55 protein-coding genes (1 of these 55 running past the window's edge) are annotated in these 56,453 nt (G+C 55.0%); 20 read left to right on the forward strand and 35 right to left on the reverse strand.

From position 1 onward, the window contains the following. Positions 1-21: 21 nt before the first annotated feature. On the reverse strand, positions 22-1,395 hold the full coding sequence (mpl, locus tag E0L16_RS16470) for a UDP-N-acetylmuramate:L-alanyl-gamma-D-glutamyl-meso-diaminopimelate ligase (RefSeq protein ID WP_102750474.1): 1,374 nt from the start codon (positions 1,393-1,395) through the stop codon (positions 22-24). 179 nt (positions 1,396-1,574) lie between these two features. Between mpl and fbp the strand changes: the two genes are divergently transcribed. Further along, the gene (gene fbp, locus E0L16_RS16475) at positions 1,575-2,573 is read left to right on the forward strand and encodes a class 1 fructose-bisphosphatase (RefSeq protein WP_063450890.1); all 999 of its coding nucleotides are present in this window, start codon (positions 1,575-1,577) and stop codon (positions 2,571-2,573) included. A 39-nt stretch (positions 2,574-2,612) separates the two neighbouring features. On the opposite strand, the gene E0L16_RS16480 is transcribed toward fbp, so the two are convergent. The 5 genes from E0L16_RS16480 to ytfQ all read right to left on the reverse strand — a co-directional run bounded on the left by E0L16_RS16480 (position 2,613) and on the right by ytfQ (position 8,860). Continuing rightward, the gene (locus E0L16_RS16480) at positions 2,613-4,181 is read right to left on the reverse strand and encodes a methyl-accepting chemotaxis protein (protein WP_131637427.1); all 1,569 of its coding nucleotides are present in this window, start codon (positions 4,179-4,181) and stop codon (positions 2,613-2,615) included. Between the two features lie 93 nt (positions 4,182-4,274). Then, on the reverse strand, positions 4,275-5,276 hold the full coding sequence (gene yjfF, locus E0L16_RS16485) for a galactofuranose ABC transporter, permease protein YjfF (protein WP_131637429.1): 1,002 nt from the start codon (positions 5,274-5,276) through the stop codon (positions 4,275-4,277). Beyond that, a complete protein-coding gene (gene ytfT / locus E0L16_RS16490) occupies positions 5,263-6,288 on the reverse strand; it encodes a galactofuranose ABC transporter, ATP-binding protein YtfT (RefSeq protein WP_165498418.1) in 1,026 nt (341 codons plus the stop codon). The genes yjfF and ytfT overlap by 14 nt, the downstream gene beginning before the upstream one ends. 10 nt (positions 6,289-6,298) lie before the next feature. Further along, the gene (gene ytfR, locus E0L16_RS16495) at positions 6,299-7,801 is read right to left on the reverse strand and encodes a galactofuranose ABC transporter, ATP-binding protein YtfR (RefSeq protein ID WP_131637431.1); all 1,503 of its coding nucleotides are present in this window, start codon (positions 7,799-7,801) and stop codon (positions 6,299-6,301) included. 102 nt (positions 7,802-7,903) lie between these two features. Continuing rightward, positions 7,904-8,860, reverse strand: coding sequence for a galactofuranose ABC transporter substrate-binding protein YtfQ (ytfQ, locus tag E0L16_RS16500; protein WP_112792401.1), 957 nt, complete (start codon positions 8,858-8,860; stop codon positions 7,904-7,906). A gap of 309 nt (positions 8,861-9,169) precedes the next feature. On the opposite strand from ytfQ, the gene ppa reads away from it, so the two are divergent. After that, a complete protein-coding gene (gene ppa, locus E0L16_RS16505) occupies positions 9,170-9,700 on the forward strand; it encodes an inorganic diphosphatase (RefSeq protein WP_006810347.1) in 531 nt (176 codons plus the stop codon). A 185-nt stretch (positions 9,701-9,885) separates the two neighbouring features. Here the strand turns inward: ppa and E0L16_RS16510 are convergent, their stop codons facing one another. Genes E0L16_RS16510 through tamA form a run of 3 tightly spaced genes read right to left on the reverse strand, consistent with a single transcriptional unit; the run spans position 9,886 to position 15,739 of the window. Then, positions 9,886-10,230: a gamma-glutamylcyclotransferase family protein gene (locus E0L16_RS16510; protein WP_063867186.1), complete on the reverse strand. Its 345-nt coding sequence runs from the start codon at positions 10,228-10,230 to the stop codon at positions 9,886-9,888. Between the two features lie 2 nt (positions 10,231-10,232). Next, entirely contained in the window at positions 10,233-14,009 is a 3,777-nt protein-coding gene (gene tamB / locus E0L16_RS16515) for an autotransporter assembly complex protein TamB (protein ID WP_131637433.1), read from the reverse strand. Next, positions 14,006-15,739, reverse strand: a complete 1,734-nt coding sequence (tamA, locus tag E0L16_RS16520; protein WP_064910242.1) for an autotransporter assembly complex protein TamA — start codon at positions 15,737-15,739, stop codon at positions 14,006-14,008. Before tamA ends, tamB begins: the two co-directional genes overlap by 4 nt. Positions 15,740-15,963: 224 nt before the next feature. Here tamA and msrA point away from each other — a divergent pair, with 224 nt between their 5' ends. Then, on the forward strand, positions 15,964-16,605 hold the full coding sequence (gene msrA, locus E0L16_RS16525; RefSeq protein WP_063867179.1) for a peptide-methionine (S)-S-oxide reductase MsrA: 642 nt from the start codon (positions 15,964-15,966) through the stop codon (positions 16,603-16,605). Positions 16,606-16,830: 225 nt separating this feature from the next. Continuing rightward, positions 16,831-18,168: a polyamine export protein PaeA gene (gene paeA / locus E0L16_RS16530; protein WP_006810357.1), complete on the forward strand. Its 1,338-nt coding sequence runs from the start codon at positions 16,831-16,833 to the stop codon at positions 18,166-18,168. 59 nt (positions 18,169-18,227) lie between these two features. Here paeA and E0L16_RS16535 read toward each other — a convergent pair whose 3' ends face one another. The 4 genes from E0L16_RS16535 to E0L16_RS16550 all read right to left on the reverse strand — a co-directional run bounded on the left by E0L16_RS16535 (position 18,228) and on the right by E0L16_RS16550 (position 19,992). After that, positions 18,228-18,635, reverse strand: coding sequence for a hypothetical protein (locus E0L16_RS16535; RefSeq protein WP_131637435.1), 408 nt, complete (start codon positions 18,633-18,635; stop codon positions 18,228-18,230). After that, entirely contained in the window at positions 18,613-19,029 is a 417-nt protein-coding gene (locus E0L16_RS16540) for a polymorphic toxin type 44 domain-containing protein (protein WP_131637438.1), read from the reverse strand. Before E0L16_RS16540 ends, E0L16_RS16535 begins: the two co-directional genes overlap by 23 nt. Continuing rightward, positions 19,026-19,517, reverse strand: a complete 492-nt coding sequence (locus E0L16_RS16545) for an Hcp family type VI secretion system effector (RefSeq protein WP_131637506.1) — start codon at positions 19,515-19,517, stop codon at positions 19,026-19,028. Before E0L16_RS16545 ends, E0L16_RS16540 begins: the two co-directional genes overlap by 4 nt. Before the next feature lie 268 nt (positions 19,518-19,785). Beyond that, positions 19,786-19,992 (reverse strand): DUF1107 domain-containing protein, encoded by a 207-nt coding sequence (locus E0L16_RS16550; RefSeq protein ID WP_003856054.1) that lies wholly within the window; start codon positions 19,990-19,992, stop codon positions 19,786-19,788. A 324-nt stretch (positions 19,993-20,316) separates the two neighbouring features. On the opposite strand from E0L16_RS16550, the gene E0L16_RS16555 reads away from it, so the two are divergent. Further along, entirely contained in the window at positions 20,317-20,874 is a 558-nt protein-coding gene (locus E0L16_RS16555) for a YtfJ family protein (protein ID WP_131637440.1), read from the forward strand. Here E0L16_RS16555 and cysQ read toward each other — a convergent pair. Continuing rightward, positions 20,868-21,608 (reverse strand): 3'(2'),5'-bisphosphate nucleotidase CysQ, encoded by a 741-nt coding sequence (cysQ, locus tag E0L16_RS16560; protein ID WP_015572488.1) that lies wholly within the window; start codon positions 21,606-21,608, stop codon positions 20,868-20,870. The genes E0L16_RS16555 and cysQ overlap by 7 nt on opposite strands. Positions 21,609-21,798: 190 nt before the next feature. Between cysQ and E0L16_RS16565 the strand changes: the two genes are divergently transcribed. Beyond that, positions 21,799-23,742 carry a bifunctional 2',3'-cyclic-nucleotide 2'-phosphodiesterase/3'-nucleotidase gene (locus E0L16_RS16565; protein ID WP_131637442.1) on the forward strand — a complete coding sequence of 648 codons (1,944 nt, stop codon included), beginning with the start codon at positions 21,799-21,801 and terminating at the stop codon, positions 23,740-23,742. Positions 23,743-23,808: 66 nt separating this feature from the next. Here E0L16_RS16565 and E0L16_RS16570 read toward each other — a convergent pair whose 3' ends face one another. Continuing rightward, on the reverse strand, positions 23,809-24,195 hold the full coding sequence (locus E0L16_RS16570; protein WP_063867172.1) for a winged helix-turn-helix transcriptional regulator: 387 nt from the start codon (positions 24,193-24,195) through the stop codon (positions 23,809-23,811). An 84-nt stretch (positions 24,196-24,279) separates the two neighbouring features. On the opposite strand from E0L16_RS16570, the gene E0L16_RS16575 reads away from it, so the two are divergent. Continuing rightward, complete coding sequence (locus E0L16_RS16575) at positions 24,280-25,128, forward strand: SDR family oxidoreductase (RefSeq protein WP_131637444.1); 849 nt, start codon at positions 24,280-24,282, stop codon at positions 25,126-25,128. Positions 25,129-25,209: 81 nt separating this feature from the next. Continuing rightward, positions 25,210-26,061 carry an AraC family transcriptional regulator gene (locus tag E0L16_RS16580; RefSeq protein ID WP_131637446.1) on the forward strand — a complete coding sequence of 284 codons (852 nt, stop codon included), beginning with the start codon at positions 25,210-25,212 and terminating at the stop codon, positions 26,059-26,061. A gap of 21 nt (positions 26,062-26,082) precedes the next feature. Here E0L16_RS16580 and E0L16_RS16585 read toward each other — a convergent pair whose 3' ends face one another. Together E0L16_RS16585 and E0L16_RS22065 are read right to left on the reverse strand one after the other, a co-directional pair. Beyond that, positions 26,083-26,442 (reverse strand): DUF4156 domain-containing protein, encoded by a 360-nt coding sequence (locus E0L16_RS16585; RefSeq protein ID WP_023305310.1) that lies wholly within the window; start codon positions 26,440-26,442, stop codon positions 26,083-26,085. Between the two features lie 416 nt (positions 26,443-26,858). Next, a complete protein-coding gene (locus E0L16_RS22065) occupies positions 26,859-27,035 on the reverse strand; it encodes a hypothetical protein (RefSeq protein WP_165498419.1) in 177 nt (58 codons plus the stop codon). A gap of 434 nt (positions 27,036-27,469) precedes the next feature. Between E0L16_RS22065 and E0L16_RS16590 the strand changes: the two genes are divergently transcribed. Together E0L16_RS16590 and E0L16_RS16595 are read left to right on the forward strand one after the other, a co-directional pair. Continuing rightward, on the forward strand, positions 27,470-28,075 hold the full coding sequence (locus tag E0L16_RS16590) for a response regulator transcription factor (protein ID WP_023305307.1): 606 nt from the start codon (positions 27,470-27,472) through the stop codon (positions 28,073-28,075). Next, complete coding sequence (locus E0L16_RS16595) at positions 28,072-31,569, forward strand: ATP-binding protein (RefSeq protein WP_131637448.1); 3,498 nt, start codon at positions 28,072-28,074, stop codon at positions 31,567-31,569. The genes E0L16_RS16590 and E0L16_RS16595 overlap by 4 nt, the downstream gene beginning before the upstream one ends. 9 nt (positions 31,570-31,578) lie before the next feature. Here E0L16_RS16595 and E0L16_RS16600 read toward each other — a convergent pair whose 3' ends face one another. Beyond that, complete coding sequence (locus tag E0L16_RS16600) at positions 31,579-32,187, reverse strand: hypothetical protein (RefSeq protein ID WP_131637450.1); 609 nt, start codon at positions 32,185-32,187, stop codon at positions 31,579-31,581. A 309-nt stretch (positions 32,188-32,496) separates the two neighbouring features. On the opposite strand from E0L16_RS16600, the gene E0L16_RS16605 reads away from it, so the two are divergent. Further along, positions 32,497-33,462 (forward strand): DMT family transporter, encoded by a 966-nt coding sequence (locus E0L16_RS16605; protein ID WP_131637452.1) that lies wholly within the window; start codon positions 32,497-32,499, stop codon positions 33,460-33,462. A gap of 80 nt (positions 33,463-33,542) precedes the next feature. Here the strand turns inward: E0L16_RS16605 and E0L16_RS16610 are convergent, their stop codons facing one another. Then, on the reverse strand, positions 33,543-35,192 hold the full coding sequence (locus E0L16_RS16610; RefSeq protein WP_131637454.1) for a methyl-accepting chemotaxis protein: 1,650 nt from the start codon (positions 35,190-35,192) through the stop codon (positions 33,543-33,545). A gap of 243 nt (positions 35,193-35,435) precedes the next feature. Between E0L16_RS16610 and ytfE the strand changes: the two genes are divergently transcribed. Then, positions 35,436-36,098, forward strand: a complete 663-nt coding sequence (gene ytfE / locus E0L16_RS16615; protein ID WP_063867163.1) for an iron-sulfur cluster repair protein YtfE — start codon at positions 35,436-35,438, stop codon at positions 36,096-36,098. Between the two features lie 85 nt (positions 36,099-36,183). Here the strand turns inward: ytfE and cycA are convergent, their stop codons facing one another. Both cycA and bamJ read right to left on the reverse strand, forming a co-directional pair. Then, positions 36,184-37,593 carry a D-serine/D-alanine/glycine transporter gene (gene cycA, locus E0L16_RS16620; protein WP_063450909.1) on the reverse strand — a complete coding sequence of 470 codons (1,410 nt, stop codon included), beginning with the start codon at positions 37,591-37,593 and terminating at the stop codon, positions 36,184-36,186. Between the two features lie 314 nt (positions 37,594-37,907). Next, positions 37,908-38,528, reverse strand: coding sequence for a BamJ family beta-barrel-assembly machinery protein (bamJ, locus tag E0L16_RS16630; protein ID WP_063450910.1), 621 nt, complete (start codon positions 38,526-38,528; stop codon positions 37,908-37,910). Between the two features lie 231 nt (positions 38,529-38,759). Here bamJ and E0L16_RS16635 point away from each other — a divergent pair, with 231 nt between their 5' ends. Then, the gene (locus E0L16_RS16635; RefSeq protein WP_131637458.1) at positions 38,760-39,398 is read left to right on the forward strand and encodes an OapA family protein; all 639 of its coding nucleotides are present in this window, start codon (positions 38,760-38,762) and stop codon (positions 39,396-39,398) included. Between the two features lie 47 nt (positions 39,399-39,445). On the opposite strand, the gene E0L16_RS16640 is transcribed toward E0L16_RS16635, so the two are convergent. The 5 genes from E0L16_RS16640 to rpsF form a co-directional block, all read right to left on the reverse strand. Further along, the gene (locus E0L16_RS16640; RefSeq protein WP_063450912.1) at positions 39,446-40,375 is read right to left on the reverse strand and encodes a DMT family transporter; all 930 of its coding nucleotides are present in this window, start codon (positions 40,373-40,375) and stop codon (positions 39,446-39,448) included. A 152-nt stretch (positions 40,376-40,527) separates the two neighbouring features. Further along, complete coding sequence (gene rplI, locus E0L16_RS16645; protein WP_006810372.1) at positions 40,528-40,977, reverse strand: 50S ribosomal protein L9; 450 nt, start codon at positions 40,975-40,977, stop codon at positions 40,528-40,530. Between the two features lie 41 nt (positions 40,978-41,018). After that, complete coding sequence (rpsR, locus tag E0L16_RS16650) at positions 41,019-41,246, reverse strand: 30S ribosomal protein S18 (RefSeq protein WP_000135199.1); 228 nt, start codon at positions 41,244-41,246, stop codon at positions 41,019-41,021. A 4-nt stretch (positions 41,247-41,250) separates the two neighbouring features. Beyond that, positions 41,251-41,565: a primosomal replication protein N gene (priB, locus tag E0L16_RS16655; protein ID WP_022646836.1), complete on the reverse strand. Its 315-nt coding sequence runs from the start codon at positions 41,563-41,565 to the stop codon at positions 41,251-41,253. A 6-nt stretch (positions 41,566-41,571) separates the two neighbouring features. Further along, positions 41,572-41,967 carry a 30S ribosomal protein S6 gene (gene rpsF / locus E0L16_RS16660; RefSeq protein WP_003856034.1) on the reverse strand — a complete coding sequence of 132 codons (396 nt, stop codon included), beginning with the start codon at positions 41,965-41,967 and terminating at the stop codon, positions 41,572-41,574. Positions 41,968-42,308: 341 nt separating this feature from the next. On the opposite strand from rpsF, the gene yjfY reads away from it, so the two are divergent. Then, positions 42,309-42,584 (forward strand): DUF1471 family protein YjfY, encoded by a 276-nt coding sequence (gene yjfY / locus E0L16_RS16665; RefSeq protein ID WP_107534514.1) that lies wholly within the window; start codon positions 42,309-42,311, stop codon positions 42,582-42,584. Positions 42,585-42,720: 136 nt separating this feature from the next. Here the strand turns inward: yjfY and E0L16_RS16670 are convergent, their stop codons facing one another. Genes E0L16_RS16670 through ulaA form a run of 6 tightly spaced genes read right to left on the reverse strand, consistent with a single transcriptional unit; the run spans position 42,721 to position 47,129 of the window. Beyond that, entirely contained in the window at positions 42,721-43,407 is a 687-nt protein-coding gene (locus E0L16_RS16670; RefSeq protein ID WP_131637460.1) for an L-ribulose-5-phosphate 4-epimerase, read from the reverse strand. Continuing rightward, positions 43,400-44,260 (reverse strand): L-ribulose-5-phosphate 3-epimerase, encoded by an 861-nt coding sequence (locus E0L16_RS16675; RefSeq protein WP_063867157.1) that lies wholly within the window; start codon positions 44,258-44,260, stop codon positions 43,400-43,402. The genes E0L16_RS16670 and E0L16_RS16675 overlap by 8 nt, the downstream gene beginning before the upstream one ends. A 9-nt stretch (positions 44,261-44,269) precedes the next feature. Continuing rightward, positions 44,270-44,920, reverse strand: a complete 651-nt coding sequence (ulaD, locus tag E0L16_RS16680; RefSeq protein ID WP_131637462.1) for a 3-keto-L-gulonate-6-phosphate decarboxylase UlaD — start codon at positions 44,918-44,920, stop codon at positions 44,270-44,272. A 13-nt stretch (positions 44,921-44,933) separates the two neighbouring features. Continuing rightward, positions 44,934-45,401 carry a PTS ascorbate transporter subunit IIA gene (gene ulaC, locus E0L16_RS16685; RefSeq protein WP_131637464.1) on the reverse strand — a complete coding sequence of 156 codons (468 nt, stop codon included), beginning with the start codon at positions 45,399-45,401 and terminating at the stop codon, positions 44,934-44,936. A gap of 9 nt (positions 45,402-45,410) precedes the next feature. Beyond that, positions 45,411-45,716, reverse strand: coding sequence for a PTS ascorbate transporter subunit IIB (gene ulaB, locus E0L16_RS16690; protein WP_025758276.1), 306 nt, complete (start codon positions 45,714-45,716; stop codon positions 45,411-45,413). Between the two features lie 12 nt (positions 45,717-45,728). Beyond that, on the reverse strand, positions 45,729-47,129 hold the full coding sequence (gene ulaA, locus E0L16_RS16695) for a PTS ascorbate transporter subunit IIC (RefSeq protein ID WP_022646831.1): 1,401 nt from the start codon (positions 47,127-47,129) through the stop codon (positions 45,729-45,731). Between the two features lie 359 nt (positions 47,130-47,488). Here ulaA and ulaG point away from each other — a divergent pair, with 359 nt between their 5' ends. Both ulaG and ulaR read left to right on the forward strand, forming a co-directional pair. Next, the gene (gene ulaG, locus E0L16_RS16700; RefSeq protein ID WP_063450919.1) at positions 47,489-48,553 is read left to right on the forward strand and encodes an L-ascorbate 6-phosphate lactonase; all 1,065 of its coding nucleotides are present in this window, start codon (positions 47,489-47,491) and stop codon (positions 48,551-48,553) included. Between the two features lie 110 nt (positions 48,554-48,663). Further along, on the forward strand, positions 48,664-49,419 hold the full coding sequence (gene ulaR / locus E0L16_RS16705; protein ID WP_063867148.1) for an HTH-type transcriptional regulator UlaR: 756 nt from the start codon (positions 48,664-48,666) through the stop codon (positions 49,417-49,419). Here the strand turns inward: ulaR and yjfP are convergent. Next, entirely contained in the window at positions 49,416-50,138 is a 723-nt protein-coding gene (gene yjfP / locus E0L16_RS16710; RefSeq protein ID WP_131637466.1) for an esterase, read from the reverse strand. The genes ulaR and yjfP overlap by 4 nt on opposite strands. Positions 50,139-50,275: 137 nt before the next feature. Between yjfP and bsmA the strand changes: the two genes are divergently transcribed. From bsmA to E0L16_RS16725, 3 genes are all read left to right on the forward strand, one after another. After that, positions 50,276-50,605, forward strand: coding sequence for a biofilm peroxide resistance protein BsmA (gene bsmA / locus E0L16_RS16715; protein WP_131637468.1), 330 nt, complete (start codon positions 50,276-50,278; stop codon positions 50,603-50,605). Positions 50,606-50,753: 148 nt separating this feature from the next. Next, positions 50,754-51,029, forward strand: a complete 276-nt coding sequence (yjfN, locus tag E0L16_RS16720) for a DUF1471 family protease activator YjfN (protein WP_063450923.1) — start codon at positions 50,754-50,756, stop codon at positions 51,027-51,029. 170 nt (positions 51,030-51,199) lie between these two features. Next, positions 51,200-53,131 carry a methyl-accepting chemotaxis protein gene (locus E0L16_RS16725; protein ID WP_131637470.1) on the forward strand — a complete coding sequence of 644 codons (1,932 nt, stop codon included), beginning with the start codon at positions 51,200-51,202 and terminating at the stop codon, positions 53,129-53,131. Here the strand turns inward: E0L16_RS16725 and E0L16_RS16730 are convergent. Next, a complete protein-coding gene (locus E0L16_RS16730) occupies positions 53,128-54,750 on the reverse strand; it encodes an isovaleryl-CoA dehydrogenase (RefSeq protein ID WP_131637472.1) in 1,623 nt (540 codons plus the stop codon). The two genes, E0L16_RS16725 and E0L16_RS16730, sit on opposite strands and share 4 nt — an antisense overlap. A 195-nt stretch (positions 54,751-54,945) precedes the next feature. On the opposite strand from E0L16_RS16730, the gene E0L16_RS16735 reads away from it, so the two are divergent. Continuing rightward, positions 54,946-56,220 (forward strand): MFS transporter, encoded by a 1,275-nt coding sequence (locus tag E0L16_RS16735; protein WP_131637474.1) that lies wholly within the window; start codon positions 54,946-54,948, stop codon positions 56,218-56,220. Between the two features lie 91 nt (positions 56,221-56,311). Here the strand turns inward: E0L16_RS16735 and rlmB are convergent, their stop codons facing one another. Continuing rightward, a protein-coding gene (gene rlmB, locus E0L16_RS16740) for a 23S rRNA (guanosine(2251)-2'-O)-methyltransferase RlmB (RefSeq protein WP_003856001.1) crosses the window boundary here: on the reverse strand, positions 56,312-56,453 show its 3' portion. The gene runs 590 nt beyond the window's last position; the window shows 142 of its 732 coding nt (coding positions 591-732); the start codon falls outside the window, past its right edge — the gene reads right to left on this strand; it ends in the stop codon at positions 56,312-56,314.

Below are 56,453 nucleotides of genomic sequence, written 5' to 3' on the forward strand. Positions count from 1 at the left end.
CTAGCGCCACCGGGCTTTTTTTTACGCTGCGGCTGCGGCTTTCTTCGCCAGACCGTCCAGCAGCTTCTGATGGATCCCACCAAACCCGCCGTTGCTCATCACCAGAATGTGGTCGCCAGGCTGTGCGGCTTTCACCACCATATCCGCTAAGACATCCACGTCCGCACTCCAGTGCGCCGGCTGAATGCAGGCATCGGCCACTTCGGCCACCTGCCACGGAATATGCTGCGGTTGCAGCAGGAAGACCTCATCGGCACGCCCTAAGGACGGCGCGAGATCGTCTTTGCAGATCCCCATTTTCATGGTGTTTGAACGCGGTTCCAGTACGGCCAGAATGCGCGCGGTGCCGCCGACTTTGCCACGCAATGCGGCAAGCGTCGCCAGAATGGCGGTTGGGTGGTGCGCGAAATCGTCGTACACCGTCACGCCGTGGGCTTCACCACGCAGTTCCAGACGACGACGGGCGTTGATAAACGTGCCCAGCGCACTGGCGGCATCCGCAGGCAGAACCCCCACATGACGCGCCGCCGCTATCGCCATCAGGCCGTTGTGCATGTTGTGTTCGCCCACCAGGCCCCACTTCACTTCACCGACTTTCTCACCGTCGAGCAGCACTTCCCACTCGGAGGCATCGGCGTTCAGTTTTTTCGCCTGCCAGTGGCCCTGCTCGCCCACCAGCTCCTGCTCGCTCCAGCAGCCCATCGCCAGGGTCTGCTTCAGGTTGATGTCGTTCTCCGGCAGGATGATACGGCCCTGGCCCGGCACGATGCGCACCAGGTGGTGGAACTGTTTCTGGATCGCCTTCAGGTCGTCAAAGATATCCGCGTGATCGAACTCAAGGTTGTTGAGGATCAGCGTGCGCGGGCAGTAGTGCACGAATTTGGATCGCTTGTCGAAGAATGCGCAGTCGTATTCATCCGCTTCAATCACAAAGAACGGGCTGTCGCCCAGACGCGCGGAAACGTCGAAATTCCCCGGCACGCCGCCGATGACGAAGCCCGGCTTGTAACCGCAGGCTTCGAGGATCCAGGTCGCCATGCCGGCGGTGGTGGTTTTGCCGTGCGTCCCGGCAACGGCGACCACCCAGCGGTCGCGCAGGACAAAATCATGCAGCCACTGCGGGCCAGACATGTACGGGATATTGCGTTCCAGCACTGCTTCAACGCATGGATTCCCACGGGTCATGGCGTTGCCAACGATCACCAGATCCGGCTGCGGCTCCAGCTGGCTGGCGTCGTATCCCTGAATCAGAGAAATTCCCTGCTTCTCCAGCAGCGTGCTCATCGGCGGATACACATTGGCGTCCGAACCTGTCACTTCATGGCCCAGCGAGCGCGCCAGCATTGCCAGTCCGCCCATGAAAGTGCCACAAATCCCCAATATATGAATGCGCATACGTCACTATCCTTCTTCAATGTGGCGCACATTTTACCCACATGTCAGCGGCTGTGAAACGCATTTCAGGTAAATCCGTATTTTGCTGGCGCGATTCACCTCTGCGCTAATATTTGAATGTTTGTTAAGATTGTTGGACATCAACCGCTTTACTCAACATAAGATGCAGGGAAAGTGTTATGAAAACGTTAGGTGAATTTATTGTCGAAAAGCAGCACGAGTTCTCTCATGCTACGGGTGAGCTCACTGCTTTGCTGTCGGCAATAAAGCTGGGCGCTAAGATCATCCACCGCGATATCAACAAGGCCGGTCTGGTCGATATCCTGGGTGCCAGCGGTGCCGAGAACGTTCAGGGTGAGGTTCAGCAAAAACTCGACCTGTTCGCCAATGAAAAACTGAAAGCAGCACTGCGCGCGCGCGACATCGTTGCGGGTATCGCCTCTGAAGAAGAAGATGAGATCGTCGTCTTCGAAGGGTGCGAACACGCGAAATACGTTGTTCTGATGGATCCGCTCGACGGCTCCTCCAACATCGACGTTAACGTTTCTGTTGGTACCATTTTCTCCATCTACCGTCGCGTTACGCCGGTTGGCACACCGGTGACGGAAGAAGACTTCCTGCAACCGGGCAGCAATCAGGTTGCCGCCGGCTACGTGGTGTATGGCTCGTCCACCATGCTGGTGTACACCACCGGCTGCGGCGTGCACGCCTTTACCTACGATCCGTCACTGGGCGTGTTCTGCCTGTGCCAGGAGCGTATGCGCTTCCCGGAGAAGGGCAATACCTACTCCATCAACGAAGGCAACTACATCAAATTCCCGAACGGCGTGAAGAAGTACATCAAGTTCTGCCAGGAAGAGGATAAAGCCACGCAGCGCCCGTACACCTCGCGCTATATCGGCTCGCTGGTGGCGGATTTCCACCGCAACCTGCTGAAGGGCGGGATTTACCTTTATCCAAGCACGGCAAGCCATCCTGACGGGAAGCTGCGTCTGCTGTACGAGTGCAACCCGATGGCGTTCCTGGCCGAGCAGGCGGGCGGCAAGGCGAGCGACGGTAAAGAGCGTATTCTGGATATCGTGCCGGAAAGCCTGCACCAGCGCCGTTCGTTCTTCGTCGGCAATAACCATATGGTGGAAGACGTTGAACGCATGATCCGCGAATTCCCGGACGCGTAAGGCGTAAAAAGGGGAGCCTGACAGGCTCCCCTTTTTTTATCATGCCGTTTGCGCCGTCAGCCTGAAGGAGGCCATCGCCTCCATCAGCTCGCGCGACTGCGCCTCCAGGGAACGTGTTGCCGCAGAGGATTGTTGAACCAGCGCCGCGTTTTGTTGCGCCGTTTCATCCATCTGATTAACGGCGATATTCACCTGCTCAATGCCGCGGCTCTGCTCCTGGGAGGCCGTCGCAATTTCTCGCATCAGTTTGGTCATACGCAGCACTTCGGTGGCGATCTCGTCCATCGTCTCACCGGCCTGTTGCGCCAGCTCGCTGCCCTCGTTCACGTGGGTTTGCGAATCGCTGATAAGCGAGCGGATCTCTTTCGCGGCATCGGCACTGCGGCTGGCGAGATTGCGCACCTCACCCGCCACGACCGCAAAACCCCGTCCCTGCTCGCCCGCACGCGCCGCTTCTACGGACGCGTTCAGCGCCAGAATATTGGTCTGGAAGGCGATCCCGTCGATAACGCTCAGGATATCGGCGATGCGCGCCGCGCTGCCGGAGATATCGCGCATCTTCTCGATGACGTAGCACACCATTTCGCTGCCGCGATCGGCGGTGTCGGAGACCGACTGCGCCAGCTGGTGCGCCTGCCCGGCGTTTTCGGCGTTACGTTTCACCGTGGCGGTGATCTCTTCCATACTGGCGGCCGTCTGCTCCAGCGACGTGGCGGTAGATTCCGTGCGCTGGGCAAGGTTCAGGTTCCCGGCCGTCAGCTCGCGGCTGCCGGTATCAATCTGCGAGCTGGCGTCGCGCACGCGCAGGACGGAGCCCATCAGCGACTGACGCATCTCTTCGATGGCCGCGTTGAGGCGATTAAATTCCTGGCTCGCAGGCGCGTTCAGGGCGTAGGTTAAATCCCCTGCCGCCACGTGTTCCAGCTGGGCAATTGAGGCTGAAAGCGGCTTGAGCAGCATATGGCGCAGCACCAGCCAGGCCAGCACGATAATGCCTGCCGTCAGCAGCGCCGCGACGATAATCAGGATCAGCACGCGGGTTTTACTCGCCTGCACGGCGCTCACTTCCGCTTTGCCGCGCGCCTCGCTCCACGCCTGGAACGCCTGCATATCGTTATCAAACTGCTTCGCCACCGGCACCAGCTTGCTTTCCAGCAGATCGTAATAGCCGTCCGCGCTTTGCTCGTTCAGGGCGTTCAGCATCGGGGTGATGCCCTGCTGGTTGTACATCGCCAGGCTCGCGGCGACCTTATCCAGCAGCTTTTGTCCCTGTTCATCCGCCACGCCACCGCCGATCACGCCCTTCAGCGTTTTCTGTGCCAGCGTCACTTCCTGGTTAATGGTTTTGACCGCCTTGGCCGCATCGTCCAGCAGCCCGACCTCCATCATGCGGACGGCCTGACCCGCTTCGTTACGCGCGCGCAGGATCAGCGTATAGCCGGCATTCAGCTGCACCATCTGTTCACCCTGAAGGTGATTGATGCGCTGGAGAGAAGCGGAGCTTTGTGTAAGGGCATAAATGCCGATGCCGCTGACAATCAGCAGCAGAAGGGTCATAACGGCCAGTAAAGAGAGCAAGCCGGTACGAATCGATAGCGTTTTAAGCATGATGTTATTTCCGGTAGCGAGATATTTCTGGGCATAAAAAAAGAGTATCGGCCGCTACCGGAAAATGTTTAGACTTTAAGCAATTTCAGCACGTTATCGCCCTGTTACAGAGGTATTGACACGGGTAACAGGCGAGCTTTGGCGGTTCTCCCACAGCACCGTCAGGCCGCGCTGGAGCGCGATAAAAATAAACAGCAGAATGCCGATGGCGATTTTAGTCCACCAGGAGCTAAGCGTGCCGTCGAAGTTGATGTAGGTCTGAATCAGCCCCTGGATCGCCACGCCAAATAGCGTGCCGAGCACCGTCCCCACGCCGCCGCTGAGCAGCGTGCCGCCGATGACCACCGAGGCAATGGCGTCCAGCTCAACCCCCACCCCCGCCAGCGCATAACCTGCCTGGGTGTACACCGAAAACACAATCCCCGCGAGCGTGGCAAGGCCGGTCGAAAGCATGTAGATGCGGATAGTGGTGCTGCGCGTGGAAATCCCCATCAGGTTCGCGGACGTGGCGCTGCCGCCAATGGCATACACCTGATTACCAAACCGGGTACGGTGGGCGAGGAAGATCCCGATCACCACCACGCCCAGCATCAGCAGCCCCATCGCGCTCAGGCGCCCTCCGCCGGGAATTTTCCACGCCAGGCTGGAGAGCGTGTCGTAGATCGGATGGTTAATCGGAATCGACTCCTCCGACACCAGATAGCTCACGCCGCGCAGGAAGAACATCCCGGCAAGGGTGATGATAAACGCCGGGATTTTCAGCGCGTCGATTAAAAGCCCCATAAAGGCGCCGAACGCGCAGCCCATGGCCAGCACCAGCGGGAACGCCAGCAGCGGCGAAATGCCCCAGTAGCCAATGGCCTTGGCAAGGAACACGCCGGTAAAGGCGATCACCGACCCAACGGAGAGGTCGATCCCGCCGGAGAGGACCACAAAGGTCATGCCGACGGCAATAATCCCGAGAAACGCGTTATCGGTCAGAATGTTGCAAATCACCCGCGTGGAGGCGAACCCCGGGAACTGGGTCAGGCAGTAGAGGTAGCCCAGCACGAACACGCCCAGCGTGATCGTTAACGGCAAATTACGTTTTATCATGACCGCGGATCCCCTTAATGAGAGTGATAAAGCGCGGCGACTGCACGATAAGTACGATAAGCACCACGACCGCTTTGACGACCTGATTGAGCTCCGGCTGGAAGCCGGAGAGCAAAATACCGGTATTCATACCCTGAATAATCAGCGCCCCCACCACCGAGAGCAGCAGGTTAAACCGTCCGCCCATCAGCGATCCGCCGCCGATCACCACCGCGAGGATCGCGTCCAGCTCCAGCCAGAGCCCGGCGTTGTTGGCATCCGCCCCACGAATATCGGCGGCCACGATCACCCCGGCAATCGCGGCGCAGACGCCGCTCAGGACGTAGGTCAGCATCACCATCAGCCGGGTATTCACCCCAGCGTTTTTCGCGGCCCGAATGTTAATCCCCACCGCTTCGATGAACATCCCGAGCGCCGTTTTGCGGGTGAAAAGCCAAAAGATAACCAGCGTAACGAGGGCAACGATCACCGGCGTCGGGAAGTACAGGACGTTACCGCTGCCGATCCACGCCAGGCTCGGGGAGCTAAAGGTGACGATTTGACCGGAGGTAATAAGCTGCGCCACGCCGCGCCCGGCCACCATCAAAATCAACGTCGCGACAAACGGCTGGATCTTGAGCACCGCGACCAGAATGCCGTTCCACAGCCCGGCTAATACGCCTGACCCCAGCGCGGCGAGCAGAACCACCGGCAGGCTGTGCCCGGCAACGGTCATCGAGGCAGCGGTGGCGCCCGCAATCGCCATTACCGCACCGACGGAGAGGTCGATCCCGCCGGTGGCAATCACCAGCGTCATGCCAATCGCCAGCAGCGCTACGGGCGCGGCACGGTTTAAGATGTCGATCGGGCTTCCAAACAGGCGGCCATCCTGCACGACGATCTGGAAAAAATGCGGGGCTACCAGGCTATCCACCAGCAGCACCAGCAGCAGCGCCACGATTTGCGGCGTGCCGGTCGGCCAGCTGAAGCGGCGCTTCGCTTCGCCAGTTTGCGAAAGAGAACGGGACATCACATTTGACTCCTTACGCCGCGATGGCATTCATGATCGCCGGAACGGACAGCTTATCCAGCGGGATCTCAGCCACCTGCCTGCGATCGCGCATGATGATGACGCGATCGGCATAGCCAACCAGCTCCTCCAGCTCAGACGAGATCACCAGCAGCGCCAGACCGTCGGCACACAGCGTTTCGATAAGCCGGATGATTTCGGCGTGCGCGCCCACGTCGATGCCGCGCGTGGGCTCGTCGAGGATCAGGAACTGCGGTTTGGTCAGCAGCCAGCGAGAGAGCAGCACCTTCTGCTGGTTGCCGCCGGAGAGAAACTCAATGGGCTGTTCGGTGCTCGGGGTACGTATACCGAGCTGGCGGATAAAGCGCTCGGCAATGGCGTTTTGCTCTTTACGCGGGATCGGACGCAGCCAGCCGCGCTGGGCCTGTAGCGCCAGAATGATGTTTTCCCGCACCGAGGCGGCGGCAATAATTCCGTCCGTTTTCCTGTCTTCCGGGCAGAAACCCACCCCGAGGCACGACGCCTGATGCGGCGAGCGTAGCGTTTGCGGTTTACCTTTGATCAGCGCCGTTCCGCTGTCGGCGGGCCTGATCCCGAAGATCACTTCGGCGGTTTCGGTGCGTCCGGAGCCTAACAGACCCGCCAGACCCACAATTTCGCCGGGGCGCACCTCCAGGTTAAACGGCGCGATGGTCCCTTTTTTGCCGTAGTCCTGAAAGGCGGCGATCGGTTTTTCGCTCAGCAGCGTGCGGCCCGCGCGCTGGAGTACGTTGGTCTCCAGCTCGCGGCCCAGCATCATTTTGACCAGCTCAATCTGCGGCAGCTCGCGGGTTTCCCGGCAGCCGACAAAGCCGCCGTTGCGCAGCACCGTGATGCGATCGCTTACCTCGTAAACCTGATCGAGGAAGTGCGTAACAAAGATCAGGCTCACGCCCTGATCGCGCAGCTGGCGCATCAGGGTAAAGAGCATCTCCACTTCCTGGGTATCGAGGCTGGCGGTGGGTTCATCGAGGATCAGCACTTTCGCCGAGAGATCGATAGCGCGACAGATCGCGACGATCTGCTGCATCGCCACGGAAAAGCGGTTCAGCGGTTCGCGCACGTCGAGAGAGAAACCATAAGACTCCATCAGCTTCGTGGCGCGCGCTTCCATCTCTTTGCGGCGCAGCAGGCCAAAACGTCTGGGCTCGCGGCCTATAAACAGGTTGTCCGCAACCGACATGTTCGGCAGCAGGTTCACTTCCTGGTAGACCGTGCCGATCCCCAGCTGCTGTGCATGCGCGGTATTCTTTGGCGAAATCGCATTACCTTCCAGCCAGATAGCGCCGCGATCGGCGTGATATACCCCCGTCAGGGTTTTAATCAGCGTCGACTTCCCCGCGCCGTTTTCGCCGAGCAACGCCATGATCTCCCCACGCCGCAGGCTGAAATCAACGTTATCCAGCGCCTTAACGCCTGGGAAAAATTTACTCAGGCCCTCGGTGCGGAGGATTTCCTGGTGTTGTTCGGTGGTCATGATTTCCCCCTGCATTAAGCCGGATGACGCTACGCTTATCCGGCCTACAAATGAGCGTATCGTAGGGCGGGTAAGCGCAGCGCCACCCGGCAATGTCACTGATCAGTAGCCCATATTTTTCTTCTTCTCTAATTCTTCTTTCGCCGTGTCCGGCAGGTAGAGCGTGGATTTGGTGACCGTTACTTTTTCAGGCACCGTGCCGTCTTTCTTGAATTTCTCCAGCGCGTCGAATGCCGGGCCCGCCATGTTTGGCGTCAGCTCAACGCTGGCGTTCGCTTCGCCGTCAATCATCGCTTTGTAGATGTCCGGCACGCCGTCGATCGAGCCGGTAAGGATATCTTTGCCCGGCTTCAGGCCCGCTTCTTTGATGGCCTGAATGGCGCCGATCGCCATGTCGTCGTTGTGGGCGTAAACCATGCAGATATTTTTGCCGTTATTTTCTGCCTTAATGAAGCTTTCCATGACCTCTTTACCCTTGCTGCGGGTGAAGTCGCCGGACTGAGAACGGACGATCTTAATGTTTGGCGCGCTGGCGATGGCCTGCGCGAACCCTTTCTTGCGGTCGATCGCGACGCTCGCACCAACCGTTCCCTGCAACTCAACCACGTTACACGGCTTGCCATCCACCTGCTTCACCAGCCAGTCACCAATCAGTTTGCCTTCCAGCACGTTATCGGCGGTGACGGTGGTCATATAGAGAGATTTGTCTTTTACGTCGATGGAACGGTCGAGCAGGAAGACAGGAATTTCAGCATCTTTGGCTTCCTTCAGCACCGGCTCCCAGCCCGTCGCGACAACCGGGGCGATAAAGATGGCATCCACGCCCTGGGCGATAAATGAACGCACCGCTTTGATCTGGTTCTCTTGCTTTTGCTGACCATCAGCGATTTTCAGCGTAATACCGCGCTTTTCAGCCTCACTTTTCGCCACGTTCGTTTCAGCGGCGCGCCAGCCGGATTCAGATCCGACCTGCGAAAATCCAACGGTTAACGGTGCGGCCATCGCCATAGACGACATGGCTGCCGAAACTGCTGTAACAAGAAGTAAGCGCTTCCACATATGAACGTCCTCGTAGGGTAGGTTATTGTTGGTTAAAAGATGTTCTGCGGATGAACTATAGCCAATGGAATATGTTACGGATTGCGTCACGTCACACTTCAGAAAAGTGAATAAAACGTTAATCACAAGTTTGTAATCGCTTTCATTTCCACATTTAAAATGCGGCTGAGTTTATGGATTATCCTGTCATGGAAACGGTCTGAAAAGTGAAGGCGCGGGGGAGATAAGACGAAAACAGGCGAAGACTTTCAGCGCCAGTTGGCTATAATACTTGCCACTTGTTTACCATCCATTTTGAAGGACACCGACATGAGCTTACTCAACGTCCCTGCGGGTAAAGAACTGCCAGAAGATATCTACGTGGTTATCGAAATCCCGGCCAACGCAGATCCAATCAAATACGAAATCGACAAAGACACCGGCGCGCTGTTCGTTGACCGTTTCATGTCTACCGCCATGTTCTATCCGTGCAACTACGGCTACATCAACCACACCCTGTCTCTGGACGGTGACCCGGTTGACGTACTGGTCCCAACGCCATACCCATTGCAGCCAGGCTCCGTCATTCGCTGCCGTCCTGTTGGCGTGCTGAAAATGACCGACGAAGCGGGTGAAGATGCGAAACTGGTTGCCGTACCGCACACCAAGCTGAGCAAAGAATACGATCACATTAAAGATGTGAACGACCTGCCAGAGCTGCTGAAAGCGCAGATCGCCCACTTCTTCGAGCACTACAAAGATCTCGAAAAAGGCAAATGGGTTAAAGTTGAAGGCTGGGATAACGCAGAAGCGGCGAAAGCAGAAATCATCGCCTCTTTCGAACGTGCAGCTAAGAAGTAATTCTTACTGCTGATACTAAGCCCCGCGCGTCGGGGCTTTTTTGTGCCTTTCGATCCCGGCAACCCGTGCGATTGGGAAGTATCGCCCGGCGGCGCTACGCTTGCACGGGCCTACACTGTACAGTGCAAGTCATTGATATTATAGCCACAAAAAACAACGCCACCTTACGGTGGCGTTGTCGTTTTTCATAACTGGTCTCTGTCTAACCAGTTACCGCTTTCAATCAGCGTTAACCCGTCGACCGAACGTTGGTACACGTACATCCATGCACTGCCGTAAGGCGTCTGGATCAACTGGCGAGCGTATTCACCGCCCCTGGTGCGCAAGGCATCAAGTTCGGCCAGCGTAGCATTATCAATACGATAAACCTCACCCTGTACCGTTCCGTTCCCCGGAACCGCGCCTGGATAGTGGCCCAGACTGTACAGCTGATAGTTTTCGATTGTGTAATTTCCCAGCAACTGGGCGTTGGTCATCCAGTGGCTGTTGCCTTGCTTGGTTCGTAAACTGCCGTAAACAAATATTCGCATTGCTAAAACTCAAACTGATAGAGCAGATCAAGTGCCTGGTCTACGCCGGACACTGCTTCCAGATATAGCTTAGGCATCAGGCGGTAACGTAACGTGAGTGTAGCCAGTGAGTCAAAGATCCCCACGCCATATTTTACCTGTAGACCCGGCAGTACATAGCCGCTGACCACTACCTGCGAAGAGTCACCCACGCCCTGAGTGTCCAGCGCCAGATTGCTTACGCCAAACGTCTCGCCGATTTTACCCACAACCTGACCACTTTGTGCAACCCCCAGACCGACTAACATTGACGTCATTGCCGCACCATCGCCCTGCTGGCTATCCAGACCCTGTCCGCGCAGCAGGTAAGAGAGCGCTTCCTGTTGCGACATGGCCGGGTCAGAGAAGATCTCTGCCTTAGGTTCGTCGGCAGAGCCCGTCACGCGCACGCCCGCAATCACTTCATCTTCGGTGGCTTCCGGGTTACGGATCGCTTCGATATTCAGGACCGGCTGATCCGGTGGACCGGAGAACAGCAGCTCACCTTTACGCACAATCAAATCCTGACCGTAGGCATGGAAGCGCCCTTCAGGAATATTGATTTGTCCATTCAGGCCCAGCCCCTGCTGATCCTGCGCCACTTTCAGGTCACCCGTGAGTCTCGCCTTCAGCCCAAACGCGTCCAAACGCACGTTATTCCCCACGTGCACGATAAGATTACTATTGATCGGTATGCCAGCGCTCTTCTGTTCAACAGGTTTCAGATTTTCATTGAGCATAACTTCATCACTGGAGACGCCAACCGCGCTTTCCGGCACCTCGTGAACCACGATGCGCGCCCACGGGACGTCGACGCGGCCGTCCAGCGTGAAGAGGCTTGGCGTTGCCTCAAAGACCACATCTGGCGATACGTCCAGCCGCACCATCGGCGGTACCGTGATACGCACCCTGCTGCCTTTGGCCGCAATACGGGCGCGCCAGTTATCAAGCTGGCTCCAGTCTGCGTCACCGCTCAGGTTGATTTGTCCCTGCTGCGTCAGCACTGAACCACTGAGGGTTGAGCTTTGGCCGTTAAAGTTCATCGCAAGCTGGCTTGGCTGCATATCGAACGGCATAAAGTTACCGTCGATGTCCACGCCGCTTAACCGCATCTGGCCAAACAGCTGCGGGCTTTGCGCATCTCCCGCCAGGCGCAGGTTGGCGCTGAGCATACCCGCCGCTTTTTCACCCCGCGAGAAAATCGGATTCACCATCGCCAGGTTGAAGTTGCGAATATTGACGTTGCCGCCGAGGTTGCGCCGCCCTTGCGGATCGGTAATTTGTACCTGACCGTCAAGCTGACCGTTGTTGGTCAGACGGATAAGCCACCCCAGCTCCGCGCGGTTGTTACGCAGGTCGGCATTCAGATTCAGGGTGTCGAACGCCACCGGCAGCGGCGCGTCATTGACCTCCTGCGTGACCTTCACGTTACGCCCGGAGAGACTCACGCTGCCCTGCGGCAGGCCCTCTTTGGTGGTGTCCCACGCGACGTCCGCTTTACCGCTAAAGACCCCGCTCGCCTGGGTGGTTTCCGGCATAAACGGTTTCAGCATGGCCAGGTCAAAACGGTTGAGGTTGATCTGCGCGCGTCCTTCCGCGCCCGCATCAATGGTCTGCGGCACGCACAGTTCGGCGTTCGGGTTGGTCCAGCAGTGCGGCCCAATGCTGATTTTCTGCTCTGCGTTGCGGTAGTCCAGCGCGATGGATCGGGACAGCACCAGCGGGCCAACCGGCGTGCTGAAGCGGGTGTTGTCCAGCTGCCCTTTCCAGCGCGTCGCGTTGCGGTCAAAGCTGCCGGTCAGGTGCAGCTGCCCGGAGACAGGCTCGCCCTGCACGCGCAGCTGGAGATCGTGCTGCTTCTCGTTACCTTTCGCCGCCAGCGTCACCAGGCTGATGTTCACGTCCGGCTGAGAAATACGCTCCACGCGCAGGTCGAGGCTACCGCCGATCTGATCGGTGGATTTCACGTCCCCTTCGACGCGCACGCGGGCAATGGAGAGTTCCTGCCAGCGCAGGTTGTTAGCGGTAATGTCCGCCAGCAGCTGCGGCGCTTCCACCGTACCGCGAACCTTCACTAACCCTTTCGCCGTACCGCCAAGGCCCGGCAGGGCGTTATCAAGGTTTGGCGCGTCGATGGTGGCATCCAGATCGAGGTCTTTCACCCCCAGCTCGCCTTTGATATCCGCCGTGTTGCGGCCCAGCGCCACGTGCAGGCCCGGGATCACCCACTGGAGATAGCTGTTGCCCTTAACCGAGCCCTCTACGTTGACTTTGTTCTGCTTCACGTTGCCGGTCAGCTTGATTTCCGGCACGTCCATCTGCCAGGTGCCGCCGTAAAGGCTGCCGCGGGTTTTGATCAGGCCGTCGAGTTTTGACGGCCAGTCCGGTACCTCTTTGGCGGTGTTGATCCCGGTCAGCTTCAGCTCGCCGCGCCAGCTGATCGCCTGCTGCCAGTCGAGCAGCGCGGTCAGCTCGGTTTTTCCTTCCAGCGCTGCCACGGTCAGCTTGTCGAGGTTTACCTGCAACTCGTTACCCTTCGCATCCAGGGTGATATCGGCGGGCGGTACCCCCTGCCCCTTCACTGCCGTGCGGAACGACAGCGTGTAGTCGGTCATTTTGCCACTCAGCTTCAGCTTCAGATCGTCGGCCTGGAACTGCTTTTCGCCGGTGAATGGCCAGTAAAGCTGCTTGCTGACAATCTCAAGGTTGAGCGGTAAACCGGCCTCTGCCAGCTGGGTTTGCCCACGCAGCACCATATCCACCGGGCCGGACAGGTTCACGCCGAACTCAAGCTTCTCGCGCAGCGCACCGCCGACCTTCACCTTCACCTTTTCGCCCTTCAGCGGATCGATGTTCAGGGCGCTGTTCAGCGTAATATCTACCGGCCAGTTGTCGCGCAGCTGCGCGTTGCCTGAGGCGTTCACCGAGCCCTGACTGGAGTCGATATCCAGCGCGTCGAGCTTCATGTTGCCGTCGATGCTGCTGACTTTAAGCAGCATGTTGTAGACCGTCAGATCGGTGTCACCCGTCAGACGCAGCTGCTCGCCCTTAAACTCTTCGATATTGAGGTTCAGCGGCAGATGCACGTCGGTCATCTCCGGCAGCACCGGTTTCGAGAAGAGATCTTTCAGCGTTTCACCCAGCGGTTTTTCTTCCGGCTGCGGGTTCTGGATCTTCGGCTCGACGATCTCTTCCTGCGCCACGTCGGCCACCTTCGGCAGCGCAATCAGCAGCCCTTGCAGGGAGGTTGGGGTCAGGGTGAGGTTTTTCTCCTGCCAGCGCAGACCGGAGGTGAAATCCATCACCGATACCGTCGTATCGTCGATTTTGACGTTGACGTTATCCAGCGCAACCCGGTAGAGCGCAATCGGGTACGGCGTGGAGAGGTAAAGCGGGCCGCTATCCTCTTCCTCAACGGGTTCAGACTTCGGCATTTTTTTGGAATCTATCGCCACGTTTACGTCTTTTAACGACAGATCGTTTACGCACAGCCTGCTGTCCCGCAGGCAGCCCAGCTTCACCGCCAGATGAAACTCGCCCGCGTTCACCGCCACGCCGGGCTGTTCATAGCGGATATTTTTCAGGCGCAGATCGCGCCATCCGCCCGTCACCTGGCCGATTTCCAGCCCCGGCACCCAGCGGTTCGCGGCGTTAAACAGCAGATGCAGGCCCGTGGTGGTGCCCACCAGAAACGCCACCGTGCTAAGCAGCAATACGATAAAAATCAGCACTCCGAGGCTTATCTTCTTCCATAAACTCATAATTCAGGCCCCAGACCGATGTAAAACTGTAAACCGTGTTCTTCTTTGTCACCCACCGGAACGGCGAAATCGAGCTTGATCGGCCCGACCGGTGACTGCCAGCGCACGCCTACGCCCGCGCCGGTTTTGAAATCGCTACGGCGGATGTCGTTTACCGCTTCACCGCTGTCGACAAACATGGCGCCCCACCATTTGCCGCTGACGTTGTACTGGTACTCCAGCGAGCCGGTCGCCAGCTTAGAGGCCCCGGTCAGCTGGCCTTTTTCGTTTTCAGGTGAGATCGACTTGTACTTATACCCGCGAATACTGCGGTCGCCCCCGGCGAAGAAGCGCAGGTCCGGCGGAACGCGCTCGAAATCACCCGTCTCAATCCAGCCGAGATTGCCGCGCATCACAAAGCGGTGTTTGTCATACAGCGTGCGGATCCAGACGTTTTGCGCCTGAAAAACGGAGAAGTCCACGTCGGATCCCCAGGCGGTGTTGGAATAATCGATGGAGTAGCGCTGGGAATCGCCCCAGGTTGGCATCAGGCCGCCGCGCGAGCGTGTGCGGCTGATCATCACCCCCGGATAAAGCAGCATGGTGGTGTTGGTGACGTTGGCCTGGGTAAAGTGATCGAGGCTCCAGCGCAGGTTAATGGCGCGCTGCCAGCCGCTGGAGAGATCCCAGAAGCGGGAGACCGCAAGCGTCGTCGAATCCTGCTCGGTATCGTTCAAATCGGTACGCTTAAAGCCGCCCTGCACCAGGTAATATTGCTCAAGCGGGTTTTTCAGCAGCGGCATTTTGTAGCTGAAGTCCAGCTGCTGTTCAGGCGCAGAGAGGCTGACGCTGGTGGTCAGGCTGTGGCCGTAGGAGTTCATCCACGGTTTCCTCCACGACGCCTTCACGCGCGGGCCGACGTCCGTGGAGTAGCCGACACCGGTCTCAATGGTGTTCTCGGTGCGCGGAGAGACCACGCCATGCAGCGGTAATACCTTCGTTTTACGGGATTTTTCAAATTCAGGCGCCACCACCACGGAGTTAAACCAGCCGGTAGCGGACAAACGACGGTTCAGCTCGCCGAGGTCGCTGGACTGGTAGTAGTCGCCCTTTTTGAACGGCACCAGGTTTTGCAGATACTCGTCACGGATCTGCGATCCTTCGAAAGTTACATCGCCAAACCGATAGCGTTCGCCGCTGTCGTAGTCGATATCCCAGAATGCCTGACGTCGCTCAAGCGCAACGCCCAGCTGGCTTTTGTTGAACTTGCTGTCGAAATAGCCTTTACGCAGGGAAACGTTGGTCAACGACTTTTTAAAGCGATCGTAATCCCCGTGATTGAGCACGGTGCCCACTTTCGGGCGGTTGCTGAGCAGATCCAGGTAGTCCCGATCCGTGCGCGCACCGCCGCGCAGCACCACGTTCGTGCCGCCAATCAGAACGGGTTCGCCCGGCGAAACGCGGGCAATCAATACCTGACGCCCCTTCGCCGGCGGCGGGCGTAAGTCGAAATCGATGGTGGGTTCGTAGTACCCCAACGCCTTTAAGCCTTCGCGAATGGCGTCATCCACGCGCGCGCGAAAACGCCGATCCGGCGTCACTTCATCGCTCTGGATGGTGGAAAGCTGCGCACGCACGTTTTTTTCCAGCGCCCCGGATAACCCCTCAACCTGCAAACGGACATTCGCCGCGCTGGCAATCCCGCTTGTCAGCATTAAACTGACTAAACATAACTGGCGGATCTTTGTCACGTTTTCTCCTGAATATCCCTGTTTCCACCCTGGAAGCAAATGCAGTGCCGCTCCGCGGCAAAATACGGCCTGCTGGCCAAAAACCCAAATTACGGGTTGAAAAAGGGTGCAACACCCAAATATTTCTTATGATTAAATCTAGACTCATTCATCGCATTTATTGTGTTCAATTAAACGCTTCGTGACAACCTTAACCGAAACAACGCTACCCGGGAGGCCCCACCGTGAGTTTATTCGATAAAAAGCATCTGGTATCACAAGCCGATGCGTTACCGGGACGCAACACCCCTATGCCAGTGGCGACATTACACGCCGTAAACAACCATTCAATGACAAATGTTCCTGATGGAATGGAGATCGCCCTGTTTGCCATGGGCTGCTTCTGGGGCGTAGAGCGCCTGTTCTGGCAGCTGCCGGGCGTTTACAGTACCGCTGCGGGCTACACCGGAGGGTATACGCCTAACCCAACCTACCGCGAAGTCTGTTCCGGCGAAACCGGGCATGCCGAGGCGGTCCGTGTGGTGTATGACCCGAGCGTTATCAGCTATGAACAGCTGCTCCAGGTGTTCTGGGAAAACCATGACCCGGCGCAGGGCATGCGTCAGGGTAACGATCACGGCACCCAATACCGTTCGGCTATTTATCCGCTCACCCCTGAGCAGGAGGCTGCGGCCCACGCCAGCCTGACGCGTTTCCAGGAAGCAATGCAGGCCGCCGGTGATAAACGCCAGGTGACGACCGAAATCGCTACCGCGAAACCGTTCTACTATGCCGAAGACGATCACCAGCAGTATCTGCATAAAAATCCATACGGCTACTGCGGGATTGGCGGCATCGGCGTTTGCCTGCCTCCACAGCACGCCTGATTACTGCACTAGCGCCACGCGAGCCGCGTGGCGCATAACTCAACCACACTCCCCGCCGCCGGCCCACCTTATTTGTCGAAAACGTGACCTCTGGCAGATTTACACGCCTTTACGCTATACTACCGCTGAAATAATCGGCTCAACGCTACGAGCTGACTTCAATGTGTCTTCACACGAATGGTATCAACTCCCCTTCTGAGGATCTGGCGAGAAGCCGGATAAACTATGTTAAACAGTATTTTAGTAATACTTTGTCTTATTGCCGTCAGTGCATTTTTCTCGATATCGGAGATCTCGCTGGCTGCCTCCCGTAAAATCAAACTGAAGCTGCTTGCCGACGAGGGCAACATCAACGCATCACGCATTTTGAAAATGCAGGAAAATCCCGGCATGTTCTTTACCGTGGTGCAGATTGGTCTTAACGCGGTCGCCATTCTTGGCGGTATCGTGGGCGATGCAGCATTTTCTCCGGCGTTTTATAGCCTCTTTGTAAAGTACATGTCCGTAGAGCTGGCCGAGCAGTTGAGCTTCATCCTCTCCTTCTCGCTGGTCACCGGTTTGTTCATTCTATTCGCGGACCTGACCCCGAAACGCATCGGTATGATTGCGCCAGAAGCTGTGGCTTTGCGTATCATCAACCCGATGCGCTTCTGTCTGTACGTCTTCCGCCCGCTGGTGTGGTTCTTTAACGGCCTGGCGAACGTCATTTTCCGCATCTTCAAGCTGCCGATGGTGCGTAAAGACGACATCACATCCGATGATATTTACGCCGTGGTGGAAGCCGGGGCGCTGGCAGGCGTGCTGCGCAAGCAGGAACACGAGCTGATTGAGAACGTTTTCGAACTGGAATCCCGTACCGTTCCCTCTTCCATGACCGGCCGTGAGAACATCATCTGGTTCGATCTGCATGAAGATGAGCAGAGCCTGAAGACCAAAGTGGCGCAGCATCCGCACTCCAAATTCCTGGTCTGTAACGAAGATATCGACCATATCATCGGCTATGTGGACTCCAAAGACCTGCTGAACCGCGTGCTGGCAAACCAGAGCCTGGCGCTGAACAGCGGCGTGCAGATCCGCAATACCCTGATTGTGCCGGACACCCTGACGCTCTCCGAAGCGCTGGAAAGCTTCAAAACTGCGGGTGAAGACTTCGCGGTGATCATGAATGAATACGCGCTGGTGGTGGGCATTATCACTCTCAACGACGTCATGACGACGCTGATGGGCGACCTGGTCGGCCAGGGGCTGGAAGAGCAAATTGTGCAGCGTGACGAGAACTCATGGCTGATTGACGGCGGTACACCGATTGAGGACGTGATGCGCGTGCTGGATATCGACGAGTTCCCGCAGTCCGGAAACTACGAGACCATTGGCGGCTTTATGATGTTTATGCTGCGTAAGATCCCGAAACGTACCGACTCGGTGAAGTTCTCCGGCTTCAAGTTTGAAGTGGTGGATATTGATAACTACCGCATCGACCAGCTGCTGGTAACGCGCATTGATAGTAAACCGACCGTGCTGGTGCCGAAACTGCCAGATGCGGAAGAGAAGGTGTCGGCTTAATTTATGAAGGGCAGCGTTGCGCTGCCCTTTCTTTTACCCTCCTAGATTCACGCCAACTTTTAAAAAGGTGATGAATCCAAATAGATAAGAGTTGAGTAAGATAGATTACTGAAATAATAAATTTTACCGCTGACTTTGATATATATAGCGTTTTCTTCAGTCTCTACCTTTGCATCAGGATCTGTAGTTATCAGAAATGGAGCATACCCGTGCCTGACCTCGCCTAAAAAAGTTTCGCCAGAAATTTTTGACGACGCTAAATAGTATTTGTACACATTTGAAGTCGTAGCTCCCGCATTGCTTTTTGTAATATACAATACGGAAAGCTTTCCAATACTTTCTTTGTAAATAATTTCTTGCTCAATATAGAGAAATTCATCTAAAGTACGCCATATGGCATAGGAAGAAATCAGGATTATGAGTAATATATAAATACATTTTTTCCTAGAAGCCTGCACGCTGAGCATAGTCTATCCCCGCTCTAATCCATGTTTGATCTGTAGGATCATCGCCATGAGGATCTGGCCCTTGATAGTTCTCAAAATCAGGAGAACTCGTTCCCGCCAGAATTTGAGCGATACCTGCACCTCGTAGCAATATCTCAGGCTTTATACCAGCAGCAATACCCACCGCTCCATAATGAAAGTTGCCGAAATTTTCGTATTGTCTGCCTAATTGATTTTTATAGTCCCAGGGGCCACGCCCTCGAACCTGCTTGTAAAACCAAAGATATGTTAACGCTGATGGACCACGGTGAAAACGAGCTATCATCATGTTGCTGACAACAGATACTCCCAGGGGGGAGAAGGAAGATATATCATAGGGAGGATGAGGATTAACTGCACTTACCGGATATCTCATTGTTTAGCCCTTTCATTCCAGCTATCTGAAAAAAGCAGGTTCCCGTCACAATGTTTCCATGTAATTTTTTCATAACGTACTTCTACACATTCATGATGATTATGCTTCTCCTTTAATACATCTTTTGTATCATGCATTATTGGTGAAACCCCAACAATAGTAACGTTCTCCAAAAGCATATTGTTATATTCAACTTCTTGCCCAGCATCATTGATACGATACCATTTAAACTCTGCGCTTATCAATTTCTGGCCTGTACAAACGGCCTTAAATAGATAGGGAGACGAGGAATCAAACTCTTTCAAAAAAATGATGCTTGAATGTTTCCTTGTTCCTGTAATTTTCCCTGTCAATGGATCAGTAGGAATTGATACGTTATGTGAAAAACCATTAACCTCTATACTCGACTCTCTGCCTTGAACATCTACTGCCCCCTTAATTAACGCACCACCATCATCCTTCAGCCATAAATAAGCAGGAATAGCCATCATTAAACCTCTTTTCAAATTGAGATGACCATTGTTCCTGCGTAACGAGAAAAGACCAATAAACAGTTAATACTTTATTGTCCTGTATCAACAGTTACACACTGAAAAGTAAATTTAGATTAACTTAATGAAGAGAGTGAAATTTATCCGTATCACAGAAGGATTGCGTGAAATATCTAGTAAATGAATATATGTGAAACTACGGCTACAAACATCAACGGCTCCCATCGGGAGCCGTCTTTTTAACGACTACTGCATAGCACGTTGGTTAAGCCATCTCAGTTTGCAGACGCATAACCTGACGGTTGACTTCGGACATCACAGACAAGTGCTGTTTGTCCTTCACTTTTGGGATAAGGATTTTGCCCTTATCGAACTCAAAAGCGCCAACATCCTTGATATACAACCGTCCACGGAACAGGATCTTCACGTACTTCGCCACCTGAAGCGGGTTGTAGCGTTGGAAAATTTTCATTCTTGTATCTCCTGCGAATCATACGCCCTTGCGGTGCCACAATCGGCCCGACTGTCCTGAGCGCAAATTTTGATGCCCAATGACTATAGACCAGAACCTCGTACTTACCCAGTGTGCATAAGTTTATTTACCGTTTGATTACAATTATTCAGAATAATCTTTGCAAAGCGTGATGCAGAGCAGTATATGCCGTCGTTTTTGCGTGGATATGTGCGTTCGCCCGCAAACTGGCATCGGGATTGCGGGAAAAGCCCATTGATCGCACTTATGATTAAAAGCGCATGACCAAGTGGTCGGATCACCTGCTCACAATAAGGAAACACCATGACCCTACGTAACCTCCTGGCAGCAGCTTGCCTGTTGCTGCCGCTGATGGCTTCCGCACACAACATTGAAAAAGAAGAACGTGTTCCGCCGGTCGGTATTGCTGACCGGGGAGAATTGATTCTCGACAATGATAAGTTTAGCTATAAAGCCTGGAATAGCGCGCAGCTCGCGGGCAAAGTGAGAGTTGTACAACATATTGCCGGACGTACATCCGCAAAAGAGAAAAACGCGACCCTTGTGGAGGCGATCAAGACCGCAAAACTCCCGCACGATCGCTACCAGACCACCACCATCGTGAATACCGACGATGCGATTCCCGGCTCCGGGATGTTTGTGCGCTCAAGCCTCGAGAGCAATAAGAAGCTCTATCCGTGGTCGCAGTTTATTGTCGACAGCAACGGCGTGACGCGTAAGGCGTGGCAGCTGGAAGAGGAGAGCTCAGCAATTATCGTGCTGGATAAAGCGGGCCGCGTGCAGTGGGTTAAAGACGGGGCGCTGACGCAGGATGAGGTGCAGCAGGTGGTTGCCCTGCTGCACAAGCTGCTGGATCAGTAGAGTGACACCCGGAAGCCCGGGTTCAGGAATGACTCGCGCGGGGTATAGTCCAGCGGCTTACCCTGCCAGTCATGCACATGCGCGCCCGCCGCTGCGGCAACGGCGTGGCCTGCTGCGGTATCCCAGACGTTCGTCGGCCCGAAACGGGGGTACAGCTGCGCCTGCCCTTCTGCCACCAGGCAGAACTTCAGCGACGATCCGATCGACGTCGTCTGGTGTTCGCCCAGCTGTTGCAGGTACTCCTCCAGCTCGCTGTCGCTGTGCGAGCGGCTGATCACCACCAGCGGAGGACGGGCATCGCGCACCTGGATCTGCTTACGTACGCCGCACTCTTCCTTCCAGGCTTTGCCTTCCGCCGCGCTGTACATCACCTTCATCACCGGGGCGTAGACCACGCCGAGCACCGCCTTTCCTTTTTCAATCAGAGCGATGTTGACGGTGAACTCACCGTTACGCTTGATGAACTCTTTCGTGCCGTCCAGCGGATCGACCAGCCAGTAACGCTGCCAGTGCTGACGTTCGTCCCAGCTCTGGGGCGCTTCTTCAGAAAGGACCGGAATATCCGGCGTCAGGGCCTGCAAGCCTTTCAGGATCACCGCATGCGCCGCGATATCCGCCGCCGTCACCGGAGAGTCGTCCGCTTTGCTGACAACGTCCATCGGTTTTGCACCGTCGTACACCTGCATAATGGCATCACCCGCATCCCGTGCGAGCTGACAAATTTTATCTAACATTCTCCACCTCTTCGTTAACGCAGTGGGCATAACTTATTGTTTTAGTTATATCGTAATGTGAACAATTCCGCTATCTGTGAAGCAATTCTGGTTTCAGCGCTCTTTTTTCTGGCAGCATTCACACTTCTGTAAGCAACAAATACTACATACATATTCTTTTGTGGCTTGGATCGAAAAAAGGACTCCTCAGATGATTAAGTTTAGCGCAACGCTCCTGGCAACGCTGATTGCGGCCAGCGTTCAGGCAGCGACGGTGGATCTCCGTATTCTGGAAACGACCGATCTGCACGGCAACATGATGGACTTCGATTACTACAAAGATACGCCTGTCGAAAAATTCGGACTGGTACGTACGGCAAGTTTAATCAACGCCGCCCGCGGTGAAGTAAAAAACAGCGTGCTGGTGGACAACGGCGATCTCATTCAGGGCAGCCCGCTCGGCGACTATATGGCGGCGAAGGGGCTGAAGAAAGGCGAGATCCATCCTGTTTATAAGGCAATGAATACGCTGGACTATGCCGTCGGCAACCTCGGCAATCACGAATTTAACTACGGTCTGAAATACCTGCACGACGCGCTGGCAGGCGCAACGTTCCCGTACGTTAACGCCAATATCATCGACATTAAGACGGAGAAGCCGCTTTTTACCCCTTACGTGATTAAAGAGACCGAGGTGGTCGATAAGGACGGTAAAAAACAGACGCTGAAAATCGGCTATATCGGCTTTGTACCGCCGCAAATCATGACGTGGGATAAAGCCAACCTCGACGGGAAAGTGACCGTCAACGACATTACCGAAACGGCGCGCAAATACGTGCCGGAAATGCGTGCGAAAGGCGCGGACGTGGTGGTGGTGGTGGCCCACTCAGGCCTGTCGGCAGATCCGTATCGGGCGATGGCTGAGAACTCGGTGTATTACCTCAGCCAGGTACCGGGCGTCGATGCGATCCTGTTCGGCCACGCCCACGCCGTCTTCCCGGGTAAAGACTTCGCCAGCATCAAAGGCGCAGATATTGAAAAAGGCACGCTCAACGGCGTGCCAGCGGTGATGCCGGGGATGTGGGGCGATCACCTCGGGGTGGTGGATCTGGTGTTGAACAACGACAGCGGAAGCTGGAAAGTCACCCAGTCGAAGGCGGAAGCGCGCCCGATCTACGACGCGGTGGCCAAAAAATCACTCGCGAATGAAGACAAAGCGCTGGTCGACGTCCTGAAGCACGATCACGACGCCACGCGTGAATTTGTCAGCAAGCCGATCGGTAAATCCGCCGACAACATGTACAGCTTCCTGGCGCTGGTACAGGACGATCCGACCGTGCAGGTAGTCAACATGGCCCAGAAAGCCTACGTCGAGGACTATATTCAGGGCGATCCGGACCTGGCCAATCTGCCGGTACTGTCTGCCGCGGCGCCATTCAAAGTGGGCGGACGTAAGAACGATCCGGCCAGCTACGTTGAGGTGGAAAAAGGCCAGCTGACCTTCCGTAATGCCGCGGATCTCTACCTCTATCCCAACACCCTCGTGGTGGTGAAAGCCACGGGAAAAGAGGTGAAGGAGTGGCTGGAGTGCTCTGCCGGGCAGTTCAATCAGATCGATCCGCACAGCAGCAAGCCGCAGTCGCTGATTAACTGGGACGGTTTTCGCACCTACAACTTCGACGTGATCGACGGCGTGAAGTATCAGATTGATGTTACCCAGCCCGCGAAATATGACGGCGAATGCCAGGCCATTAATCCGCAGGCGGAGCGCATTAAAAACCTGACCTTCAACGGCAAGGCCATTGACCCGAATGCCACCTTCCTGGTGGTGACCAACAACTACCGCGCCTACGGCGGTAAATTTGCCGGTACGGGTGATAACCACATCGCCTTTGCCTCGCCGGACGAGAACCGCTCGGTGCTGGCGGCGTGGATTAGCGCAGAGTCGAAAAAGGCGGGTGAAATTCATCCGGCGGTGGACAACAACTGGCGTCTGGCGCCAATCCACAGCGACACGACGCTGGATATTCGCTTTGAGACATCACCGTCCGATAAAGCCGCCGCGTTTATCAGGGATAACGCGCAGTATCCGATGAAAAAGGTCGCGACGGATGATATCGGGTTCGCGATTTATCAGGTGGATTTGAGCAAGTAGTGTAATTGCCGGCTGGCGCTTCGCTTAGCCGGCCTACGGGATCGGGGTTTGCGCGCCTCCCGGCTTTTACGCCGCACGCTCATCCCGGTTCGCCATCACCTGCGGCGTATTCACCTCAATCCAGTCCGCCAGCGCGGCGACTTTCTCGCTGACCTCGATACCCATCGGGGTCAGACTATACTCCACGTGCGGCGGCACAACCGGATAAGAAACGCGGTTAACAAACCCGTCCTGCTCCAGCGCCTGGAGCGACTGGGCCAGCATTTTCTCGCTGACACCGCCCATCTTGCGGCGCAGGTCGCTGAAGCGATGCGTGCCCTGACGCAATGCCACCAGGATCAGCACGCCCCAGCGGCTGGTAACGTGTTTGAGCACCTCCCTTGATGGACACTGTTCCGCAAAGAGGTTGCCATCGCGCATTTGCTCGCTGAGCGTCGGTACCGTTGTTTTCATACTTACCTTTTTGTGCGTACTTACTAAAAGTTAGTGATGGTGATAGTGTGCCACAACACCAGACAAACACGAAGGAGATTCATCATGATCGCGATTACCGGCGCAACCGGCCAGCTTGGCCAACTCGTTATTGAAGAACTGCTGAAAACCGTTCCGGCCAGCCAGATCGTGGCTATTGTGCGTAACCCGGCAAAAGCCGACGCCTTAAGCCAGCGGGGAATGGTGGTACGTCAGGCGGACTATACCGACCAGGCCGCGTTCACCACCGCCCTGAACGGCGTGGATAAGCTGCTGCTTATCTCCTCCAGCGAAGTGGGCCAGCGCGCCGCACAGCATCAGAACGTGATTAACGCCGCCAAAGCCGCTGGGGTGAAACTTATCGCCTACACCAGCCTGCTGCATGCGGATACCTCCCCGCTGGGTCTGCACGTTGAACACGTAGAAACCGAGAAAGCGCTGGCTGAATCCGGCGTACCTTACACCCTGCTGCGCAACGGCTGGTATACCGAAAACTATCTTGCGAGCGTGCCGCCTGCCCTGGAGCACGGCGTATTTATTGGTGCCGCAGGTGAAGGCAAAATTGCCTCGGCGACCCGTGCGGATTACGCGGCGGCGGCAGCGAAAGTGATTTCTGAAGAGGGTCATGCCGGCAAGGTGTATGAACTGGCGGGCGACAGTGCCTGGACGCTGAGCGAACTGACGGCGGAGCTGAGCAGACTGAGCGGCAAGCCGGTGGCGTATCAGAACCTGAGCGAAGCGGACTTCGCCGCCGCGCTGAAGGGCGCTGGCCTGCCTGCCGGGCTGGCGGATATGCTGGCGGATTCCGATACCGGCGCGTCCAAAGGCGGCCTGTTTGACGACAGCCGTACCCTGAGCAAACTGATCGGTCGCCCGACCACGCCGCTGGCGGAGAGCATCAAAGCAATTCTGTAATTGTTAAGAATTAGTTATTTTTGGTGGCATCCCTTCGGGTCATCTCTGATAATGAGGCGATGACCCACGAGGAGGCTCACCGTGCAAGGCGTACCGGAACAGTTTATTGATGAGAGAGACAGCGCGCGCTTTCGCCATCTGGCGCAGCTGCCGGGTCTGGAGCTTTATCACGCCCATATCTCTGACTACGCCTTCGAGCCGCACACTCACGAAGCGTTTGGCATCGGCACCATTGAAACCGGCGCCGAACGCTTCCGCTATCGCGGTACCCAGCATCTTGCCGCGGAAAAATCCGTCGTGACCATGAACCCGGACGAGATCCACACCGGCGAATCCGCCACCGAAGGCGGCTGGCGCTACCGGATGGTCTATATCGAACCCGACCTGCTGGAAGAAGTCACCGGCCTGCGCCACTGGTGGTTTAGCGACGTCACGCGTCACGATCCGCTGCGCTCGCAACAGATAGGCCAGTTGATTTATGGCCTGTGGCACACGGACGATCCGCTGGCACAGAAAGGATTGCTGCTGGATCTGATTGAGACGTTCCAGCCGCTGGCCCGTCATGCGCCGGTAGCCCGGGAGGGCGCGCACCGCTTCGAGCGCGTTCGCGACTATCTGCACGACAACTATATGCGCGCGCTCACCCTGGACGAGCTGGCGAGCGTCGTTTCGCTCAGTCCGTACCATTTCCAGCGCCAGTTCAAAGCCCATTTCCACGTTACGCCACACCAGATGCTGATGGCGATTCGCCTGTGGCGCGCCAAGGCGTTTCTCACTCACGGCATGCCTGCCGCCGAAGTCGCCGCCGCAACGGGGCTGACCGATCAGTCTCACCTGACCCGCGCCTTTACCCGCCGCTACGGCATTACGCCCGTGCGTTACCAGAAGCAGGTTTCGCCGCGCTTAACGGCTCAGGGCTTTATTGCACGTTAAATACTGTGCTTAGATTATTTATCAGTTATTGCAGCGATACACTGTGCCGCTTAGCGTGACGTTAGTTTGTTGGCTGGAACCTGAGCCGAAGTAGGCGCTCCCGGTCTGCCCTGCTCGCTGCGTAAGGATAACGACAACGTTACCCCCCATACTGTAAGCCTGGTTTTTTAAATCATTACGTGCGCCAGTCTCAAGATTAGAGTTTGACGTCCATCCACCCGTGAAGAAGTTTCCCTGGCTGCCCGTCACTTCACCCAGGAATGTACAATTGCCGGTTGGTTCAGTATTAGTAATACGTACCCGTTCAGCGCCTTGGTTCAAGTTATTTGCTGAGCATGCGGTTAACGCCATACTGAATAATACTATCGCTCTTTTTTTCATGTCTTTATTTTATCCCTTTGAAATAAAATGAGTTATCAGGCATGTATGTTATACACGCGCGATCGCTCAAATAGCGCATCAATAATAGAGTAATGTTACATTCAACTCAAGAATTATAATTCCTCATCTAAAGCCGGTCACAAATAAAACTGGTTTTTGCCGGGCTAAATCGTGAGCACGATAATGGTCTTCGCTTTCATTGATTTCCTCATTACTCCCGTTGCCAAAGCTCGCGCTTGGGTTTACAACCATTAGTGCAAACACCGTCATTAAGCAGACTAAAAATAGTTTGATCACAATTATTACAACAGCGTTCGATCGTAAGACAAACATAATCGCCACCTCGCTGTGGCTATTAAGGCGGTGCAGATAAAAAATGAAAAACTATCAAAAACGCTTACCACGCCTGAAATAATCTAGTAGCCTGCTGCTTTATTGGCAGCCTTAATTCTTTTGGATCGCGAGTCTTTATCATATTTGTCTTTCTCCTCTAACACACTTCCAACCGCATCAATCCATGAATTAGCCGTACAGCCGGTAAAAAGCGTTATTGAAAGCAGCAGTAGCGCATTTTTTAAAAAATGTAATTTCATTTGTTTTCCTGTCAACATCGAACTGACTGTATTTTATTTTACCATGCGAATGGATAACATCAGCGTTGGCGACAATGTACGTAGGAAAAGTCCCACAATCCTGCGTGGAGAGTTGCGTGTTACGGAAATCAGTCAGTGACGATAAAAAGAGGAAAAACCTTACACGTGAAAGCGAAAAGGCACACCTCGTTCTGTAGTAAAAATGGCTATACTGAGCGTTAAGTAACTAGTAAACAGAACGATTTAATATCCTGTTATTCAATAGGTTATATACATTTACGTATTCAGGTTGCTTTGGTGAAGTCTGATTTTGAAATGAACTGACTGCACGGGTTCAACCTACAGCCAGTTTGTCGCCGCACCAGTGGAATGAACCAGGCTAATGCGTTAACATCAGAATAATGCATCGCTTGCCGATTATATTAAGGGTTAGTATGAAAACCGCACTTGTTGTAGACGATCATCCTTCAGTCCGCATGGCATTGAAAATGACATTAGAAAAGATAGGCTTCACTCATGTGGATGAATGTGATAACGGTGCGCAGGCTATAAACCAGATAAAAAAAGGGAAATACAATATCGTCATACTGGATATTGGTATTCCTAACATGGATGGGATGTCGGTTATCGCGGCGGTGCGAAAAGCAGAGATTAATACAAAAATCCTGGTGTTCACCTCACAGTCAGCGGAACTCTATGCCAGCAGATGCATGATGTCCGGCGTGTCTGGGTTTTTGACAAAGAATGAGGGTATGGAAGATGTTTCAGCAGCGATAAAAGCCATCAATTCTGGTTTTACATTTTTTCCAAATATAAGCTATGCCAACAATTTTACATCAAGAAAATCATCCTCACTGACAAACCGCGAACTAGAGGTACTGCGTAAAATCATTGCTGGAATGAAAAATATTGAAATAGCAGACAGCATGTGCCTGAGCAGCAAAACAATCAGTACCTATAAAACCCGGATAATGACAAAAATGGGCGTTACGACACTGGTTGATTTGATCGAGATTGCTAAAAGAGAAAAGATTGAATGAAGCGATGGGTTCACTTTAAGCTGCTGCTTATTTTATTGCCATTGTACGCCTGTGCGGAACCACTGAGTGACAAATCTCTGTCTCTGGAACTTTACCCCGATACAACCATCCAGCGTTTTTATAAGCAATCTCTGAAGGTGGGTGTTTACAGACCCGATTATCCGCCTTTCGATATCGTTATTAATGGCGAATACCTTGATGGGATCAATGCCGACATACTGCGGACAATCCGTAATAATTCGGATATCCATTTCTCTGTCACCCTTTTCGATAACGCTGTCGCTGCTTTTGACGCGCTGGCAGAAGGGTCTATTGATGCGATCACGACCACTGGCCCGGTAACTGAAACGAAAAAATCCAGGTATTCTTATCTCCCGGTTATTTCAACGAATAAAATAGTTGAAATCGCACCCGCTGAAAATAAACCCGATACAAAAGATTACGAGACGATTGCCACCGTTGATCGGTTTATTTCTGATGAGTTTATAAAAGAGCGCTATCCTGAAGCAAAAATAAACCGCTACGATTCCGTACTGAATGCGCTTGCCTCTGTCGCCCTCCATAAAAACGATATCTATGTGGGTGATGCAATAAGTGCTGGTTATTTTTATAACAATAGCGTTTTCAATACTCTTCACGTCAGTCGCCAGCTTAATACCATTAACCAGGCAGAAGGAAAAGTATACTTCGCAATACGTAACTCTGATATAAAAACCAGACAAATCATAGAATCCGGGCTACAAAAGATATCCCAGTCAGATCTGTCAGAATTCATAAGGGGCTGGGATAAATCAAGTGATTTTATCACGCCGGGTTCACCACAATATCTCACCGAAAAGGAAGCCCGGTGGTTACAAGGTAAGAAGCAGTTTTATGTTCAGCTGCCAACAACCGCGCCACCTTTTTCAGAGTATGCTAACGGGACGTTTACTGGCATCATCCCTGATGTCTTTAGTCTGATTGGCAAAATGCTTAACGTCACGTTTGCATTTTTGCCAGAAAACCCGTCATCAAAGAACATTAATCCTGATGAGATCGTGGGCTTTGCCAGCTCCGTATACAACACCGATACGCGATATCGGTTTACCCGAAGCTTCATTCAGTTTCCTCTTGTTTTCGTTACTCGTCACGGTGAGAGCCTAAAAAAATTGCCTACGCGCGCTCGCCGGATCGCGACTTTTATGGATGTTAATCATCTCGAGGGTTATGATCTCACTTCGTATACCGTTGTGCCTGTATCTTCGACGGCAGCTGCCTATGATTTATTAAGCAGTAACAAAGTCGATGCCGTACTTGATAATTTTGTCTCCGCTAATTATTACACACACACGCATCAATATTCCCTGGCCATAGACGATATAGTTGATGGAAATTTTGCCAAACTTTCCCTGGGCATTTCCGCGCACAATGAAATTTTGTATGAAATAATCAATAAATCATTAAAGAACCTCGCCGGATCTGAACTCGACGATATCACCACGAAATGGACCGCCGCGCCCTCAAAAACAAGTTTCATCGAAGCAAACAAAACCGCCATCCTCTACACGGTAATAGTCCTTCTCCTGCTGGGCATGATTTCCACCGGCTGGGCGCTTGTCCTTCGAAAGCACGTTCGACATGCACAGCGGACCCAGAGAAAACTGGACGATCAGCTGGCTTTGACAAACGCGCTTATCAACGGCACGCCGAATCCCCTGTATGTTCGTAATAAAGATGCAGAGCTCATATCGTTTAATGAGGCCTATACGGAAGCTTTAAAAGATTTCCATATCGAACAGGAATACGCCTTTAGTCAGGCTGAGTTTGAAAATACAACGGCCTTACATCTTTCGTCTCTTGAAGCATACCGCCAGGATTTCTTCAGCGTGTTACGGGACAAGGTATCAATATCGAAAGATCGGGAAATTACATTCAGCGATGGGCGCCCTGATGCCGTGATATATCACTGGATGGTGCCATTCCTGGATGCCGAAGGCCGCGTAAATGGCGTTATTGGCGGCTGGATTGACATCACGTCGAGAATCGAAATGGAAGAGAGCCTTAGAGCAGCCAGGAAGGAATCTGAAAGGGCGAATGTAGCAAAATCCACTTTTCTTGCCACCATGAGCCATGAAATTAGAACGCCTCTGAATGCCATTATCGGTATGCTGGAGCTTGGAACAAAAAAACTCCACGATGGAATCATAGACAGTACCGCATTCGACGTCGCCTATTCTTCGTCAAACGTACTACAGGAACTTATTGGTAATATCCTTGATATTTCCATGATTGAATCTGACAAACTGGTTATTCATTATGCAGAAATGGAGCTCAGAAAAACCATTGAACAGATTATCTCCTTATTCAGGCCTGGCGCGTTCAACAAAGGTATCGAGCTTGTGCTCCTATATCCAGCGGAGCTCGACGACATCATTGTGACAACAGATGAGCTTCGGTTCAGACAGGTTGTCAGCAATATCATCAGTAATGCCATCAAATTCACGAATGAAGGCGAAGTGCGTGTCGCAGTAGAAGGCGTTAATTCTCAAGTCACAGACGTCGCCCTGCTGCAAATTGCCATAACGGATACGGGCTGCGGTATATCGCCTGAAGGGCAACAGACATTATTCCGACCTTTTTCCCAGGCTGATATTAACGGCTATTCTCATCAGTCAGGCTCCGGGCTTGGACTCCTCATCTCTCGCCGGCTTTGTGAAGCTTTGGGTGGCGGCATACAACTTCATAGTCAACCAGGCGTGGGAACCCGAGTCGACATTACGTTAAAAGTGGGCGTAAGCCAACAGAAGAGCAAGCGTGCTGCGGCAGAGGTTATAGATATCCAGCCTCAAAACAGCTCAGCCACCGTTCTTGTCGTTGATGATTTTTACCCAAATCTCATGCTGTTAAATAAGCAGCTGTCATACCTTGGCTACGTCGTGATCGAATGTAGCGATCCTCGTGACGCATATGCTCAGTGGAGAAGCACCGGTGCCGAGATTATTATCACTGACTGTAATATGCCGTATATCTCAGGAATTGAGCTGACAAAATTAATCCGTAAGGAAAACAGCGATACTGTAATTATCGGCCTGACGGCTGATGCCCGCGATGAACAAAGAGGAGCCTGTCTTCAGGCCGGGATGACGGAATGCCTCTTTAAACCCGTTTCGCTCAAAACCCTATCCCTCGCATTGAGCAAATTTGCCAGCGCTATCCAGCCCGCCACGAACGCATGCGCAAAAGCGGAAGATCGGGTCGACCAGCATGTATTTAACTCCTGCTTAGCGCATCTCGACGTCACCATCAGCGATTTGCACGACGCTATCAGCGCGGAAGATTTCTTGCAGATCGCCGAACTTGCTCACCTGATGAAAGGCGGTTTTTATCTTCTGAAGAACGATGCGCTGGCTGACTTATGTACTGAACTGGAAGAAGCCGCAGACAGGAAAACCATCAGCCTCTGCCTTCAGCTTGCGCTACGTCTTGAAGATGCGGTAAGCGATCTCTCGTCATGAACCTTGAGCCTAACGAAGCGCTAAAGCCTGGCTTTGACTGAGTATCAGACGCGCTTTTAGATATAATTCCTGACGGCTGTGCGTCCCGATCCGGTCCGACAGTAAAGCGCGCTGACAATAAAGCGTTTTTACCGAGCGAAAGAGCCGTCTGGCCTCAAGAGGAAGGGGGATATCTTTTTCCAGCATTTGCATGGTTCGGTTATCACATCGCGTGAGCAGAGGCAGAACGTTGTCCGAAGCGTGCGAGGCGTAACCGGCAATCCAGCGTCTGATTATTTCAGCCACCGCATAAATGCGGGTATCTGGAGTAATGAACAGCGTTCGTTCATATCCGCTGGTCCCTGACAGCATTCGGAAGCAAGAATCGGTACAGAAAACAATACGAGGGCTCTTCCCTTCCATTGCCGCATTCTCCTTCATCCGCCATACGAACACCTGTGGCAGCGTCATTCCGACAAAGACCTGCACCTGGATCTCTGGCATGGTAATAATGTCTGGCGAAATAATATTCCTGAACAGCACCACCAGCGCGGAACAAAATACATTATTGGCTCCGCTGATAGAAATACGGGAACGCCCTGCCAGCATCACCTGTTCGGACCAAATGACTTCCTGCATCTTCTTTCCTGTAAAATAGGCCGATCGTTCTCATCGTCCCACGTCATTGATGGCAGGATATGAAAACCGACGTTATGCCGTGGTCGTAAAAATCCGTCGACTATAGTAATCACACCGTCTTTCGAAGCCTGTAGGTCTTATAGGTATGTCTTGTAGGATTAAACTGAAACCACGGGAAAAGTATCCTGGCGGCTGACGCTTTGGCCCCATGTCTTTACGTTCCCTGCGCGCTAATGCGCAACCTCATACAATACGCACGCATCTGTGCCTCCTACACTGGCTACAACATGTATTACTGTGGACGGAAAGATGATTAGCGGCGTGTTGTATGCTCTGCTTGCAGGGTTGATGTGGGGACTGATTTTCGTCGGCCCGCTGATAGTGCCGGAGTACCCGGCGATATTGCAGTCAACCGGACGCTATCTGGCGCTGGGGCTGATTGCCGTGCCGCTGGCATGGCTGGGGCGTGCGCGTCTGCGCCAGCTGAGTCGCCAGGACTGGCTCACCGCGCTGGCGCTGACGATGATGGGCAACCTGATCTACTACGTCTGCCTGGCCAGCGCCATTCAGCGCACCGGCGCGCCGGTTTCCACCATGATTATCGGCACGCTGCCGGTCGTCATTCCTGTGTTCGCGAACCTGCTGTACAGCCAGCGTGACGGCAAACTGGCGTGGTCAAAAATAGTGCCCGCGCTGGTATGCATCGCCGTGGGGCTGGCTTGCGTGAATATTGCCGAACTTCGCCATGGTCTGGAAAATTTCAGCATGTGGCGTTACGGTTCAGGGATCTTTCTGGCGGTTATTTCAGTTGTGTGCTGGGCCTGGTATGCCCTGCGCAACGCACGCTGGCTGCGGGAAAACCCGGATAAGCATCCAATGATGTGGGCCACGGCGCAGGCGCTGGTCACGCTTCCCGTCTCGCTGCTGGGCTATGCGGGTGCGTGTGTCTGGCTGGGTAGCGAGCATCCGGATTTCGCCCTGCCCTTCGGACCGCGCCCGTGGGTATTCGTCGGGTTAATGGTTGCCATTGCCGTGCTGTGTTCGTGGGTGGGCGCGCTGTGCTGGAACATTGCCAGCCAGAAGCTGCCGACGGTGATATTAGGGCCGCTGATTGTCTTTGAGACGCTGGCCGGGCTGCTCTATACCTTCCTGATGCGCCAGAGCATGCCGCCGCTGTTAACGGCCTGCGGGATCGCGCTGCTGGTCGTTGGGGTGGTGATTGCGGTGAGAGCGAAGCCGGAAAAACCGAGGGTCTTTCCGGCGTCGGAGGGGTGAGCTTTTCGCCCAGCGGCGCTTCGCTTGCAGGGCCTACAAAACCGTAGGCCGGGTAAGCGTCAGCGCCACCCGGCACAATGTCAGAACGTTTCCCAGTTCGCTTCAGACGCCGTTGCTACGGGCTGCGCCTTAGGCGCGTAAGCCTTCACGGGCGCGGCTTTTACTGCCTGGTTGCGGGTGATCTTAAATACCGCCACCGCTTCGTTCAGGCGCGCAGCCTGATCTTCCAGCGCCGCTGCCGCTGCCGCAGACTCTTCCACCAGCGAGGCGTTCTGCTGGATAACGCGATCCATCTCCGCTACCGCCTGGCCCACCTGATCGATACCGCGGCTCTGCTCGTCGGAGGCTGAGGCAATCTCGCCCATGATGTCCGTCACGCGCGTAACCGCATTGACGATCTCCGCCATCGTCGCCCCCGCTTCATTCACCAGTTGAGAGCCCGCGTTAACGCGATCGCCGGAATCATCGATCAGCGCTTTGATCTCTTTCGCCGCCTGTGCGCTGCGCTGTGCAAGGGTACGCACCTCGCCCGCGACAACCGCGAAGCCCCGCCCCTGTTCGCCCGCACGCGCCGCTTCGACCGCCGCGTTCAGCGCCAGAATGTTGGTCTGGAAGGCGATACCGTCAATCACGTTGGTGATCTGCGCAATCTTGCTGGAGCTGGTGGCGATTTCATCCATCGTACGCACTACGCCCTCGACCACGTTTCCGCCCTTCTTCGCGGTGGAAGAGGCATCCAGCGCCAGACGCGACGCCTGACGCGCGTTATCGGCGTTTTGCTTCACGGTAGCGGTTAGCTGCTCCATGCTGGCTGCCGTCTCTTCCAGGGAGGCGGCCTGCTGCTCGGTACGGGAAGAGAGATCGTTACTGCCCGCCGAGATTTCACCCGCGCCGGTGTAGATTGTATCTGCGCCTTCGCGCACCACGCCCACCGTATTCGCCAGCGCGGTTTGCATCTCCTGAACGTTACGCGCCAGGATCGCCATTTCGTTTTTACCCTCAGCGTGAATCGGCTGGGTTAAATCGCCTGCCGCAATGGCGCGGATGTGGTTGATCACCTCTTCCAGCGGCAGCAGCAGCACGCGGCGCATGGCAATCCAGCTGGAGATAATGACGGCTACCACCAGCAGCATGACCGCAGAAAGGATCCACAAAATCCGCTTGTAGTCGCTTTCATTGTCCTTGATGCCTTTGTCGGTGAGCGCGGCCTGCGCCTCGCGCCATTCGCGGTAGACCTTTTGCATCGCGGTCTGCTTGTGTTCGGCATTTTGTTTAAACATCTCTTCCAGGTTGCCCTGACTCAGCAGAACGTTCATCTGCGTCAGCGTGGCGGAGTAGATGCGATACTGCTCTTCAAGCCTGTCGGCCAGGTGCTCGTCCATGCCCGGCGTTTCCGGCAGCGCGTAGTATTTATCGTAATGGGTCTGGGCATCGGCCAGCAGATTTTTCGCGGTATTGACCAGCTCGTTCAGCTGCCCGCCGTTAATCTGAGATGCCATGCTGCTTTGCAGACGCAGCATGCCGCGGTTGAGGGTAACGCGCGCCTGGTTAAGGCTGATCCAGGCGTCGGTAAACTCCGCGACGTTCTGGCTGGAAAGCTGAGAAACGGTGAAGTTCTCTTTATCGTTATTGAGCGCATTAATGAAAATGCCAGCTGAGATCAGCTGCATGATGCCGAGCACGAGCAGCACCGAGATGAGAAGAGTAATGACTTTTATACGTTTAAACATGCGTTGCCTTTTGATATGCAGGTATTGTCTGACCTGTATCTATCGGCACGTGCGGCAGGTTGTTTACTGTTTCTCCACCTTTAAAAACTTTCGAAAGCTTTTTCTGCATTCAATCAGCAGGTTAAAAGCACGTTTTTTTTGTGATCGCCCTCTCACTTTTACCCTTGCCTCTAAAGGGTTATAGTATCGCTTTAAAGATGCATTTAAAATGCATCTTATATTTCTGATGATGAGGTAACTCCTATGGCCTTCCGCGACCAACCCCTGGGCGAGCTGGCGCTCTCCATCCCTCGCGCTTCTGCGCTGTTCCGTAAATACGATATGGATTACTGCTGCGGCGGTAAGCAAACGCTGGCGCGCGCAGCGTCGCGTAAAGAGCTGGATGTAGAAGCTATCGAAGCGGAGCTGGCTAAGCTGGCAGAACAGCCTGTCGACAAAGACTGGCGCACCGCGCCGCTGGCTGAAATCATCGACCACATTATCGTGCGTTACCACGACCGTCACCGTGAACAGCTGCCGGAGCTGATTTTACAGGCCACCAAAGTAGAGCGCGTTCACGCCGATAAACCTTCCGTACCGCGCGGCCTGGCGAAATACCTGACCATGCTGCACGAAGAACTTTCCAGCCACATGATGAAAGAAGAGCAGATCCTCTTCCCGATGATTAAACAGGGCATGGGGAGCCAGGCGATGGGGCCCATCAGCGTGATGGAAAGCGAACATGATGACGCGGGGGAACTGCTGGAGGTGATCAAACACACCACCAACAACGTCACGCCGCCACCTGAGGCGTGCACCACCTGGAAAGCCATGTACAACGGCATTAATGAGATGATTGACGACCTGATGGAGCACATCAGTCTTGAGAATAACGTGCTGTTTCCGCGGGCATTGGCTGATAAATAAAAAAGCCCGGTAGCGCTAGCGCTTACCGGGCCTACAACGTCCTCGAACGTAGGCCGGGTAAGCGTCAGCGCCACCCGGCACATGCTTAACGCATGCCTGCCATACGTTTCTTACCGATAAACAGCCAGCCCAGCCCCAGCGCGATAAACCACAGTGGCGTGACGATCAGCGCCTGACGGGTATCGTCTTCCAGCGTCAGCAGCACCAGCACAAAGACGAAGAACGCCATGCACACCCAGCACATCAGCTTGCCCAGCGGCATCTTGTAGATCGACTTCTCGTGCAGGTGTGGACGCTGCTTGCGGTACACCAGGTACGAGCAGAGGATGATGGTCCAGACGAACATGAACAGGATCGCCGACACCGTGGTGATCATGGTGAACGCGCCGATTACGCTCGGGTTGACGTAAAGCATCACCACGCCGCCCAGCAGGCAGATACAGGAGAAGGTCAGCCCTTTCGCCGGCACCGCGCGTTTTGAGAGTTTGGCAAACGCGCTCGGGGCAACGCCCTCCTGCGCCAGTCCGAACAGCATACGGCTGGTGGAGAACACGCCGCTGTTCGCAGACGACGCCGCAGAGGTAAGCACCACGAAGTTAATCAGGCTTGCCGCCGCCGGCAGACCGACCAGCACAAACAGCTCAACGAACGGGCTCTTGGTTGGCACCACCGAGCTCCACGGCGTCACGGACATAATGATAATCAGCGCGAATACGTAGAACATAATGATACGCAACGGGATGGAGTTAATCGCGCGCGGCAGGGATTTCTCCGGATCTTTGGTTTCCGCCGCCGTGGTGCCGACCAGCTCAATCCCCACGAATGCGAACACCGCAATCTGGAAGCCGGCAAAGAAGCCGCTGATGCCTTTCGGGAACCAGCCGCCGTCATTCCACAGATGGGCAAACGACGCCTGAACGCCGGTTGGCGACTGGAAGTGCGTCAGCACCATCACCAGCCCGACGACAATCAGCGCGATGATGGCAACGATTTTGATCATCGCGAACCAGAACTCCATCTCACCGAACATTTTTACGGTGGCGAGGTTAAGGCTCAGCAGCAGGATAATCACCGCCAGCGAGGCCACCCAGTCCGACAGGCCGGGGAACCAGAACTGCGCGTAGGCCGTGATGGCGACAACGTCCGCCATACCGGTGACCACCCAGCAGAACCAGTAGGTCCAGCCGGTGAAATAGCCTGCCCAAGGACCGAGCAGGTCGGACGCGAAATCGCTGAAGGATTTATATTCGAGGTTCGAGAGCAGCAGTTCACCCATTGCACGCATCACGAAGAAGAGCATAAAACCGATGATCATATAAACGAAGATGATCGACGGGCCGGCAAGACTGATGGTTTTGCCCGATCCCATAAACAGCCCGGTGCCGATGGCGCCCCCAATGGCAATGAGCTGAATGTGACGGTTTGTGAGATTTCGCCGTAGCGACTGTTCAGACGTCGCCTCTTCTGCGGCGGCGACTTTGACCTGATCTACCATGTGATATTTTCCTGTTTATGCCTGTCTGTGTTGTTACGGCTCTTCTGGCCTTTAAATACGCCAAATAAATGACGGTCCCTTTGTAAGGACTAATCGATAGTAGGTAAGAATCGGCGGGATGAATACTATGATTTGGATATTATGTTAATAATATGTTGAAAGTGAGTGTCATATCACTCATACAGCGCGAAACAGCTCACAAAAATACACGTAACAGTTTCGTTTGCAATACAAAATGTTGATTCCGTCGTAACTCCAGGTTTTATCGCTATTTTCCTCTCCCCGACTGAAGAGAGGAAAATAAGAAAAACCGATTACAGGATTTCCAGCAGCTCGACTTCAAACACCAGGGTGCTGAATGGCGGAATGGACGCGCCAGCGCCGCGCTCGCCGTAAGCCAGGTTGTGCGGGATGGTCAGTTCCCACTTTGAGCCTACCGGCATCAGGGTCAGGGCTTCGATCCAGCCTGGGATAACGCCGTTAACCGGGAACTCAGCCGGTTCGCCACGCGCAACGGAGCTGTCGAACACGGTACCGTCGATCAGCTTACCGGTGTAGTGCACGCGAACGTGGTCGGTACGCGCCGGGATAGCGCCATCACCCTGATTGATTACGCGGAACTGCAAGCCGGACTCGGTGCTGTTCACGCCTTCACGCTCGCGGTTCTCTTCCAGATATTTAACGCCTTCTGCCGCCATCTCTTCGAAACGCGCGCGACGCACGGCGTCAGCACGTTCGTGAATTTCACGCAGCGCACGGTGCACAACGTCAACCGGCACGGCGGGTTGCTTGCCTTCCAGCGCATCAGCGATACCCGCCACCAGCGCTTCCGGTAACAGACCTTCCAGGCCGGATTCGCTCAGCTGCTGTCCTACCTGCAAGCCGATGCCGTAGCTTGCCTGCGCTTCGATAGTGTCAAAAGTCGGGGTGGTCATGGGTTTTCCTTCCATCACATTTAAAGTAGCGGGCAGCATATCAGCCATGCCCTTATGGGTAAAACTTTGTCTTAAGTAAAGGTGACAAACAGCGGCGAAACGGAAACAATAGTAGCCGTCAGGATTTTCCCAAATATATGTCACGAAAGCTGGCTTTGTTACGCCCATCAGGCAGTTAGCAAACTACACTTCTCAGGACAGGATAAAAAGACGCGGAGCAGGAGGAGAGCCATGCCCGGGCGATTTGAACTGAAACCTACCCTGGCGAAAATCTGGCATGCGCCGGATAACTTTCGCATCATGGACCCGCTGCCGCCTTTGCACCGCAGAGGCATTATCATTGGCGCGCTGCTGATCGTCATCGGCTTCCTGCTTCCTTCCGGCAGTGACAACGTTGATACCGCGCCGGTCAGCCGGAATGCGGAGCTGGATATCCAGTCGCAAAGCCAGCCGCAGCCGGATTCACAGCCGATGCAGACGCAGCTGGTCACGCCCTCTAACGATCCGGGCCAGGTTGCGCCGGTTGAACCTGAACCCGTTCAGGAAGATCAGGAGCAGACCGCCGCTCCTTCAGAGCCGCAGGCGCAACAGCCTACCGGCATTGAGCAGCAGTGGCGTTCGTATCGCGTAGAGTCAGGGAAAACCCTTGCCCAGCTGTTCCGCGACCACAATCTGCCGGCAACGGATGTGTATGCCATGGCGCAGGTTGAAGGGGCAGGCAAACCGCTCAGCAACCTGCAAAATGGTCAGATGGTGCAGATCCGCCAGAATGCCAGCGGCGTAGTGACGGGACTGACCATTGATACGGGGAATGGTCAGCAGGTGCTGTTTACCCGTCAGCCGGACGGCAGTTTTATCCGGGCACGCTAGTTCCCGTAGGCCGGGTCAGGCGAAGCCGCCTCCCGGCACGTCATTTCTCAGGCGCTCCGCTTGTTCACCCACCAGATCCCCGAACAGACCAGCACCAGCGCAATCGCGTATTTGATGTCCAGAATGTTTTCGCCGAGGAAGATGGCGGAAAGCACCGTCCCTGCAACAGGAATGACAAAGTTGAACGGAGCAATCATGCTCACGCGGTTCACCTTCAGCAGCGCGCTCCACAGGGCGAACGCCACGGATGAGAGCAGGGTCAGGTAACCCAGCACAGCGACGGCCTTCATGCTGTGCACTTCCAGCGTTCCGCCCGTGATATAGCCTCCCGCAACCAGTGCCGCCCCGCCTATCGCCAGCTGCCAGCCCGTCATCACCGTCGGGTCAACGGTCTGGGAAATACGTTTCCCGTAAAGCGTGGCGGCAGAGAGAATAAAGGCCGCCAGCACGACAAATCCGTCACCTTGCCAGACAAACTGGAAATCACGTAACCCGCCGTGGAAGTTCACCAGCATCACCCCGGCGAAGCCCAGAACGCAGCCCAGCGTTTTGTTGTAGCTGAGTTTGTCATTGTGGTAGATAAAGTGCGCCAGCAGCACGCTGAAGAAGGTGCCGGTGGCATTCATGATCGAGCCGTTCACCCCGGTGGTGTAGGCCAGGCCGATATAAAAGAAGGTGTACTGGATGGTAGTCTGGGTAAGCCCAAGGATCGTGAGCTGGCCAAACTGCGTGGGCGTGAGCCTGCCAATCGGTTTTCGCTGGGCCAGGGCAAAGAGCAGCAGCAGCGCACCGGCAAACAGAAAACGGTATCCGGCAAAGACGACTTTGGACGGGATATCATCGGTCGCGATCTCAAAAAGTTCGTAGCCGCTTTTAATGGCCGGGTAAGAGCTTCCCCAAAGCAGACAGCAGAGCGTGGCGCAGGCATAGGCCACATTTCGACGGGCAAAGACGGGCGTGGGCAGAGCGGTATCCATGACAAATCTCATAAATAAAATTGCGTTTCAATTTATTATCAGAGAATGCGTCAGGAATAGCGACCTTACAATAGCAAAACATGACGTAGGGTCACGCTAAAAAGCAAAACGCCGGCACAAGGCCGGCGCTTCGACGTGAGCAGAGTAAAAAATTACTCAGCTACTACGTTAACAACCAGTTTAGCGAACACTTCGCTGTGAACCTGGAAGTCAACTTCGTGCTCACCAGTGGTACGCAGAACGCCGTTCGGCATGCGAACTTCACTCTTAGCCACTTTAACGCCTGCCGCAGTGACTGCATCAGCGATATCGCGGGTACCGATGGAACCGAACAGTTTACCTTCGTCGCCAGCTTTAGACGCGATGGTAACGGTGCCCAGTGCGTTGATTGCTTCAGCGCGAGCGTTAGCAGCCGCCAGAACGTCAGCCAGTTTGGCTTCCAGTTCAGCACGACGTGCTTCGAAAAACTCTACGTTTTTCTTAGTAGCTGGAACAGCTTTACCCTGTGGTACCAGGAAGTTACGAGCGTAACCCGCTTTAACGTTTACCTGATCACCCAGGCTGCCCAGGTTTGCTACTTTATCAAGCAGAATAACTTGCATTACCTTATCCTCTTAAAGTCGTATTAATGGACCGTGCCCGATTACTGATGACGATCAGTGTACGGCAGCAGAGACAGGTAGCGAGCGCGTTTGATAGCGCGAGCCAGCTGACGCTGATATTTTGCACGAGTACCGGTGATACGGCTTGGGACAATCTTACCGCTTTCGGTGATGTAGTTTTTCAGCGTTGCGATATCTTTATAGTCGATCTCTTGAACGCCTTCCGCGGTGAAACGGCAGAACTTGCGACGACGGAAATAACGTGCCATTTGGCTAGTCTCCAGTATCTATCAAATCAATCTGCTCGGCATGCAGAACCATTTTGCTCAGGCCGTTCTTTGCCTTGTGGCAAGAGATGAACCCCTGAACGATTACTGCGCTACCGACCGTTAAACTGTGAGTAATGGCCTGGTTTTCGTGTCCGCTAATAATAACGGGCATTTGGCACCACGCCTGCCGGTGAAACCCGGCTTCCTCTTGCACAGAACGATGCTCAAGCACGAACTGGCAATGCGGAATTCCTGATGGGCTGACCTTTCGAAGGGGGGTCCTGCACACGGTGCCGGACAACACCAGACGGTTGGTCATCAGAAATTACTCTTCAGAATCCCCAGCATCAGAATCATCTGCGGTTTCGTTTGCGAAATCATCGCGACGCTCACGGCGCTCGTCTTTCGCTTTAACCATCGGAGATGCTTCGGTCACTGCGTGTTTGGTACGCATAACCATGCTGCGGATAACGGCATCGTTGAAGCGGAAGGTAGTTTCCAGCTCATCAATCACTTCCTGCGGCGCTTCAACGTTCATCAGAACGTAGTGAGCTTTGTGCAGTTTGTTGATTGGGTAAGCCAGCTGACGGCGGCCCCAGTCTTCCAGACGGTGGATCGTGCCTTCTGCACCAGTGATGGCAGCAGAGTAACGCTCGATCATACCCGGAACCTGTTCGCTCTGGTCAGGATGGACCATAAAAACGATTTCGTAATGACGCATCGAATTGCTCCTTACGGATTATTCAGCCTCCTGTCTGGGTCAGCCGAGGCCCGGGGAGGCAAGGAACGTGTTAAAGGTCGGCTGAAAAATTGACGCGTCATAATACTTGCGCCCCCCGCTAAACACAAGGTGATTGCGCAAATAATTCGCACAAAGCGTAAAGCTGATCTAAGTGGGTGATTTAAAATCACTCGCATCAGAAGCGCTGTTTTTTTGAACAACACCATCAGAAATGGTCACCCATCGCAACCAGAGGAGCGATTACACTTTAATCAGAATCCCTTAAACAGAGAAGGAGCGCATTACCCCGTATCACCGCACGCAGTCGTGGAGCGCATATCATGAAAAGAATCGCAATCGCCATTTTGGCTGCGCTTTTGCTCAGTGCAAACGCAATGGCAGCCATCAGGATAGACAGCCGACAGGCCAGAAACATGGATGATGTGCAGAGCTTAGGCGTAATTTACATCAATCATAACTTCGCCACTGAAAGTGAAGCAGATCGGGCGCTGAATGAAGAAACCGACGCGCGGGGCGCAAAATACTATCACGTCATCCTGACACGTGAGCCCGGCAGCAACGGCAATATGCACGCCAGTGCAGATATCTACCAGTAACGTTTTATCGCCAGCACCAGGAAAGCCAACAAAAAATCAAAGCAATATATGACTTGCCCCCTGCGCGGGGGCTTTTTTTATGAATGGCCCCGGAATACCACCGGTTACAGCTGTTTCGGTATTCCAGAGCACATATTCACTTCTGCCCGTAATAAGCATTGGGTCCGTGCTTACGCATGAAATGCTTGTTCATCAGGTAATCATCAATGCCCTGAAGCTGCGGGTTAATGCCGCGCGCAATCCACGCCATTCGAGCCACTTCTTCCATGACCACCGCGTTATGCACGGCGTCATGCGCATCTTTACCCCACGAGAACGGACCATGCTGGTACACCACAATCCCCGGCGTGTGCAGTGGTTCCGTCTCACCCAGCGTTTCGATAATGACCCCGCCGGTGTTGAGTTCGTACTCCCCTTCGACTTCAGCCTGCGTTAACGCGCGCGTGCAGGGAATATCACCGAAGAAGTAGTCCGCATGGGTTGTGCCCAGCGCCGGAATTGCCAGCCCAGCCTGCGCCCAGGCGGTCGCGTGCGTGGAGTGGGTGTGCACAACGCCCCCCAGAGACGGATAACGCTGGTACAGCGCCAGATGGGTTGCCGTATCTGAAGAAGGACGCCATTTGCCCTCAACGACGTGTCCTTCGAGGTCAACCACCACCATATCTTCAGCGCTCATGGCATCATAGGCTACGCCGCTCGGCTTAATCACCACCAGCCCCTGCTCGCGATCGATGGCGCTCACGTTGCCCCAGGTGAACGTCACCAGGCCATAGCGCGGCAGCTCCATATTGGCCTCAAAGACCTGCTGTTTTAGCTTAAGCATGTTCCGCCTCCAGCAGGCCTGCCCGCGCCATCCGCTCGCGCACCCAGTCCCTGGCTTTCGCCACTTCTGCCGCCGGGTCGTCCGCAGTTTCGCTCCACATCTCAATCAGATAAGGCCCACAATAGCCGGTCTGTTTGAGCGTCTGGAAGCACCGTTCGAAATCCACCACCCCGGTGCCGAACGGCACGTTTTTAAACACGCCGGGACGGGTATCTTTGACGTGCACCGCAACGATATGCCCGATGCCCGCCTGAAGCTCCATCTGTACGTCGTTATCCCATGCCGACAGGTTGCCGATATCCGGATACAGCTGGAACCACGGGTTGTTCAGGTAGTGTGCGTAGCCCAGCGCCTTGCTGATGGAGTTCATCAAGGGATAATCCATGATCTCCATCGCCAGCGTCACCTGCGCGCGGCTGGCCATCTCAACGCTCTCTTTCAGGCCGTCCCTGAAACGACGGCGCGTTTCATCGTTGGCGTCCTGATAGTAAACGTCGTAACCCGCCAGCTGGATCACGCGGATGCCGACATCCTGCGCAAAACGAATGGCTTTGCGCATGATCTCCAGCCCCTCAGCGCGCACGGCATCGTCTTCACTGCCAAGCGGAAAACGACGGTGCGCGCTCAGGCACATGGATGGCACCCGCACGCCGGTTTCGGCAATGGCGCTCACCAGCGCCAGACGCTGCTCGCGGGTCCAGTCCAGGCGAGAAAGGCGCTCGTCCGTCTCATCCACCGACATTTCGACAAAATCAAAACCCAGCTGCTTCGCCAGCTGTAACCGCTCCAGCCAGCACTCCCCCGCAGGGAGTGCCTTTTCATAGATGCCAAGCGGGACCTGTTTTGACAACATACCCGCTCCTTAGCCCCAAAGCTGAGCGATGGAGCGTTTGAACTGACGCGCCGCTTCCACCGGAGATGCCGCGTCGCGAATGCTGCGACCGGCAATAAAGACGTGGATTGGGATGCCCTGGAACAGCGGCAGATCTTCCAGCGCCAGGCCACCGGTAACGGTGACTTTGAAGCCCATATCGGCCAGGCGTTTGATCGCGCTGATATCGACCTCGCCCCACGCCACGCCTGCGGCCTGCGCATCGCGGCTGCGGTGATACACCACCTGCTGAATACCCGCGTCGCGCCACGCCTGCGCCTGCTCCCAGGTCCAGAAACCGGTCAGCTCTATCTGCACGTCGCCGTTAAACTCTTTTGCCACATCCAGGGCACCTTTCGCGGTGTTGATATCCGCACAGCAAATCACGGTGACCCAATCAGCGTTGGCTTCGAAGCACATGCGAGAGAGAATTTTGCCCGCATCGGCGATTTTGGCATCTGCGAGTACGATTTTATGCGGGTAGAGCGCTTTCAGGTCGCGAACCGCGCGAACGCCCTCGCCTACGCACAGAATGGTGCCCACTTCGATGATGTCGACTTCTTCCGCAATCAGGCGGGTGGTTTCGTAGGCGTGAGACAGCGTCTGGTTATCCAGCGCGACCTGTAACATTGGTAAAGACATATTCAATTCCCTCTTAAACTGCCGCCGCAGTGGCGTGATCAATTAAATCCAGTACTTCCTGCGCGGTACGGCAGGCGCGTAAACGGTCGAAATTGGCTTCGTCCTCAAACAGATTGACGATTTGCATGATCCCCACCTCCTGGTGGGTGTTGGCATCGACAGCCGCCATGGTGATGAGGATATCGACCGGGTCGTTATCTTCGTGGTTGAACACCAGCGGCGTTTTCAGCGTCACCAGCGAAAAACCGGTTTTCCTGACGCCCTCTTCCGGACGTCCATGCGGCATGGCCAGCCCCGGGGCAATCACAAAATAGGGGCCGTGCTGCGCCACGCCGTCCAGAATGGCCTGGTAATAACGCGGCTCGACAACGTCCGCCTTAACCAGCAGATCCACGCTCAGCTTCACCGCGTCCTGCCAGGTGCTGGCGTCGGCCTGTAAAAGGATGGAGTTATTTTCTGCCAGCGAATCACGTAGTTTCATGTGGCGTCCTTACTTCACGTCCTGTGGGAAGTGTTCTTTGATCACGTCCAGCAGTTTTGGTCCAAAATCCGCAGGAGACAGCATGTTGCGCACGCCTACCACGTATTTGTTACCCGAGACGCTAATCTCACCGGCAATGTGCGTTGAGGCGATGATGATGTCCGCGCCGTTCAGTTCACTTTTGTATTCACCCACTGCGCAGCTGTTCACCGTGTGGTCAATGTTTGACTGGGTTAAAAACTGGTCCACTTTCATTTTCATGATCATGGAGCTTCCTTGCCCATTGCCACACACAGCCAGGATACGTACGGTCATAATCGAAACTCCTTAGTGAGCAGAAACTTCTGCTGTTTGTTTTTCCGCATCTTCTTCAGCCCGCAGCGAACGGCCAGCGAAGAACATATAAGTCAATGCAATCAGGATGATGACGGCCATAAAGACCAGCCCGACGGAGGCAAAGCCCTGCATCATCGGCGGTGCCAGAATTGACCAGTCCGCCATGCCCATCCAGGCGCTCATGCCGGTGAGCTTGACCGCCCACACGCAGCCGAAGATTTCAACCATGCCCATCACCAGACAGATCTTGAGCGCGGCGCGCCATCCGCCGAAGTGGTTCGCAAACACGCCGATGGTGGCGTTGGAGAAGAACATCGGGATAAAGCCGGGAATAATCAGGATGGAGGAGCCACAGCCCACCAGGATGCCGACCGCAATCAACTGGCCGATGGTGCCCCACATAAAGCCCCAGACCACGGCGTTTGGCGCAAAGCTATAGATAGCCGCACAGTCAATCGCCAGTACCGCGCCAGGGATCAGGCGCTGGGAGATACCGTTGAACGCCTCAGAGAGTTCGGCGACGAACATGCGCACGCCCTGGGTGATGATGAAAATGGCCACGGCGAAAGAGAAGCCGGTTTGCAGGATATAGACCGTCCAGTGGGTTTTACCCGCCATGGCCTGCACCACGTCAATGCCGAAGGAGAGCAGAATGGCACCGAAGAAAAGGGTCATCACAATCGCCGTTGAGACGATGTTGTCGTGGAAGATATTCAACCAGCCAGGCAGCTTGAGGTCTTCGACACTCTCCTCTTTTTTGCCCAGATAAGGCGCAACTTTGTAGGCAATCCAGGAGGCGAACTGCTGCTGGTGACCGATGGAAAAGCCGCAGCCGTCCGTGACGTCCTGCGTGGGCTTGTACATCATGTTGGAGGTGATGCCCCAGTAAAGCGAGACCAGCACTGCTGTGCAGATGACCGTGGTCCACATTGGGTAGCCGAAGATATAGAGAGAAACGGCAATCAGCCCCGCCTGCTGGAACATGATGTGTCCGGTAAGCATGATGGTACGAATGCCGGTGATGCGACGCAGGAGCACGTAAATGATGTTCAGCGCCAGCGCGAGCAGCACCGCATACCCAACCCAGCTGTACGCATCACCCATGCGATCGATAGTGGCCATCATGGACGCGTAAGTGTCAGAGATGGCGCCGTTAATGCCGTACACCTCGGACATTTTGGCAACGACCGGCTTAAACGTGCTGGTCAGAATGCCAGACCCCGCCTGCAACAGCATAAAACCAATGATGGTTTTGATGGTGCCTTTGATAATCACGCTGACGCTTTTGCGCAGCAGGATGTAACCCAGGCACGTCACGATACCCAGCAACAGCGGGGCGTTGGTCATTACCTGATTAAAGAACACGGTAAAGACGTTGTAGAGGATCTCCATAACTCTCTCCAGAAAGTGAGAACACAAGGGGTAATCCTTGTGTGGTTGGTGCCATCACTCTATTAATCACAAATAATCATCACAAGATTGCATTTGATTATTTGTGACGGATCACGCAATTTATTTCCATAGCTTTAGTAATGATTTTCACCACCGATGAAGCACAGCATATTAATTCTTAAAATTCATCAGGTTAATGATATATAGCGGTTATCTTAACAACGAACAGAGGGTTTTTCTGTGATGTGGCGAGGGGAATTTTCCGCACACCAGCCATTGCAAATCGATGCAAACAGTGCCAGCATTAATCACAATAAATCACATAATGATTATTTTTGATTAAAAGCAGGAGTCAAACGATGAGTAAAGTGGAAACCATCACCCGTGAATCATGGATCCTGAGCACCTTTCCAGAGTGGGGTAGCTGGCTGAACGAAGAGATCGAGCAGGAACAGGTTGCTCCTGGCACCTTTGCGATGTGGTGGCTGGGCTGCACCGGCATCTGGCTGAAGTCAGAAGGCGGCGCCAACATTTGCGTCGATTTCTGGTGCGGCACCGGCAAGCAGAGCCACGGCAATCCGCTGATGAAAAAAGGCCACCAGATGCAGCGTATGGCCGGGGTGGAAAAACTTCAGCCGAACCTGCGCACCACGCCTTTTGTGCTTGATCCTTTTGCCATTCGCCAGATCGACGCCGTGCTCTCTACCCACGATCACAACGATCACATTGACGTAAACGTGGCGGCCGCGGTGATGCAAAACTGCGCGGACGACGTACCGTTCATCGGGCCGCAGACCTGCGTGGATTTGTGGATTGGCTGGGGCGTACCAAAAGAGCGCTGCATCGTGATGAAGCCGGGCGACGTGGTGAAAATCAAAGACATTGAAATTCACGCGCTGGATGCTTTTGACCGCACCGCGCTGATTACCCTGCCTGCCGACCAGAAAGCCGCAGGCGTACTGCCAGACGGGATGGACGAGCGCGCGGTGAACTACCTGTTCAAAACGCCTGGCGGCTCCCTGTATCACAGCGGAGATTCCCACTACTCTAACTACTACGCGAAGCACGGCAACGAGCATCAGATTGACGTGGCGCTCGGCTCCTACGGGGAAAACCCGCGCGGTATTACGGACAAAATGACCAGCGCGGATATGCTGCGCATGGCGGAAGCGCTGAACACCAAAGTGGTGATCCCGTTCCATCACGATATCTGGTCAAACTTCCAGGCCGATCCGCAAGAGATCCGCGTCCTGTGGGAGATGAAAAAAGACCGCCTCAAGTATGGCTTCAAGCCGTTCATCTGGCAGGTTGGCGGCAAATTCACCTGGCCGCTGGATAAAGACAATCTTGAGTACCACTACCCGCGTGGCTTCGATGATTGCTTTACTATTGAGCCAGACCTGCCGTTTAAATCCTTCCTCTGATCGTGAAGCCCAGTCGCCAGACCCTGAGTCTGGCGATGTCATTTTTATTTTAGTAATTTCACGCTATTTCAAATATTATCTTTTCAAATCAATTCTTATCGGAATAGCTCATGACGGAAGCGCAACGGCATCAAATTTTACTGGAACTCCTGGCGCAAACAGGGTTTATCACCGTCGAGAAAGTGATCGAACGTTTAGGGATCTCCCCCGCTACCGCGCGGCGGGATATCAACAAGCTGGATGAGAGCGGCAAGCTGAAAAAAGTTCGCAACGGCGCAGAGGCTATCAGCCAGCAGCGTCCACGCTGGACGCCAATGAACATCCACCAGGCGCAGAATCACGATGAAAAGGTGCGGATTGCCCGAGCGGCATCACAGCTGGTGAATCCCGGCGAGAGCGTGGTGATCAACTGCGGCTCGACGGCGTTTCTGCTGGGCCGCGAGATGTGCGGCAAGCCGGTACAAATCATTACCAACTACCTGCCGCTGGCCAACTATCTCATTGACCAGGAACATGAAAGCGTGGTGATCATGGGCGGCCAGTACAACAAGAGTCAGTCCATTACCCTCAGCCCGCAGGACAGTGAAAATAGCCTTTATGCCGGGCATTGGATGTTTACCAGCGGCAAGGGCCTGACGGCGGATGGCCTGTATAAAACCGATATGCTCACCGCAATGGCGGAACAAAACATGCTTAACGTGGTAGGCAAGCTGGTGGTGCTGGTCGACAGCAGCAAGGTCGGTGAACGCGCCGGCATGCTTTTCAGCCGCGCCGAGCAAATCAGCATGGTGATCACCGGCAAAAACGCCAACCCTGAGATCCTCAGCAAGCTTGAAGATCAGGGTGTTAAGGTACTTCGCGTTTAAAGATGCTGGCGGAAAAACGCCACCGTCGCCTCCAGTGCTGCCGGGGTAATGCGGTGCCGGACGCCGGCTCCCCACTGGCAGGTCAGATTGCTGTCCAGCCCTTCGCGCTGTAGCGCCTGTTGCAGACGGAACGTTTCACCGGGCGGTACAACGTCGTCGGCATCTCCATGCCAGAGCAGCAGCGGTCGATCGCCCAGCCGCGAAAGCGCATGGCTGACGTCCCATTCAGACAACAGAGCCTCAATCTCCTGAGGTGCCTGCGGCGGAAACAGCGTCTTTGCCAGTGACGTAAAGTAGCCCGACCCCATCAGGCAAGCCACGGACGCTACCTCAGGATGCCTGGCCATGATCCCCAGCGCCGTCATTCCCCCCATTGATGCGCCTGCGACCGCCAGCCGTTTACCCTCCACCAGCCCCGCCTGTAAGAGCGCGTCACGCAGCCCGGCGAACTCGGTCAGATTGCCGTGCAGCGTTTGCCAGAACAGCCCCAGCCGCGCCTGCTCATCGCCGGTAAAGCGTGCACCATGGTTCGGCGCATCAGGCATGACGACGCGAAATCCGGCCTGCGCCAGCGCGACGGCAAAATAGCTGTAGACCAGCTTCGAGGAGAGAAAGCCATGATAGAAAACCACCGCCGGCAGCGGTTGTTCACCTTTACCTGCCGGAAAAGCATGGAGGATTTCATGGTCATTCAGGCGGCGCGTTTCAATTTCAATCATTGTCGATCCTGTGCTGATGAATGATTCATAATGTTGAGAGCTGGATTACGGTTTCACGATATTTTCATTCGAAATCTACGTTCCAGATAACACTTCGGGAACATTCCCCCAAAACTAAATTCGCAGACAACTACACTATGGCTATCAGGAAAAGAGACAGGGCTATGCGCAGGCTTACCGCTTTATTGCTGGTCACACTGCTCGGCGGATGTTCCGTATTGCAGGGTACGCCAGAACCGGCACCGCCGGTTACCGATCGTCCCCAGGAAATTCGTCGTAATCATACGGAAGGATTACAACGCCTGGGAACCGTATCCGCGATGGTTCGCGGTTCACCGGATGATGCAGAAGACGCAATTGAAGCGCAGGCCGTTGCCGCAAAAGCAGATTATTACGTCATCATTATGATTGATGAAACCATTATTACGGGACAGTGGTACGCGCAGGGAATTTTGTACCGTAAGTAGGCATCATCATTTGAACGACCTTTACACTGCTTTTCGTCCGTAGACATTTTCCTGTCCACAATAAACTGCATGCCAGCAACAATGGAAATGCGTTTATTCGCGAAGGATTGCCCGGCGGATACCGGAGACACGTGAAAAGGAGCTGACGATGAAACGAACCCTTGCTTTAACGACGCTATTACTTTCAGCAGGCCTGCTGAGCACCACGGCGCAGTCAGCCGAATTTGCCAGCGCGGATTGCGTCACGGGCCTGAACGAGATTGGTCAGATCTCCGTTAACAATATAACGGGGAGTCCGCAAGACGTGGAACGTGTCGTCGCCCTGAAGGCTGATGAACAGGGTGCCTCCTGGTATCGCATCGTCCAGATGCAGGAAGATCACCATGTTAATCTCTGGCGCGTACAGGCCATTCTTTATGCATAATCCCTTCCGATAAAGGCCACTTAATTTTAGTGGCTTTTCACTTTTGCAAATTTTTTATCTCTCCAGAAACGCAATAAAAACAATCTCGTAACATTCAGTTACAGTAAAAAGATAAACGTTCTCTCCGCTCTGCCGTTGAACAGCCATACCTTTTCAATGATGAGCAATTTATGATCACTTTTTTCCGTCGGGCAGGTCTGGGCACGAAGCTATCGCTGCTTACAGGTGCAAGTGTCGCCACGCTTTTTTTGCTGTTCACTTTCCTGTTGAGCCACAACGCCAGCCAGCAGCTTGAAGATCTTGCGGTTGAAGACCTGCATAACCAGTCTACCGGCATGGTGGATATGGTAGAGATGTTCAACACCAGCCTGAGCGAAGAGGTCGAGAGCTATACCCGTCTGTTCACCACCTTTTTGCCACAGCCACTGAACAGCGACAGCAGCCAGAGCCGGACCATTAACGGCCTTACCGTTCCTCTGCTGAAGGGCGGTGAAACGGAGTTGCATGAAAACAATTCGCTTTCTGATGACTTCCTGAGCCGAACGGGGGCTATCTCGACGCTGTTTGTCCGCAGCGGTAACGATTTTATTCGCGTGGCGACGTCGCTGCGAAAAGAGAACGGTGACCGCGCGATCGGAACCGTTCTGGATACCACCAGCCCGGCATTTGCCGCCGTCACGAAAGGGGAAGTCTATCGTGGTCTCGCTCTGCTGTTCGGCAAGCGCTACATCACGCAATATCAGCCTGTTAAGAATGCGGAAGGCCAGGTTATCGGTATTATCTTTGTCGGCGTAGACATCACCCATTCGTGGAACGTCATGCGCGAGAAAATCCTTAACCGTCGACTGGGCGAAAGCGGTCATTTCTACGTGCTGGACCGCAGCAGCGGTAAAACGCGCGGACAGTACCTGTTCCACGCCAGCGAAGAGGGCAAACTGCCCGCCTGGGACGCCGCGACGCAGCAGCAGCTTCTGAGTGACAAACCCGGCACGCTGGAACGCGTGAGCGCGGATGGCCGTACGCTCAAAGTTGCCTACACGCCGCTGGCGGGCTGGAACTGGACCATCGTGGGTGAAGTGGACAAGGCCGTACTGCTTTCAAGCGTCACCACCCTGCGCGATCGCTTCCTGATGGCGGGCGTGGTGTTATCCGCACTCTTCGCGGGCCTGTTCGTTATCCTCATTCGCCGGATGCTGACCCGCCCGCTGCGCGCGGTAATCGAGCTTGCCCGGCAGTATGCCGCAGGCGATCTGCGTGCCAGCCTGCCGGTCACGCGACAGGATGAAGTCGGCCAGCTGGTTGACGCCATTAACGGCATCGGCGGCGGTCTGCAAAAAATTGTCTTGCAGGTCCGCGAGGCCGCAGGCGAGATCCATCTGGGGACTAACGCGCTGGCTTCAGACACCGGCGAGATCTCTGAGCAGATCAACAAGCAGGCCAGCAGCGTTGAGGAGACCTCCGCCAGCATGGAGCAGTTAGCCGCGACCGTGCAGCAAAACGCCGCTAACATGGAACAAACGCAGCAGCTGGTGGGTGAAACCTCGCGCGCGGTGCATCAGGGTGGAGAGACGGTGACCCACGCGGTATCCACCATGGATGATATTCGCGACGCATCAAAACGCATTGAAGACATCACCCGCGTGATTGAGTCCATCGCTTTCCAGACCAATATTCTGGCGCTCAATGCGGCGGTAGAAGCGGCGCGGGCGGGCGAACACGGCAAAGGTTTCGCCGTGGTGGCGCAGGAAGTGCGCGCCCTGGCGGCACGCAGCGCTAACGCGGTTAAAGAGATTGAACAGCTGATTGGCGACACGCTGAACAAGGTAAGCGAAGGCCACGCGCTGTCTGAAAAAACGCGCCTGGCGATGGATTCCATCATTGTTCATATCGATAACATCAGCCAGCTTGTCACCGAGATCAATCACGCGTCCCGCGAGCAGTCTGCGGGGATTGGCCAGGTGAATCTGGCGATGACGCACATCGGTGAGGCATCGCATATTAATGCCGATCGTATCTCACGCAGCGAGCAGACGGCACAGACGCTGCGCGAGAAGGGTTCGCACCTCACCCGGCTGGTGAGCCTGTTCCAGCTAAAGGCTTAACCTACCCGGCCCGTGGCGCGCAGCAGCAGGTCGTTTTGCACCTGCTCGCTCATCAGCGTCCCACCCCGGGCATCCAGCATCATGCGGCACCACGCCTGCGCTACGGGCGGCGATGCGTGCCGCAGCATCTGGCTTCCGGCGCTCAGTAAAAAGAGCTGCTGCGCGATCTCCCTGCCCTGCGCTTCGTGTGGCTTACGCAGCTTCTGCTGTAGCTGCCGCCAGCTGCGATCGAAGTGCCTGTCCTGGCCTTTTACCTGCGCAAAATCATCGGCGAGCAGGTCGAGAATGCCTGGCTGCTTCGCCAGCACGCGCAGGACATCGAGGCACATAATATTGCCAGAGCCTTCCCAGATGCTGTTAACGGGCATTTCACGGTACAACCGCGGAAGCTCACTCTCTTCGCAATAGCCTGCGCCACCCAGCACCTCCATTGCCTCTGCCACAAACGGTATGCCCGCTTTGCAGACGCTGTATTTTGCCGCCGGCGTGAAAAGCCGCGCCCACGCGGCTTCCTGCGGATCGGTACGGTTGTCCCACGCCCGGGCGAGTCGGAACAGCAGCGCCGTCTGCCCTTCCAGGATCAGCGCCATCCGGCTTAGCACCTCGCGCATTAACGGCTGGTCGATCAGATTTTTGCCGAAGGTCTGCCGCTGATGGGTATGATAAAGCGCCACCGAGAGCGCACGGCGCATCAGCCCGTGGCTGCCAAGCGCGCAGTCGACGCGCGTCAGCCCACCCATCTTCAGAATTTGCCGGACGCCTTCTCCCTCTTCGCCCAGCAGCCAGCCGGAAGCATCGAGAAACTCAGCCTCACTGCTGGCATTCGAGCGGTTGCCGAGTTTGTCCTTCAGACGCTCCAGACGCACCGCGTTGCGCTGCCCGTCGGGCAGGAAACGCGGGACAAAAAAGCAGGACAACCCGCCTTTCGCCTGTGCCAGCACCAGATGCGCATCGCTCTGCGGTACGGAGAAAAACCATTTGTGCCCCACCAGCCGGTAACTGCCATCGCTGCACTTTTCTGCTCTGGTGGTGTTGCTGAGCACGTCCGAACCGCCCTGCTTTTCCGTCATCCCCATGCCGATCAGCAGGCCGCGCTTTTGCGCGCCCGGGGCGAGATGAGGATCGTAACGATCGCTCATCAGCGGGGTTAACCAGTCCTGAAAGGGGTTGGGCAGCAACTGTTGCAGCAGCGGCGTGGCGGCAAAGGTCATGGTTACCGGGCATAGCGTTCCCGCCTCCACCTGAGCATGCAGCACGAAACGCGCGGCCCGGGCGACGAACGATCCTTTTCGCGCCGCCTCTTTCCACGCCAGGTTGTGTACCCGGTTGGCGCAAAGCCCCTGCATCAGAAGATGCCATGCCGGATGAAAGCGGACGTCATCCAGCCGCGCTCCCGTGGCGTCATAACGCAGCAGTTCCGGCGGGTTAACGTTCGCCAGCCTGCCCAGCTCCAGCGACTCCGCCGTGCCCAACTGCTGTCCGATGCTGGCAAGAAGATCCAGATCCCACTCAGCCCCTTCACGCGCTACCGCATCGCGCAGGGCGCAATCAGAGAGGAAAAGGTTGCTGTTCGATAGCGGTGCAGGTTGATTAAAAACGGTATGCGTCTGCCAGTGCATGCTGTCTCCCTCCTTTCATTGGCAATAAAGGTAAGTATGGACAGAGGGCAAACACGCTGCATGGGAGAGGGGTCACACGACGGCGATCGTGTTGATATCATCCGTGAAATAGCTCACAGAACATAAGAATAAACTATTTCATTACTTCGCTAATGCTGAATAATTTATTCTTACCCCGTTTTTGTGAGGATCGTTATGCAACAGGATGCGCACAAGCGTGCATTAATTGCAGGCTCCATCGGCAACTTCATTGAGTGGTATGAATTTGCGGTTTACGGTTTTCTGGCAACCGTCATTGCCAGAAACTTCTTCCAGCTTGAAGGGGAAGCGGAGCTGACCAGCCTGATCCTCACCTGGGCCTCGTTCGCCATCGCCTTTTTCTTCCGCCCGCTGGGTGCGGTGATCTTTGGCCGCATTGGCGACAGGATTGGCCGCAAGCCGACGCTGATTATTGTGCTGATACTGATGACGCTCGCCACCGCCGCTATTGGCATTGTGCCGGTCTACGCCAGCATCGGCATTGCTGCGCCGCTGATCGTTACGCTCCTGCGTATTCTGCAAGGACTGTTCGCGGGCGGAGAGTACGGCGGTGCGGTTTCGTTGATGACAGAGTTCGCCCCGCGCGGCAAGCGCGGCCTTTACGGGGCATGGCAGTCCTTCACCGTGGCGCTCGGGCTGTTAGCGGGCGCAGGCATTGTCGCGCTGCTCTCTGCCCTCCTCACGCCTGAAGCCCTGCACGACTGGGGCTGGCGCATTCCGTTCTTCCTGGCGTTGCCGATGGGTGCGGTCGCGCTATGGCTGCGGGTGAGCATGGAAGAGACGCCGAGCTTTGTGCAGCAACGGGAAAAACCGGTTATGACTCAGGCCAGCACCGCCGCCACGTTCAACACCATTCTGATGGGCATTGGCCGGGTGATGGTCTGGTCTGCGGCGGGGTATACCTATCTGGTGATTATGCCGACCTATCTGCAATCTGCGCTGCACACCGGTTTTAACCAGGCGCTGCTGATTGCGGTGATTTCTAACATTGGGTTTGCGCTTACCATCATTCCGTCGGGCATGCTGAGCGACAGGATCGGGCGGCGAACGGTGATGATTATCGCCACCGTGCTCCTGCTGATCCTCGCCCTGCCGCTGCTGAAAATTTTACAGGCAGAATCCAGTATGCTGGCAGTTAAAGCGATGGTGGTGCTGATTGCGGGCGGTCTGGTGGGGATGCTGGCAGGGCCGGGACCGGCAATGCTGTCTGAGATGTTCCCCACGCGCGTGCGCTATACGGGGCTGGGGCTGGCCTATTCGTTATCGAACGCGATTTTTTCGGGCTGTGCGGGGTTAATCATTACCGGGCTGATTAAGCAGACGGGCAACCTGGACATTCCGGCCTACTACGTGATGGCAACGGCGGTGGTGAGTATTTTCGCGCTGATGACGCTGAGGAAGGATGACCATTTGCGGTCGTTAGAGGAGTGAGGTAAATGCCCGGTGGCGCTGCGCTTACCGGGCCTACGGTACCGTGCCTTTGTAGGCCGGGTAAGGCGAAGCCGCCACCCGGCATAACAGGCTATCCGCGCTGGCGCACCGCTTCAAACAGGCAGATGCCCGTTGCAACGGAAACGTTCAGGGATGACACGCTGCCCGCCATCGGAATGCTGATCAGCTCGTCGCAGTGCTCGCGGGTCAGGCGACGCATGCCTTCACCTTCA

Source organism: Enterobacter quasihormaechei (assembly GCF_004331385.1).
GTDB lineage: Bacteria > Pseudomonadota > Gammaproteobacteria > Enterobacterales > Enterobacteriaceae > Enterobacter > Enterobacter quasihormaechei.

What these genes read in the sequence shown, in the direction of transcription:
- mpl (WP_102750474.1), bottom strand. Translation starts at nt 1,395, where the DNA reads ATGCGCATTCATATATTGGGGATTTGTGGCACTTTCATGGGCGGACTG.
- fbp (WP_063450890.1), top strand. Translation starts at nt 1,575, where the DNA reads ATGAAAACGTTAGGTGAATTTATTGTCGAAAAGCAGCACGAGTTCTCT.
- E0L16_RS16480 (WP_131637427.1), bottom strand. Translation starts at nt 4,181, where the DNA reads ATGCTTAAAACGCTATCGATTCGTACCGGCTTGCTCTCTTTACTGGCC.
- yjfF (WP_131637429.1), bottom strand. Translation starts at nt 5,276, where the DNA reads ATGATAAAACGTAATTTGCCGTTAACGATCACGCTGGGCGTGTTCGTG.
- ytfR (WP_131637431.1), bottom strand. Translation starts at nt 7,801, where the DNA reads ATGACCACCGAACAACACCAGGAAATCCTCCGCACCGAGGGCCTGAGT.
- ytfQ (WP_112792401.1), bottom strand. Translation starts at nt 8,860, where the DNA reads ATGTGGAAGCGCTTACTTCTTGTTACAGCAGTTTCGGCAGCCATGTCG.
- ppa (WP_006810347.1), top strand. Translation starts at nt 9,170, where the DNA reads ATGAGCTTACTCAACGTCCCTGCGGGTAAAGAACTGCCAGAAGATATC.
- E0L16_RS16510 (WP_063867186.1), bottom strand. Translation starts at nt 10,230, where the DNA reads ATGCGAATATTTGTTTACGGCAGTTTACGAACCAAGCAAGGCAACAGC.
- tamB (WP_131637433.1), bottom strand. Translation starts at nt 14,009, where the DNA reads ATGAGTTTATGGAAGAAGATAAGCCTCGGAGTGCTGATTTTTATCGTA.
- paeA (WP_006810357.1), top strand. Translation starts at nt 16,831, where the DNA reads ATGTTAAACAGTATTTTAGTAATACTTTGTCTTATTGCCGTCAGTGCA.
- E0L16_RS16535 (WP_131637435.1), bottom strand. Translation starts at nt 18,635, where the DNA reads ATGCTCAGCGTGCAGGCTTCTAGGAAAAAATGTATTTATATATTACTC.
- E0L16_RS16540 (WP_131637438.1), bottom strand. Translation starts at nt 19,029, where the DNA reads ATGAGATATCCGGTAAGTGCAGTTAATCCTCATCCTCCCTATGATATA.
- E0L16_RS16545 (WP_131637506.1), bottom strand. Translation starts at nt 19,517, where the DNA reads ATGGCTATTCCTGCTTATTTATGGCTGAAGGATGATGGTGGTGCGTTA.
- E0L16_RS16550 (WP_003856054.1), bottom strand. Translation starts at nt 19,992, where the DNA reads ATGAAAATTTTCCAACGCTACAACCCGCTTCAGGTGGCGAAGTACGTG.
- E0L16_RS16555 (WP_131637440.1), top strand. Translation starts at nt 20,317, where the DNA reads ATGACCCTACGTAACCTCCTGGCAGCAGCTTGCCTGTTGCTGCCGCTG.
- cysQ (WP_015572488.1), bottom strand. Translation starts at nt 21,608, where the DNA reads ATGTTAGATAAAATTTGTCAGCTCGCACGGGATGCGGGTGATGCCATT.
- E0L16_RS16565 (WP_131637442.1), top strand. Translation starts at nt 21,799, where the DNA reads ATGATTAAGTTTAGCGCAACGCTCCTGGCAACGCTGATTGCGGCCAGC.
- E0L16_RS16570 (WP_063867172.1), bottom strand. Translation starts at nt 24,195, where the DNA reads ATGAAAACAACGGTACCGACGCTCAGCGAGCAAATGCGCGATGGCAAC.
- E0L16_RS16575 (WP_131637444.1), top strand. Translation starts at nt 24,280, where the DNA reads ATGATCGCGATTACCGGCGCAACCGGCCAGCTTGGCCAACTCGTTATT.
- E0L16_RS16585 (WP_023305310.1), bottom strand. Translation starts at nt 26,442, where the DNA reads ATGAAAAAAAGAGCGATAGTATTATTCAGTATGGCGTTAACCGCATGC.
- E0L16_RS22065 (WP_165498419.1), bottom strand. Translation starts at nt 27,035, where the DNA reads ATGAAATTACATTTTTTAAAAAATGCGCTACTGCTGCTTTCAATAACG.
- E0L16_RS16590 (WP_023305307.1), top strand. Translation starts at nt 27,470, where the DNA reads ATGAAAACCGCACTTGTTGTAGACGATCATCCTTCAGTCCGCATGGCA.
- E0L16_RS16595 (WP_131637448.1), top strand. Translation starts at nt 28,072, where the DNA reads ATGAAGCGATGGGTTCACTTTAAGCTGCTGCTTATTTTATTGCCATTG.
- E0L16_RS16600 (WP_131637450.1), bottom strand. Translation starts at nt 32,187, where the DNA reads ATGCAGGAAGTCATTTGGTCCGAACAGGTGATGCTGGCAGGGCGTTCC.
- E0L16_RS16605 (WP_131637452.1), top strand. Translation starts at nt 32,497, where the DNA reads ATGATTAGCGGCGTGTTGTATGCTCTGCTTGCAGGGTTGATGTGGGGA.
- E0L16_RS16610 (WP_131637454.1), bottom strand. Translation starts at nt 35,192, where the DNA reads ATGTTTAAACGTATAAAAGTCATTACTCTTCTCATCTCGGTGCTGCTC.
- ytfE (WP_063867163.1), top strand. Translation starts at nt 35,436, where the DNA reads ATGGCCTTCCGCGACCAACCCCTGGGCGAGCTGGCGCTCTCCATCCCT.
- cycA (WP_063450909.1), bottom strand. Translation starts at nt 37,593, where the DNA reads ATGGTAGATCAGGTCAAAGTCGCCGCCGCAGAAGAGGCGACGTCTGAA.
- bamJ (WP_063450910.1), bottom strand. Translation starts at nt 38,528, where the DNA reads ATGACCACCCCGACTTTTGACACTATCGAAGCGCAGGCAAGCTACGGC.
- E0L16_RS16635 (WP_131637458.1), top strand. Translation starts at nt 38,760, where the DNA reads ATGCCCGGGCGATTTGAACTGAAACCTACCCTGGCGAAAATCTGGCAT.
- E0L16_RS16640 (WP_063450912.1), bottom strand. Translation starts at nt 40,375, where the DNA reads ATGGATACCGCTCTGCCCACGCCCGTCTTTGCCCGTCGAAATGTGGCC.
- rplI (WP_006810372.1), bottom strand. Translation starts at nt 40,977, where the DNA reads ATGCAAGTTATTCTGCTTGATAAAGTAGCAAACCTGGGCAGCCTGGGT.
- rpsR (WP_000135199.1), bottom strand. Translation starts at nt 41,246, where the DNA reads ATGGCACGTTATTTCCGTCGTCGCAAGTTCTGCCGTTTCACCGCGGAA.
- priB (WP_022646836.1), bottom strand. Translation starts at nt 41,565, where the DNA reads ATGACCAACCGTCTGGTGTTGTCCGGCACCGTGTGCAGGACCCCCCTT.
- rpsF (WP_003856034.1), bottom strand. Translation starts at nt 41,967, where the DNA reads ATGCGTCATTACGAAATCGTTTTTATGGTCCATCCTGACCAGAGCGAA.
- yjfY (WP_107534514.1), top strand. Translation starts at nt 42,309, where the DNA reads ATGAAAAGAATCGCAATCGCCATTTTGGCTGCGCTTTTGCTCAGTGCA.
- E0L16_RS16670 (WP_131637460.1), bottom strand. Translation starts at nt 43,407, where the DNA reads ATGCTTAAGCTAAAACAGCAGGTCTTTGAGGCCAATATGGAGCTGCCG.
- E0L16_RS16675 (WP_063867157.1), bottom strand. Translation starts at nt 44,260, where the DNA reads ATGTTGTCAAAACAGGTCCCGCTTGGCATCTATGAAAAGGCACTCCCT.
- ulaD (WP_131637462.1), bottom strand. Translation starts at nt 44,920, where the DNA reads ATGTCTTTACCAATGTTACAGGTCGCGCTGGATAACCAGACGCTGTCT.
- ulaC (WP_131637464.1), bottom strand. Translation starts at nt 45,401, where the DNA reads ATGAAACTACGTGATTCGCTGGCAGAAAATAACTCCATCCTTTTACAG.
- ulaB (WP_025758276.1), bottom strand. Translation starts at nt 45,716, where the DNA reads ATGACCGTACGTATCCTGGCTGTGTGTGGCAATGGGCAAGGAAGCTCC.
- ulaA (WP_022646831.1), bottom strand. Translation starts at nt 47,129, where the DNA reads ATGGAGATCCTCTACAACGTCTTTACCGTGTTCTTTAATCAGGTAATG.
- ulaG (WP_063450919.1), top strand. Translation starts at nt 47,489, where the DNA reads ATGAGTAAAGTGGAAACCATCACCCGTGAATCATGGATCCTGAGCACC.
- ulaR (WP_063867148.1), top strand. Translation starts at nt 48,664, where the DNA reads ATGACGGAAGCGCAACGGCATCAAATTTTACTGGAACTCCTGGCGCAA.
- yjfP (WP_131637466.1), bottom strand. Translation starts at nt 50,138, where the DNA reads ATGATTGAAATTGAAACGCGCCGCCTGAATGACCATGAAATCCTCCAT.
- bsmA (WP_131637468.1), top strand. Translation starts at nt 50,276, where the DNA reads ATGGCTATCAGGAAAAGAGACAGGGCTATGCGCAGGCTTACCGCTTTA.
- yjfN (WP_063450923.1), top strand. Translation starts at nt 50,754, where the DNA reads ATGAAACGAACCCTTGCTTTAACGACGCTATTACTTTCAGCAGGCCTG.
- E0L16_RS16725 (WP_131637470.1), top strand. Translation starts at nt 51,200, where the DNA reads ATGATCACTTTTTTCCGTCGGGCAGGTCTGGGCACGAAGCTATCGCTG.
- E0L16_RS16730 (WP_131637472.1), bottom strand. Translation starts at nt 54,750, where the DNA reads ATGCACTGGCAGACGCATACCGTTTTTAATCAACCTGCACCGCTATCG.
- E0L16_RS16735 (WP_131637474.1), top strand. Translation starts at nt 54,946, where the DNA reads ATGCAACAGGATGCGCACAAGCGTGCATTAATTGCAGGCTCCATCGGC.